The organism is Dactylosporangium salmoneum, assembly GCF_039532525.1.
Classification (GTDB): domain Bacteria; phylum Actinomycetota; class Actinomycetes; order Mycobacteriales; family Micromonosporaceae; genus Dactylosporangium; species Dactylosporangium salmoneum.
On the sequence record NZ_BAAARV010000058.1, the window covers coordinates 68,135 to 114,576 of the forward strand.

The following is a 46,442-nucleotide window of genomic DNA, read 5'->3' on the forward strand; positions in this document are numbered from 1 at the left end:
GCGGCGCGGCGCGGCGGCCGCCTCCTCGCCGACGCCCGCGGCCGACTCGGGCAGCGTGGCCTCGGCCTGCGTGGCGGTCGACTCGGCGTGCTCGGCCGCGTCGACCTCGCCCCGCCGCCGGCGCCGCCGCTGACGCCGCGGCTCGCTCGACTCGGCGGTGTCCGGCGCGGACGACGAAGGCGCCGACGATCGTCCCCGGGAGCGCGAACGCCCCCGCCCACGCGGCTTGCCCTCGATGTCCTCGAGCTTCTCGGCGGACAGCCCGGCCCGCTTGCGGTCGGCCGTCGGCAGGGAGCCCGTGGTGCCCTCGGGGATGTCGATGTCGGTCAGCAGGTGCGCCGACGTGTGGTACGTCTCCGGAGGCTCCGGCAGGTCCATGCCCAGGCTCTTGTCGATGATCCGCCAGCGGGGCATGTCCTCCCAGTCCACGAACGTCACCGCGACGCCGGTGGCGCCGGCCCGGCCGGTGCGGCCGATGCGGTGGGTGTACGTGTCCGGGTCCTCCGGGCAGTCGTAGTTGATGACGTGCGTGACGCCGGAGACGTCGAGGCCACGGGCGGCGACGTCGGTGGCGACGAGCACGTCGATCTTGCCCGCCCGGAAGGCGCGCAGGGCCCGCTCGCGGGCGCCCTGGCCAAGGTCGCCGTGGACGGCGGCGGCCGCGAACCCGCGGAAGTCGAGGTCCTCGGCGACGCGGTCGGCGGCCCGCTTGGTACGGCAGAAGATCATGGTCAGGCCGCGGTCGGTCGCCTGCAGCACCCGGGCCACGATCTCGATCTTGTTGAGCGGGTGGGTGCGGTACACGAACTGCTTCGTCAGCGGCGACGGGCCCGTGTTGGCGTCGTGGTGCGCGTGGATCGTCATCGGCTGGCGCAGGAACCGCCGGGCCAGCGTCACGATCGGGTCGGGCATCGTCGCCGAGAAGAGCATCGTCTGGCGCTCCTCGGGCAGCAGCGTGAGGATGCGCTCGACGTCGTCGAGGAACCCGAGGTCGAGCATCCGGTCGGCCTCGTCGAGGACCAGCGCGCGCACCGCGTGCAGCCGCAGGTGCTTGCCCTTGGCCAGGTCCAGCAGGCGGCCGGGCGTGCCGACCACGAGCTCGACGCCGTTGCGCAGCGCCTCGATCTGCGGCTCGTACGCGACCCCGCCGTACAGCGGCAGGACCCGCACGCCGCGGGTCTTGCCGGCGGCGGCGATGTCGCGGGCCACCTGCAGGCCCAGCTCGCGGGTCGGCACCACGACGAGCGCCTGGGGCAGCCCGTCGGCGCCCTCGCCGGGCGCGGTGACCCGGTCGAGCAGCGGCACGCCGAAGCCGAGGGTCTTGCCGGTGCCGGTCGGCGCCTGGCCGATCAGGTCGGTGCCGCGCAGCGCGATCGGCACGGCGTATTCCTGGATGGCGAAGGCGCGGGTGATGCCGACCGCCGCGAGCGCGGCCACGGTCTCGGGCCGGGCGCCGAGGTCGGCGAAGGAGGGGCTGTCGTCGCGTACGGGAGCGCGGGAGGCCACCGTCTCGGCGGCCTCAGTGTTGTCGATTGTCATGTTTTGCCGGGGTGTCTCTCTCGCGGGAGCGCCCCTGAAGTGCCGGGTGCGCTCAATCGGTATACGGCGCGGGCCACACGCAACCGGTTGACGGTTCAGGGTCCGACTCGATCGGCGTCCGCCTTGATCGGCTTCCGTCCGGTCGGCTCCGGCCGCAACGGTCGCGGGCTACAAGCGCCGGTTTGCCAGGGCTAGGGTCCGCCCAGGGCTATTTGGGCCATTGTACCGACACGCCGGCGGATCCGCGCACGACACTGCGCGACACTGCGCACCACCCGCCGGGTGATCCGGCGAGGTACTGTGCCGACGTGTCCGATGTCACCCCGGCCGACCAGATCGGCGCCGAACCGCCCCAGGAGGCGGTCGTCGACCTGCTGGGCATGCTCGCCTACGGCGAGCTGGTCGCCTTCGACCGCATGGCCGCCGACGCCCGTCTGGCCCCTGACCTGCGCCGCCGTGCAGTGCTCAGCGAGATGGCGGCCCGTGAGATCACCAACTACCGCCGCCTGGCCGACCGCCTGCACGAGCTCGGCGCCGACCCCGAGGCCGCCATGCGGCCCTACGTGCGGGCCGTGTCGGACTACCACGAGCAGACCGAGCCCAACGACTGGCTGGAGGGTCTGACCAAGGCCTACGTCGGCGACGGCATCGCCGACGACTTCACCCGCGAGGTCGCCGCCGTCCTCGTCGCCCCCGACCGGGACCTTATCCTCGACGTACTGCACGACTCGGTGCACGCCGACTTCGCCGCCGACGAGCTGCGGGCCGCGATCGCCCTCGATCCGAAGGTGGCCAACCGCCTGTCGATGTGGGCCCGCCGCCTGGTCGGCGAGGGCATCTCCCAGGCCCTGCGGGTGGCCGGGGAGCGCCCGTCCCTGGCCGCCCTGCTCGCCATCCACGGCGCCGACTTCCAGGCCCTGCTCAGGCGCCTGACCTCGGCCCATACGGCCCGCATGAGCGCCGTGGGCCTGAACAACTAGCGGGCTTTTGTACCGAAATGTCGGGCGCTGGCGCGCCGCGACATTTCGGACTTATAACCTGACGGGGCATAAATCCGATAAGTCGTGGCGCGCCAGCGCCCGACTTATCGGGACAAAGTGGGGCTGAAGGCATGAAAAAGGGCCCCCAACCCGGGGGCCCCTTCGGTTGCCGCGAAACCTCAGCGAGCCGCGGAGAACCCGACCGGCCGCGGCGAGGACTCGGCGATCTCCACGTAGGCCAGCTTGCCGACGGGCACGATCACCCGGCGACCCTTGTCGTCGACCAGGGACAGAACACCTTTATCGCCACCGTTGATCGCGTCGGTGACCGCAGACTCGACCTCGGCCGGCGACTGGTTGCTCTCCAGCACCAGCTCCCGAGGCGCGTACTGCACGCCGATCTTGACCTCCACGTCATCCTCCTAAATCGGGCGCACACACCCAGTGTGTCTGAAGATTAACGCGATCAGGCGTGTTCGCCGTGCAGGGGGAAGCTCGCGATCCCTCGCCACGACAGCGCGGTCAGCAGACTCTCCGCTTCGGCCTTCTCGACCTGCCGGCCGCCGGCCAGCCAGAACCGGGCCGCGATCTCGGCCGCCCCGACCAGGCCGGAGGCGAGCAGTTCGGCGCGGGCGCGGCTGACGCCGGTGTCCGCCATGATCGTGTCGGTGATGGCGGCGATGCAGCCGGTCTCGACGCGGTCCACGCGCTCGCGCACGGCCGGGTCGTTGCGCAGGTCGGACTCGAAGACCAGCCGGAACGCTTCGCTCTCGTGGTCGATGAAGTCGAAGTAGGCCTGGATGGCGCCGCGCACCCGATCCTTGTTGTCGGTCGTCGCCTCCATCGCCGAGCGCACCCGGGACACCATGGCCTCACAGTGCGTGTCGAGCAGGGCGAGGTACAGCTCGAGCTTGCCCGGGAAGTGCTGGTACAACACCGGCTTGGACACACCGGCACGCTCGGCGATGTCGTCCATCGCCGCCGCGTGGTAGCCCTGTGCCACGAAGACCTGCTGCGCCGCGGCGAGCAGTTGCTTGCGCCGTGCCGACCGGGGCAGCCGCACGGGCCTGCCGGCCGACTGCGTGCCGCTCATCGCCGAGGTCATGTTCACCATCCGGATTTGGGTCGAGATTGCAACTTACCCCCTTTCCAGCCACACGGTAGCCTCACCTAGGGGCGACGGAGGAGCGTGCGGTGGACGAAACGGGGCAAGCGGGTAGCCCGGACGCGGCTGGCGCGTACCCTGGCACGGGCCCGGGCCTGAACCGAGGTCGGGCGCCGCGCCCGGAATCGCAGGTCAACGGGGCTACCGGACCCAGCGACGACGCCCTCGAGGCGATCGTCTCCGCCTGGCGCGAGCCGCCCACCGGCGCGATCGCCGGCCGGGCCGTCGTCAATGGAAACGGCAACGGCGTCAATGGAAATGGCATCAACGGCAACGGGATCAACGGCAACGGCGGATCACGCGGGCGTGCCGAAGTGCGCAGTCCGTATTCCGACATGCTGGCCCCGATGAGCCCGCCGGTCTCGGCGCCGCCACCGCCCCAGCCGCCGACCTCGACGCTGCACTACGGCCACTACGGACCGGACGGGCAGGGCTGGCCCACGTCCAGCCAGACCGGCGAGTCCAAGAGCGTCCCGGCCGCGCCGCCGCCGGGCACCGTCTACGGTGCGCTGTCGGTCGAGAACTCGGGCGAGACGCGCCGTCCGGTGTCCGGGCAGCCCGCCTTCGAGGCCGCGCCGCCGCAGCGGCCTTATGACCAGCAGCCGTACGAGTACGAGCAGCCCCAGTACGAGCAGGCGCCCTCCGCCCTCGACCGGGTCGCCGAGCAGCAGCAGGCCGGGCAGTCCGAGTGGGGCTACAGGTACCGCCAGTACCAGCAGGGCCAGCAGCAGTTCCACCAGGAGCAGCAGTACCAGCAGGAACAGCAGTTCCACCAGGAACAGCAGTACCAGCAGCAGGAGCAGCAGTACCAGCCCTACCCGCAGGAGCAGCCGGTCTACCAGCAGGAACAGCCGGCCTACCAGCAGGAACAGCCGGCCTACCAGCAGGAACAGCCGGCTTACTCGCAGGAGCAGCCCGCCTACTCGCAGGAGCAGCCGGTCTACCAGCCGCAGGGCCCCGCCTACCAGCAGGAGCAGCGGCCCTACCAGCCCGAGCAGCGGCACTGGGCCCCCGAGCCGGCGCAGCCCGAGTTCGACTGGGCCTCCCCGACGCACTCGCCCGTCCAGCACGAGCCCGAGGTGCCGCGGCCGGCCACCGTACCGCTGCCGGAGCCCACCCCGCCCCAGCCGCAGCCCGTCCCGGCCCAGCGCATGCCGGAGAACGATCCGCTGGTCGGCCCCCTGCCACCGGTCCTGCTCGGCTCGGCCGCCGCGATGGCGCCCGCCGAGCCCGTCATGCCGACCTTCGCCGACGACATGCCGCAGCCGGAGTACGACCCGCTCGAACTGCCCCAGCGCGTGCCGTCCGAGCCGGACGTGCCGCCGGTGCCCGCGGTCGAGCCGCAGCCCGTGGCGGTCGGCGCCCCCGAGCTCACCCGGATCACCAACAAGCTGCGCGAGGACGAGGACGGCGGGCCGGAGAGCCCCGACGACCGCCCCGACGGCTTCGACGTGCAGAGCGTGCTGCGGGCGGTGCAGACCGTCTCCGGCGTGCACCGGGCGACCCTGCGCCAGAACGCCGACGGCCTGCACACGCTGCGCCTGGAGCTGGCCGACGAGGCCGACGCCGGGCAGGTCAGCCGGATCGTCGCGCGGATGCTCAACGACACCATGGGGCTGTCGGCCGAGCAGAACCCGCTGCTGCCCGACGAGGTGGCGCCCGCGCCGGCGCCGGCCGACGAGTCGGTCTCGACCGTGACGCCACCCCGCCCGCCGGCGCGGCCGCACAGCGCCCTGCCCGGGTACGGCCGCGAGGCCCGCCGCCGGCGCCCGGTCAGCACCGGTGCGCGCCGGCCCACCGAGCCCAAGGCGCCCGCGCTGACCCCCAACCCGGGCGCGATCGTCTCGCCGCGGGTCGTCATCGAGTCGGTCGACGTCAACACGCAGGGCATCGACGCCACCGTCGAGGTGCGCCTGACCGCCGACAACCAGCCGGCCATCGGCGTGGCCAGCGGGCCCAACTTCGACGGCTACATGCTGAAGCTGGCCGCCCTGGCCGCCGCCTCCGCCATCGACCAGCTGCTCGTCGACTCCGACGCCAGCATCCGGGCGCGCTGCTACATCGAGCACGCCGCCGTGGTCGCCCTCGGCGGGTGCGAGGTGGCGGTCGTCGTGCTGCTCCTGATGTACGACGGCTTCGTGGAACAGCTGACCGGCTCCGCGGTGGTGTCGGGCGATGGCGACTCCCGCCAGGCCGTGGTGCGCGCGACGATGGCGGCGGTGAACCGGCGATTGGAAGCATTGCTGCCGTAACCGTGACAAGATCGCGTGGAGTTCGCCCAGCCGGGGCACACTTGGGTCATGAAGCGCGCGTCTCTTGTCCCAGAGTTCACCGTCCCGACACCTGAGCAACTGCCGGAGCGGTGGCCGGGGCGAGAGGTCGAGCTCGACGGATCGGTCGCGTTCGTCCGCGACACCCCGTCCGGCCGCCCCGGTGCCGAGCCCGCGCTCTACATCCACGGCCTCGGCGGCTCGTCGACCAACTGGACCGACCTGGCCGGCATCCTCGCCGCCCGCACCGACGGGGTGGCGCTGGACGGGCAGGCCATCGACCTGCCCGGCTTCGGCTACAGCGGCCGCGCCCGCAGCTACAGCCTCGACGCGATGGCCAACCACATCATCCGCTGGATCGAGCACAGCGACCGCGGCCCGGTCCACCTGCTCGGCAACTCGATGGGCGGCGCCGCGAGCGTCAAGGCGGCCGCGAAGCGCCCCGACCTGGTCCGCACGCTGACGCTGATCTCGCCGGCGATGCCGTTCCTCGACCCGCGCCGCTCCCTGCAGGGGCGGGTCGTGCCGTTCCTGCTGCTGCCCAACGTGACGCGACTGGTGGGGCGCCGAATGGCGGCGATGGACCCCGAGGAGCTCGCCGCCATGGTGATCGACTCCTGCTACGCCGACCCGACCCGCTACCCCGAACAGCGGCGGCTGGAGGCGATCGAGGAGGCGCGCCTGCGCCATCAGGTGCCGTGGTACGCCGAGGCCTACGTCGGCAGCCTCCGAGGCCTGGTCAGCAGCTTCCTGCGGGCGTACCTGCCGGGTGAGGGCTCCATCTGGCGGTCCGCCGCCCGGATCACCGCGCCGACCCTGGTCATCGCCGGGCGGCAGGACAAGCTCGTGGACATCCGCACCGCGCCGCAGGTCGCCCGGCTGATCCCGGACAGCCGGCTGATGATGCTCGAGGGCGTCGGCCACGTCGCCCAGATGGAGGTGCCCCGCTCGGTCGCCCGCGCGGTCTTCGGCCTGCTGGACGAGGTCGGCGCGGCGGGCGAGCCGTCGGTTGCGGTACAGGTGCAGGGGACGGTCCGGTCGCGCGTCGCGAGGGTGCGCATGGCAAGCTGAGCGTCGATGGTGAGTCGGCTGATCAGCGACCGCCGGCGGGAGCCGGAGCCACTGCCGAGCGACCTCACGGCCGCTCGCGACATGGTGCGGGCCGCCCGCCACCGCCGTCGCGAGGAGGCCCGCCGCCGCCGGTACACGGTGGCCGGCGTGATGGCGTCCGCCGGGCTCGTCGCGATCCTCGGCATGGGCCGCCAGATGCTCTTCGCCGACGACGCGGCGCCGGCCGCCGCGCCCACGCACAGCGAGACGCCGATGCTGGCCCCGCCGTCGCAGCCGGCCAGCCCGCCGCCGGAGGCCGGGCCGGCCAAGGGCGACGGGACGTTCGCCTACGCCACCACCGCCGGGCCGATCGCCGGGGCGGCGGGGGCGCTGAAGAAGTACCGCGTGGCCGTCGAGAACGGCGCCGGGCAGCAGGCCGACGCGTTCGCCGCCGCGGTCGAGAAGACCTACGCCGACCCGCGCGGGTGGACCGCCGGCGGCGACCTGCGGCTGCAGCGGGTGGCGGGGGACGGCGCCGCGGACTTCACGGTGTTCCTGGCCACGCCCACCACCTCCGAGGCGATGTGCGCGACGGCCGGGCTGCACACCGACGGGTACACCTCCTGCCGCGTCACCGGCAAGGTCATCATCAACCTCGCCCGCTGGCTGACCGCGATTCCCGAGTACGGCGCGCCGGTGGCCGACTACCAGACGTACGTCATCAATCACGAAACCGGCCACGAGCTCGGCGGGGGCCACGAGGCCTGCCCCGGGGAGGGGCAGCCGGCGCCGGTCATGATGCAGCAGACCTACGGGCTCAAGGGCTGCGTGGCGAACTCCTGGCCCTACGTGGACGGCAAGCGGTACACCGGACCCAAAGTGCCGTAGCTCACTCGGGTTTGGCACCCCGGCGCGGCAGAATGAGAACCATGTCGTTGCCTCCTCTGGTCGAGCCTGCCGCCGACCTGTCGGTGGACGAGGTCCGCCGCTATTCGCGCCATCTGATCATTCCCGACGTCGGGGTGGCCGGGCAGAAACGACTCAAGAACGCCAAGGTGCTGTGTGTGGGCGCGGGCGGCCTCGGGTCCCCGGCCCTGCTCTACCTGGCGGCCGCGGGCGTCGGCACGCTCGGCATCGTCGAGTTCGACACCGTGGACGAGTCCAACCTGCAGCGCCAGGTCATCCACGGCCAGTCGGACATCGGCCGGCCGAAGGCGGAGTCGGCCCGCGACTCGGTGCTCGAGATCAACCCGTTGATCAACGTCGTGCTGCACAACGAGGCGCTCAGCAACGACAACGTCATGGAGATCTTCGCGCAGTACGACCTCATCATCGACGGCACCGACAACTTCGCGACGCGCTACATGGTCAACGACGCCGCGGTGCTGCTCGGCAAGCCCTACGTGTGGGGTTCGATCTACCGCTTCGACGGCCAGGCGTCAGTCTTCTGGGCCGAGCACGGCCCCTGCTACCGCTGCCTCTACCCCGAGCCGCCCCCGCCCGGCATGGTCCCCTCCTGCGCCGAGGGCGGCGTGCTCGGCGTCCTGTGCGCGTCGATCGGCGCGATCCAGGTCACCGAGGCGATCAAGCTCCTCACCGGCGTCGGCGAGACGCTGCTGGGCCGCCTGATGGTGTACGACGCCCTGGAGATGTCGTACCGCAAGATCAAGCTGCGCAAGGACCCGAACTGCGCGATCTGCGGCGAGAACCCCACCGTCACGGGGCTCATCGACTACGACGACTTCTGCGGCGCGGTCTCCGACGAGGCCCAGGCCGCCGCGATCGGTTCCACGATCACGGCGACCGAGCTCAAGGAGTGGCAGGACTCCGGCAAGCCGATCGAGCTCATCGACGTGCGCGAGCCGGCCGAGTGGGAGATCGTCCGGGTCCCCGGCGCGCGGCTCGTGCCGAAGGGCGAGATCCTCAACGGAAACGCCCTCTCGGGCCTTCCTCAGGACAAGCAGATCGTTCTGTACTGCAAGAGCGGCGTCCGCTCGGCCGAGGCGCTCGCCGCCGTCAAGGCCGCCGGCTTCAAGGACGCCGTGCACGTGCAGGGCGGGGTGGTTTCCTGGGTGAAGACCATCGACCCCTCACTGCCGGTCTACTAGCGGATCACCCGGGCGAGGCGGGCAGGCGGTACGGTACGCCCCATGGTGGACCTTGACGCCGCGATCGGCTACGTCGTCGCCCATGGCGATGCCGTGGACCGCGCCCGCCTCGCCTGGCTGCGCACCGGCCAGACGCCGCCGCCCGACCTCCTCGAAAAGGCCGAGGTCGGGCAGGCGTCGACGGGTGGCTGGCCGGCGTACTGGGGCGCCCACGTGGCCTCGGTCGACGCCACCTGCTTCCGCCTCGCGGAGCTGGACGACCTCGGCGCCATCGACCGCCCGGCCGCCCGCAAGGCCCTGCGCTGGCTCGGCGAGAGCCAGCGCCCCGACGGCATGTGGGAAGAGGACGAGTCCCTGGCCGGCGTCGCCCCGCCGTGGGCCCAGCCGGGCGACGACGAGGCCCGCCTGTTCCTCACCACCAACGCCGCCTTCTGGCTGGTCGTCGGCGGCCCGGCCCCCGGCGACGAGGACGAGCACGCGGCCCGCATCGCGAGGGCGGCGGAGGCCTTCAGGGCGTCGCTGCGGCCCGATGGGTCGTGGCCCTCGTTCCTGGTGACCGGGTGGCTGGGCTGTGCCGTCCTGTACCACCTGGGGTGGTTCTACGAGTCAGCCCAGATCCAGGTGGCCCTGGCCGACCGTGTCCCCGGCATGACCGCCGCCGACACCGCCGGGCTCTTCGCCTCCCTGCGCCGCGTGGGCCTGTCGGCGGACGACTGGCTCCTGAACACCGCCCGCCGCCGCCTGTCGGAAACCCAGCGCAGCGACGGCGGCTGGAACAGCGACGACGGCGACCAGTTCAACGTCCACACCACCCTGACCGCCATCCGCGCCCTGCGCTGAACGTGGCCCCAGCCTTTCGGTTGGGGCCCGTGTGGCGGTCGTCTCAGCGGTAGTTGGTGAACTGCAGGGCGATGCCGAAGTCCTCCTGCTTGAGCAGGTTGATGACGGCCTGCAGGTCGTCCTTCTTCTTGCCGGTCACCCGCAGCTGGTCGCCCTGGATCTGGGCCTGGACGCCCTTCGGGCCCTCGTCGCGGATCTTCTTCGAGATCGCCTTGGCCTTGTCCGACTCGATCCCCTGCACGATCCGTGCGTCGATCTTGTAGGTCTTGCCCGACGCCCGGGGCTCGCCCGCGTCGAGCGACTTGAGCGAGATGTTCCGCTTGACCAGCTTCTCCTTGAAGACCTCGAGCGCGGCCACCACCCGCTCCTCGGTCTCAGCCTGGAGCGCGACCGTCTCCTCCCCGGCCCACTTGATCTCAGCCCCGGTCCCGCGGAAGTCGAACCGCTGCGCGAGCTCCTTCTCGGCCTGGTTGAGCGCGTTGTCGACCTCCTGCCGGTCGACCTTGCTGACGATGTCGAACGAGGGTGCCGAAGCCATGGCGGACGCCTCCTGCTTGCTACCTGGATACACGGTTGTGGGCGTGCAGAGGGTACCCGTTTGCATTGCCCCCGGGTCCTACCGCTATTCTGGCTTCCGCCAGGCGGGTTGCCCGAGCGGCCAATGGGAGCGGACTGTAAATCCGTCGCGAAAGCTACAGAGGTTCGAATCCTCTACCCGCCACCGGCAAGGCTAAAGGGCCTGTCACCAGGGAAAACTCCGGTGACAGGCCCTTCGCGTTGGTCCCACTGGGTGAGGTATGGCGCGAGGCCCTGCTCCCCGTACCGGGCGGCGCCGCCGGCCATGTGCGTATAGGACACCCACGCGGCGATGCCAGCGATGCATGCCGTGGCGGTCAGGCGCACGGCGGCGAGCGAACGGCGGTGGACCGGTACCCGCGAGATCAGCTCGACGGTGAGCAGCAACGCCAGGGGCGGCCACGCGGAGATGGCCTGCGAGACCGGGTTCGGTTCGGCGTGCAGGATGTTCGCGGCGACGGAGGTGGCGACGCCCAGGACCAGGGCGCCGCGCACGCCCCATCGCACGCGGACCAGGTGTTCGGTCACTTGCCACCGCCGAGGGAGTCGCCGATGGCGGTCATGCCCGAGCGCACGCCATCCACAAGTGCGTGTGACGGCTTGGCGAGGACGCCGTTGGACGCGGCGACGACCATGCCGAGCAGGAACGCGGACACCGCGGCGACGGCGATCCGGCCGCGGGTGCGCCGGTCGACGAAGAGCGTGGCGAGCAGGCGGAGCAGGATCAGGGAGAAGATGCCGAGGCTCATGTCGGGCCTCCTTTCAGGCAACGGGGTCGAGGGCCTCGGTGATGCGGCGGCACACGAGCGCGGCGGCCTCGCGCAGGACGCGCCGCTCAGCGCCGTGCAGTTGGTGCCAGTCGCGCAAGGTCGGCTGCGGGTCGGCGGTGAGGACTCGGATCTCGGCGGCGACGAGCGACATCTCTGCCTCGATGAGCGGCCATTCGCATTGGATCGCGCGGAGTTCCGCGGGCGTGGGGCCGTCTGAGGGGGTGGGGTTCATGGCCTTCCTTTACAACTCGACGTTGTATTCGGTACGAGCAAAATACAACTTGACGTTGTATTCGAGCAAGCATGCAAGCCCGCTTGGCCAACAGAGCGCTGTAGTGTTGGCCAACGATGAGCGAGGAGTTGCCCGCGGACTGGTGGACGACCGATGACGTCCTGGCCTACCTGCGTTCAGTCGGCGCGCCAATCAGCCGCGTGACGTGGGCGGCCTACGTGTCGCGCGGCCAGGCCCCGGCCCCTGATCGGATGTTCGGCCGTTCGCCGGCGTGGCGGCCGGCCGTCGTGCGGGAGTGGCAAGCCTCCCGACCCCGACGCGGTTCCATCGATGCCTCACCTCCCCCCGATGGCTCGTCTTCCTGAAGACAAGTCAACCGGGAATCCGGCGCGCCGCCGATGAGCCAAGCCACCATTGTCGATGCAGTTGCGATGCAGCATTAGTGCACCTGGCCCAAGCGAAGCGGCGCCACCTACGCCTGGACGTCAAAGTCCACGGCCGGCAGCCGGTCTCCGTCAGCCACCACCGATGAGCGAACGCTTTATGACCATTCGGTTGCTGTCGATCCGGCTCTCCACACCTCACCCTGGGAACGATGGGCAACATGGGCCGTTTTACGTGGAGACGACGTGGCGGAAAGGACTGAGGCTCAACGTGCCTCGTCAATTTATCTAACCTTTGAAACGCAGGATCCGACAGGGGAGTTCAATCTCGCGCAAGGAACATACGTTCTGCAATCCCTACAAATCATTTACGATACGGGCCTTTGGGTGTTCGACACTCCTTCCCAGTTTTCGACACTCATCGACGTTAAAACTCCGAAGATACGACTGCACAGCGGCTCGCTTGTCGTCGAGCTCTTCTCGTCAGTCCTTCACAACGGTTGGGTGTATGCATCCCTTGCCTTCGTTGGCTTTGTGATCAAGCGCGGCCCCCAGATTGCTCGATGGCCCGGAGAGGTGCGGCGCGCCTGGTTCGAATCCAACGCCGCCGCAGATGTAGCGAAGATCGAACGAAGGAGACGCGTGCTTCAGGCGGAGTACGGCCTGCTGAACACTATCGATGGATATCGCGCGCGAGGAGTGTCGGTCACCGACGTCAGCGGAGCGTTGGTCGACGCATCGCACGGCACGGATCGGTCAGATTCCAGGCCAGGTGCCGGCATCCAGGCGGGACGACACCGGTTTGAAGTCCTACGTGGGCTTGAATCTGGAAAAGAGCTATGGAGCCCAATCGATAGCCGACTTATTGACGGGCAACCACAAGAGCAGGAATTCGCGCATGACGAGGACGGGGATCCACGCGACCGGGGCAACTATTAGTGCCATCTACTTCCCAAGAGCGACCGCAGGAGAAAGAGTGCGGATGTCATTTGACTTGAATAACCGATAATCAGGTTCCCCGGACGCGGCACGGGCGACGGATCGTCGCTTAGGATTTTGTGCGACGCCCGTCGCCACGTACGCCAAAGAACCTCCGCTCCCGGCATGGAGGTTGTTTGCGTTAAAGCGACCGCCAGTTGTTTAGAGCACCGCTGGAGGCATGGGCGCCGGGATTCGCGTCGATGCGCCTACGCAGCAGCAAGAGCGCGTAGCGCCTCGTCGAGGCTGTCGCGCAGCCTACGCATGACCGCCTTGTCGAGAAACGCGATTGCTGGCGCCTCGCCGGCCGCGTGGTACGCCATCTCCACCCCGGCCGCCTCGCCGCGCTGCGTCACCACCAGCACGAGGCCACCCTCCTTCCAGTGCAACTCCCCCACGCAGCGAGCACGCTGCAGCCACGAGCGGCGCTGTGCTCGCCTCGGACCGGCCGTTCCCGTTCCAGCTCGACACCGGGTCGCTGCTGGGCCGGTAGTGCCGGGTACGGCGGTCGTCTTGTCCTCTGCCCTTCACCGGATGGGTGGCAGTTCGGACAACGTACTGCGGAGCGTCTGAGGCCTCGTGGTTCGCCGCGCCGGCCGATGCCGGCGCTTGCGCCGCCAGCAGGCCGAGCGCGGGCGGCGTTCCTGAAGTTGGCACCCCTCCCCCCGGCTCCGTAGCGCAGTGCCGGCTCGTCGTGCGCAGAAGCCGGAGATCGCGCAGGCGATCGACCGGCGGGTGGTGGCGAACCCAGACCAAGTCGCCTTACTGCTCGACGGCATCCGAAGTTTCGGCAAACGGGCCGAGCGGGTGGCCGCCTTCTTGGCGGTGCTCGCTGAGACAGCACCACACGTCGGGTCGCACTGGACGAACGACGGCGCGGCACACGAGCGGCGAGGGCTGAAGCACCGGGCGCGGTCGGAGACTCGGCCTGTTCCGCTACCGCCGCAGCTCGTCGCGATGTTGCGCCACCACGTAGAGACGTTCGGAGTGACCGAGGATGGCCGGCTCTTCCGGGAGCATCCATGGCGGGCCACTGTCGTCCTCGATCTGCAGCCGGTGGTGGCAGATGGCGCGGATCAAGGCGCTGAGTCCCGAACAGGTCGCCTCGCCGCTGGCTCGTCGGCCGTATGGCCTACGCAATGCGGCGGCGTCGCTCTGGCTGAATGCCGGTGTGCCGCCAACGGAGATCGCCCGCCGCCTGGGCCACGGCGTCGCGGTCCTGCTGAACGTGTACGCCAACTGCGTCGACGTCATCAATGCCAAGATCACAGGAGCGTTGGGGTAATTCATCTTGCTGTTGAGGTTGCATGCTTCGGCCAGACTCAATGCGTGCGCTCGTCCCGTCAGGATCGGTCAGTGAGCCTCGTTCGGTCCGCGAGGCCGATCATGATGGCTATCGGCGCCGCGGCAGCGGCAGCGGCCGGTTTCGGCGATAGGCCGACGAGCTTCCAGCTGTGGATGCTGGCCATTGCGGCGCTGATCACTGGAGCAACGGTGCTGTTTCCCTCGGAGACCCTTTCAAAAAAAACCTCGCGCATTCCGCCAGCGGAACGCCGGGCCGTGGGTACTTGCTAATGAACCCAGGTTCTAGAGGCTGAAGGAGCCCTGGGCAGACCGTGGGCGGCGATCCCGCGAGCGACAACGGGACCTTGCAAACACCTGGTCGGGCGTGAATAGAAGCCAGATTTGTCGGCACTCTGTAAATCCGTCGCGAGAGCTACAGAGGTTCGAATCCTCTACCCGCCACCGGCAAGGTTACAGGGCCTGTCACCAGGGGAAACTCCGGTGACAGGCCCCTAGTGTCGGTCCCGCCGGTCCGGCCGACCTTCGGTTGCTCGAGCTACTCGGCGATGCTCATCGTCCAGACGATCCGCCCGTCGTCCGGTGTGATGGTGACCTTGATAGGCCCGGTCTGGGTGATCTCGATTTCGTTGCCGTAGGGCACGACTTCGGTGTCGGAGCACGTAAACGGCAGCGCCGCGATGCCCTCGATGTCGACGACCAGCTTGCCGCCCAGGCAGTAGAACAGCACGTAGAGCTTTCCGGGCTCGGCGGCGACCTGCGTGCCGTACGCGCCGGAGCGCGGCTGCACGGTCGCCAGGGTCTTCAGATTGGCCGGCACGGGCGGGGGTGCGGTCAGTACCGGCGGCGAAGCGGAGGGGCGCGGGGCCGACGATGCAGAGCCCGACGCTCGTGTGCCAGGAGCCTTCTGCATGGAGGTGCATCCGCCGAGCATCACGGCGACCGTCACGCAGCCGGCGGAGATTTGTACAAACCTGGATCGCACGAAGGCCGTCATTGCGCAAATATTAGGCTTCGACCATGGTGGATTGGGTACGCCTTCAACTGGACGTGGACGGGTTCAACGAAGAGGACTTCGAGCCGTATCTGCGGAGGGCGTGCGAGTCAGGCATCGGGTTCACGACGTTCGTCGAGCTCGGCGACACGGCTGAGCACCGCCGGGCGTTGTACGAACTCAACAAGACGTGCTCGGCCGATATCCCGCAACGGGGAGCGTTCTTTGCTACGACGAGTACGTGGCGAAGCGCATCGAGGTGCCGAGCTTCCACCCGGGCGGAGTCGTCCTCGCGGTTCGCGATGGCGAGTGGATCGGGATGTCCGCGACGTCGTTGCACCCGGCGGAGGGATATGCGTTCAACGAGATGACCGGCGTGCTCGCGCCGTATCGCGGCCAAGGTCTGTCGCTGGCGCTGAAACTCCTCGGCATCCGCCTCGTCCGCTCGTCGGGCTACCGGCGGGTCATGACGATGCACCACCCGCTCAACGCGTCCGCGATCGCGATGAACCGCCGCCTCGGCTTCGTTGACCAAGAACGGTAAGAGCTATTAAGTACGCCGGACGGCGCCCGCGTGACGGCGTGGAGACGGGTCAGCAGGTGGTGACCGGTTGCGTCAGATATGCAAGGCGGCGCTCGCAAATGGCCGGGATGGGCGAAGTGCGCAGCGGGACACCACGCAAACACGTTCGTCGATAGCCTCTGGATCAATAGTTCGCCCTCTGTCGATCCAGAAGGACGTGACTCATGCGCAACCAGTCCCGCTTGGCCCGGCACGTTCTCGTCGCCGTGGCCGTCGGAATCGGGCTCGCCGCGGCCCCCGCCACCCAGGCCCTCGCCAACCCCGCGTGTGGCTCCGTGATCACCAGTAGCGTCACGCTCACCAGCGATCTCAACTGCACCGGCAATGCGCTCATCGTGGGGGCGGCCGGGATCACCGTGGACCTCGGCGGGTACAACGTCATCGGCACCGGGACGGGCACCGGCGTGCAGGTCGGCTCGTACGCCAACGACGTGACCGTCACCAACGGTGGCATCAGCGGGTTCGCCACCGGGGTGTTCGTCACCGCCTCCAAGCGCGCGATCCTCAGCAACCTCGCCGTGCAGAACGGCGTCGGGATCAAGGTGCAGAACGGCAACGACACCCACGTGAACGGCGGCAGCGTCACCTCCGGCTCGGTGCAGGTGGCGCTCAGCACCGGCGTGCAGTTCAACGGTGTCGCGCTCGACCATGCGCCGCTCACCGCCACCTCGTCCAACTCGTTCCTGTTCGACCTCGGGTCGGCGACCGACGGGAGCGTCTCGATCAGCCAGTCCAACACGGTGAAGCTGACCAACAGCACGTTCACCCGGGCGCCGATCGCGTACTCGTCGACGTCGCAGGGCGGGCTGTTCCAGAACGACACCATCCAGGGCGCCGGCGTGGGGCTCGTGATCGACCCGACCGGGTTCGGGGCGCAGATCCTCGGCAACACGTTCAGCGGCAACGGGATCGGGGTGAAGACCAGGGTCAGCGACCTGGCCACGATCACCGGGACGAACATCTCCGGGAACAACTTCACCGGCAACACCGCGGCCGGCGTGCTGTTCGAGGTGTCGGCGACGACGAGCACCTCGGTGGCGACCGTGTCGGGCAACACGTTCGACGGCAACGGGTTCACGGGCGGGGTCAGCGACCGGCTCGGGCGGCCGGTGGCCGACGGGCTGCACTTCGCCACGGTCAGCGGGGCGAAGGTCACGGTGAAGAACAACACCGCCCTGAACAACGCCAGCTACGGGGTCTTCGCCGACGCCGGGTCGGTCATCGACGGCGGCGGCAACACCTCTACCGGCGACCCCAGCGGATGCGCCGGCGTGACCTGCTGAGAGCAACGGTCGAGGGCGGGCGAACGGGTCGTCGCCCGCCCTCGGTTCCACGAGTAGGCTGTGGCCATGTCGGGAGTGCTGGGCGAGCCGATCAAGTTCGTGCTCAACTGGGGGCGCCGATACTCCCTGTGGGTGTTCAACTTCGGGCTGGCCTGCTGCGCGATCGAGTTCATCGCCACGTCCATGGGTCGCCACGACTTCATGCGCCTGGGCGTCATCCCCTTTGCGCACGGTCCCCGCCAGGCCGACCTCATGGTCGTCTCCGGCACCGTGACCGACAAGATGGCCCCGGCCATCAAGCGCCTCTACGACCAGATGCCCGAGCCGAAGTACGTCATCAGCTTCGGCGCCTGCAGCAACTGCGGCGGGCCGTACTGGGACTCCTACTCGGTGACCAAGGGCGTGGACCAGCTCATCCCCGTCGACGTCTACGTCCCCGGCTGCCCGCCGCGCCCCGAGGCGCTGCTGCACGGCATCATGCGGCTGCAGGAGAAGATCGCGGGGGAGCAGGCCGGGCTGGGCGGCACCCCGCGGCCCGACGTGAAGGCCCTGACCGCGCCGCCGGTGCGGCCGTGACCCCGGCCGAGATCGGCGCCCGGCTCGTCGAGCTTCTGGGCGCGGGGGAGGCCTCCGAGAGCGGCGGCGGCAAGTTCGCCCGGGCCACGGTCGACGTGCCGGCCGAGCGCTGGGTCGACGCGATGGAGCAGGCGAAGACCGGGCTGGGCTGCGACTTCTTCGACTGGCTCTCCGCCGTCGACGAGCTGCCCGGCGGGTTCCTGATCGTGGCCCACCTCTGGTCGACCGAGCGCAAGCACGGCGTGCTGGTGCGGGCCGAGCTGCCGCGCTCCGCGCCCGCGATCGCGTCCATCACGAGGACGTTCCCCGGTGCGGCCTGGCACGAGCGCGAGACCCACGAGATGTTCGGCATCGGCTTCACCGGCCACCCCGGGCTCGACCCGCTGCTGCTCCCGCCGGAGTTCGAGGGCCACCCACTGCGCAAGGAGTTCGTGCTGGCCTCGCGCGTGGCCAAGCCGTGGCCCGGGGCCAAGGAGCCGGGGGAGAGCGAGCACGCGGTCGCCAAGCGCGCGCCGATGCGCCCGCCGGGCGTGCCCGACCCCGACGAGTGGCCGGGGAGGCGCGGCTGATGCCGATCTGGCTGGATGTGGCGATCCGCGTCCTGGCGGTCGTCGTGGCCTTCCTCACCCTGCCGCTGATCGTCGGCCAGGCCGAGCACAAGGTCATGGCGCACATGCAGGGGCGGCTCGGGCCGATGTACGCCGGCGCCTTCCACGGCTGGGCCCAGCTCGTCGCCGACGGCGTCAAGTTCGTGCAGAAGGAGGACATCACCCCGCGCTCGGCCGACCGGGCGGTCTTCCGGCTGGCCCCGGTGATCGCGCTGCTGCCATACCTGGTGGTACTGCTGGTGATCCCGCTCGGCCCACACGGGCTGGTCGCCCAGAAGCTCGACATCGGGCTGTTCTTCGTGCTCGCGGTGGTCGGCGTCGGGGTGGTCGCGGTGCTGATGGCCGCCTGGAGCAGCGCCAACAAGTACGCGCTGCTCGGCGGCCTGCGCGCGGCGGCCCAGCTGCTCGGCTACGAGCTGCCGTTCATCCTCTCGGCGCTGTCGGTCGCGATGGCCGCCGGCACGCTGTCGCTGTCCGGGATCGTCGAGGCCTGGCGGCCCTGGTGGCTGCTCTGGCAGCTGCCGGCGATGCTGATCTTCTTCACCGCCGGCCTGGCCGAGATCCGCCGCCCGCCGTTCGACATGCCGATCGCCGACTCCGAGCTGGTCTTCGGCTACATGACCGAGTACACCGGCCTGCGCTTCGCGTTCTTCCTGCTCGCCGAGTACGTCGGCATCGTGGTCATCGCCGCGCTCACCACGGTGCTGTTCCTCGGCGGCTGGAAGGGCCCCTTCGGCCTGGACGCCCAGCTCGGGTGGGCCTGGACGCTGATCAAGGTGTTCGCGGTGTCGTTCGTGGTGATCTGGGTGCGGGTCAGCTACCCCCGGCTGCGCGAGGACCAGTTGCAGCGGCTGTGCTGGCTGGTCCTGGTCCCCGGCGCGCTGGGTCAGCTCGTGCTCACGGCCGCCGTGAAGGTCGCTGCAGGAGACTGAGAAAAGCCACGAGAAGCTGCTCTCGTACGGCGGGAGGCGCCGCGTTCAGCAGCGCATTGACGGGGGCCATGCGCTCCGGCAGCGCCCCGCCGGCGCCGAGCCCGAGCGCACCGGCGAGCTGCTCGACGGGTGCGGCGCCCAGCAGGTCCAGGATCCCCGGCGGCAGCTCGACCGGGCCGTGCTCGCGCGCGGCGGCGACGGCGGCGGCGAGGTCAGCCTCGAACTCCTCCACCCGCGGGGCCACGGCCGCGGTCACGGTCAGGTGCACCGAGGGCGGGATGTCGCCGTGGCGGAACTGCGGCTGCGTGTGCCAGCCCCGCGCGGCCAGCTCGTCGGCCAGCACGAAGAGGTCGATCGTCGAGGACATGAAGGCGACGACGGTCGACTCCCGCGGTACGACCGCGAAGTCCTGGACCTTGGCAACGGCCTCGGCGATCGCCGTGGCGGCGTCCCGCGTGCGGGCGGCCAGCGCGAGGTAGCCGTCGTCGCCGATGTGGCGCAGCGTCGCCCAGGCCGCGGCGATCGGACCGCCGCTGCGGGTGGACGAGATGACCGGGTTGACCATGGTGTACCCCGGCCAGTCCGCGTACCCGAAGTACTGCGCGGCGCGGAGGGACTCGTCGCGGTGCAGCAGGATGGAGACGCCCTTCGGCGCGTACGCATATTTGTGCAGATCCACCGAGATGCTGGTGACCCCGGGCACGGACAGGTCGAACGGCGGGATCGGCTCGCCCAGCCGGCGCAGGTACGGCAGCGTCCACCCGCCGAAGCACGCGTCCACGTGGCAGCGCACGCCCGCGGCCGCGGCCGCCGCGGCGATCGGCTCCACCGGGTCGATCAGCCCGTGGGCGTACGACGGCGCGGAACAGGCGACGAGCACCGTCTCCGGGGTGATCGCCGCGGCCACCGCCGCCGGGTCGACCCGCAGCGTCGCCGGGTCGACGGGCACGGTGTCGAGCTTCACCCGCAGGTAGGACGCCGCCTTGGCCAGGGCCGCGTGCGCGGTGACCGGCATGACCAGGCGCGGCGCGGCGATGTCGGGGCGGGCATCGCGGGCCGCCTTCACCGCGAGGATGAGCGACTCGGTGCCGCCGCTGGTCACGCTGCCGACCGTGCCCTGGTCGCCGCCGAGGACCTGCGCGGCCGCGCCGACGAGGTCGTTCTCCATCGCCAGCAGCGACGGGAAGGCGGTCGGGTCGAGCCCGTTGACGTGCGCGGACATCGCGTGCGCGGCCGCCGCGAGCTCGTCGAGCCCGGCCAGGCCCGGGTCGTACACGTAGGCGAATAGCCGCCCGCCGTGCGTCGGCAGGTCGCCGCCGCGCATGGCCCGCAGCTCCGCCAGGACCTCCTCGGCCGGGACCCCGTGCTCCGGCAGTGCACCCATGCGGCTCATCCCTCCTGGTTCGTCGCCATCTGCGCTTCGTCCAACCGGTGTCGCGCCAGTCGCGCTTCGTCCAGGTCGTAGCCTCGCAGAGTGACGAGCGCCAATGCGACCACCACCGCCGGTACGACGGTGAAGCCGAGCAGCACGCCGAGGCGCGCGGTATCGGTCTGCGCGGCGGCCGAGCCGGAGTCGCTGGAGACGTACCCGAAGGCCGCCAGCAGCAGCGCGAACACGCCGGGGCCCAGGGCCAGGCCGAGCGTCTCGCCGGCGGTCCACAGCCCGGTGAACACGCCCGCCTGCCGCCGGCCGGTGCGCTGCGCGTCGTAGGCGATGCAGTCCGGCAGCATGGCCAGGCCGAAGACCTGCTGGCCGGCGTAGCCGACGCCGACCAGCCCGGTGAGCACGTACACCACGGCGGCGGGCAGGACCGGGGCCAGCGCGATGAGCAGCGCGGCGGCGGCGAAGACCAGCGAGGCCAGCACGTACGCGCGCAGCTTGCCCAGCCGGGCGCCGATCCGCGACCACAGCGGCATGACCAGCAGGGCCGGGCCGACGAAGCAGGCGAAGAGCACGGTGGCGCCCGTGTCGGGGTCCTTCAGGATCTGGGTGGCGAAGTAGCTGACCCCGGCGAGCATGGTGCCGATCCCGGCGGCCTGGACGACGAAGCAGATCAGCAGCCGGGTGAAGGCGCCGTTCTCCCGCGCGGTGCGCAGCTGGCGGGCCAGGCTCGGCTCGCTCTCCATGACCCGGCCGGTGGGGGCGCCCGCGGTGCCGAGGAAGGATCCCGCGGTACCGAGGAGAATCAGGACGGCGACGAAGACCCCCATGGCCCGATGGCCCGGGATCCCGCCGCCAAACTGCTTGGTCACCAGCGGCGCGACGGCGCCGGAGACCAGGATGGCCACCGCCAGGAGCGCCACCCGCCAGGTCATCAGCCTGGTCCGCTCGGCGTAGTCGTCGGTCATCTCGGCCGGCATGGCCACGTACGGCACCTGGTAGAAGGCGTACGCGGTGGCGGTGGCGAGGAAGACCAGCGCGACGTACAGCCCGCTGCGCACCGGGGCGGCGAAGATCGCGGCGAAGAGCAGGGCGACCGCGAGGCCCCCGCCGAGCAGGTACGGGCGGCGGGCTCCCCAGCGGGTCCGCGTGCGGTCGGAGATCCGCCCCGCGACCGGGTTGATCAGCACGTCCCAGGCCTTCGGCGCGAGCACCAGGACCCCGGCCAGGCCGGCCGCCACGCCGAGGGTGTCGGTCAGGTAGGGCAGCAGCAGGAGCCCCGGCACGGTGCCGAAGGCGCCCGTGACGAGCGAGCCCAGGGCGTAGCCGATGCGCACGCGACGATGCATGGCTTTTTGTACAGCAGGATCTACAGCAGGACCAGATCGTCGCGGTGCACGACCTCGCGGCCGTACCCGGGGCCCAGCTCGTTGGTGGACCGGCCCAGCAGCGCCGGCAGCTCCTCGGCGTCGTAGTTGACCAGGCCGCGGGCCACCGGGACGCCGCCGACGTCGACCAGGTCGACCGGGTCGCCGGCGGCGAAGCGCCCGTCGACCGCGGTGATGCCGGCCGCCAGCAGCGAGGCGTGGCCGCCGACCACGGCCCGCACCGCGCCCGGGTCGAGGTGCAGTCGGCCGCGCGGGCTGGTGGCGTGGGCGAGCCAGAAGAGCCGCGCCTGGGGCCGCTTGCGCTGGCGGTGGAAGAGCGTGCCGACCTCGAGGCCGCCGAGCACGGCCCCGGCGCTCGGGGCGTTGGACAGCACGACCGGGATGCCGCTGGTGGTGGCGATCCGCGCGGCCTCGACCTTGGTGACCATGCCCCCGGTGCCGACCCCGGCCTTGCCCGGCCTGCGGATGTCGATGCCCTCCAGGTCCTCGAAGCGCCGCACGTCGTGGATCGGCTCCGAGGTCGGCAGGGACGGGTCGCCGGTGTACAGCCCGTCCACGTCGGACAGCAGCACGAGCAGGTCGGCGTGGACGAGCGCGGCGACCAGGGCGGCCAGCCGGTCGTTGTCGCCGAACCGGATCTCCTGCGTGGCCACGGTGTCGTTCTCGTTGACGATCGGGATGGCCTTCAGGTCCAGCAGGCGGCGCAGCGTGCGGTACGCGTTGCGGTAGTGCACCCGCCGGGTCACGTCGTCCACGGTCAGCAGCACCTGGCCGACCACCCGGCCGTGGCGCGCGAAGGCGTCGTTGTACGCGCGCATGAGCAGCCCCTGCCCCACGCTCGCCGCCGCCTGCTGGGTGGCCAGGTCCCGCGGCCGCCTCGGCAGCCCGAGCGGGGCCAGCCCGGCCGCGATCGCACCCGACGAGACCAGCACGACCTCGGCCGGCGTGGCGGCGAGCGCCTCGACCAGCGCGTCGACGCGGCTCTCGTCGAGCCCTCCGTCTGCGGTGGTCAGCGACGACGACCCGACCTTGACAACGATGCGTCGAGCCTCGGTGACCTGTTCGCGCACGCCGACTATCTTGCCGCGTGCCCCGCGCCGCAGCGCGGTAGGTTCCCATATCGTGGCCGACGAGGACTATGCAGAGATGGTGCTCACACTTGTGGAGCGCATTCCGCCAGGTCGCGTGATGTCGTACGGCGCGATCGCCGAATTCCTGCAGCGCGGCGGCCCTCGTCAGGTGGGGGCGGTGATGGCCCACTACGGGGGTGGGGTGCCGTGGCACCGGGTGGTTGCGGCCAATGGGCGGCTGGTCCCGGGGCACGAGGCGGAGGCGCTGCGGCGGCATCGGTCGGAGGGGACCCCGTTGCGCGGCGAGAAGGTGGACATGCGCTCGGCGGCGTGGTGGCCGCCGGAGTAGGCGTCGTTGGATCACGAAAAGTCGGGCACTCCGTGCCGCGACTTTTCTGATTTTTCGCCTGACAGCGGTTATGTCGTGATTTTGGGGCGCAAAACGGGCGTAAGGGCGGCGTCCAGGGCGACTCGCAGCGCCGTCGAGTCGCCCGTGGCGAGCAGGATGCCGACCCCGCCCTGCACGGCGGCGAGTAGCACGAGTCCGGACTTCTCGGGATCCGCGGCCTTTGCCCGGCGAGCGCCCTCCGTCAGCCGCTCCCGCCAGGTGTCCAGCAGCGCGGTCACGATCGGCCGCACCTCGGGGTTGGTCGGCGCCAGCTGCCGGGTCAGTGCCCCGAGCGGGCACCGCGTCCCCTGCGCCTCGTACCGCGCGATCACCGCGTCCCGCCACGCCGCCCAGGACTCCGGCGGGCCGAGGGTGCTGAGATGGGGCTCCTGATCCTGCAGTACCGCCGCGGCCTCATGCTCGGCGACGGCCAGCAGTAGCTGGGAACGCCCCTCGGGGAAGTAGTGGAAGAGCTGGCTCTTGCTCGTCGCGGTCGCCGCGCGGATGTCATCGAGCGACACCTCGTCCACCCCGCGCTCGCGCAGCAGCACCGCCGCCCCCGCAATGATCCGCTCCCGGGTGGCGGCCCCCTTGCGCGTCAATGGCGTGCCCACGGTCTCATCATAGGCGGATGGACCGCCCAGTCCATTCGGTGCTACGTTGGCTGGACCGATCAGTCCAATCAGGAGTCGTACGCCATGAGCCGTCTCGTACACCGAATCGCCCTCGTCACCGGGTCTACCAGCGGCATCGGCCGCGCCATCGCCGAACGGTTCGCCGCCGAGGGGGCCGCCGTGATCGTCACCGGCCGCCGCACCGACCTCGGCGCCGAGGTCGTCCGCGCCATCACCGACGCCGGCGGGAGGGCCTCCTTCGTCGCGGGCGACCTGGCCGCCGGCAAGGCCGCGATCGAGGACTTCGCCGCCGCCGTGGGGGAGGTCGACATCCTCGTGAACAACGCCGCGTACCTGGTCGGCGGCCGCCCCACCGCCGACACGCCGGAGGACGTCGTCGACGCCGCGCTGGCCACCAACATCAAGGCCCCGTACCTGCTGACCGCCGCCCTGGCCCCGAAGATGCAGGCCCGCGGCTCCGGCGCGATCGTCAACATCGGCTCGATCAACGCCCTGACCGGTCTGGCCGGCAGTGCGCTCTACAGCGCCACGAAGGCCGCCCTGCACGCGATGACGGCGGCGTGGGCGGCGGAGTTCGGCCCGAGCGGCATCCGGGTCAACACGATCGCCCCCGGCCCGACCGAGGTGGAGTGGTCCACCCACCTGCGCCCGATGCTGGAGCGCATGGTCTCGACCACCCCGAGCGGCCGCCTCTCGAGCGCCGCGGAGATCGCCGCCGCCGCGGTGTTCCTCGCCTCGGACGAGTCCGCCCACATCCACGGCGCCACGCTGCCGGTGGACGGCGGCCTGACCTCGACGCTGGCCCAGTCCATCGTTCGGAACTGAGCCCCTTTGCCAGACAGGTCCGGCCAATTCGTGGCCGGACCTGTCTGATTCGTCATGCTATTTGGATCGCTGGTTTCGGCGCACCAGCACGATCGTTACGACGATGGCGGTCACCACGGCAACCATGCACACGCAGCACGCCAACACTTCCCACGGTCTGATCGCACCCATGGCCGAAGAGCCTAACCTTCGTTCGATCCCTCTCGATCCTCCCGCTCCCGCGGGCGGGTGGACGCCTCCTCGGCCCGCACCCGGAGGAAGCTGTCGGTGTGGCGGATCTCGATGTCGGGCTCCCATGCCTCATCGGGCTCGGTCAGCACGGCGTAGATCGTTTGTGCCATGGCCGCTGACCCTACACGCCAGCCCCGCCACGATCGCTCGTGTGAGTGACGTGTCCCGCTCGGCGGCTTTTGTCGGATGCTGTGGTGCTTCACGCGGACGGCGTGGGCGCTTCGCTGAGTAGCGCTACGGGCGCGGTCGGTTCGATGCCTTTCGCCGCCGGCGTGATCACTTCGATGCCCGCCGCTGGTGCCTCGATGCCCACCGCCGCTGGTGCTTCGATGCCCGCCGCTGGTGCTTCGATGCCCGCCGCCGCCGGAGCGCCGGTGCCCGCTGCCGGAGCGCCGGTGCCCGCCGCCGGTGCTTCGGTGCTCTCCGCCACCGCTGCTCCGGGGCTCTCCGCTGCCGGGACTTCGGTGCTTCGCGGCGCCGTCGCGGGGGCTGCGGGCGCGATCACCGCTCCGGCCGCCACCGCCGCCCCGGCCAGCAGGAACGCCCACGCGGCGCCGCCCGGCCGATCCACCACCAGCCCGGTCACCGCCACCCCGGCAGCACTGGCGCCGATGGAGACGGTCACCAGCCAGGTGTACGCCTCATTGAGCATCGACCGCGGCACGAGCGCCCCGACCATCGAGTTCTGCACGGTCAACGCCGGCGCGATGGTCGCCCCGCCGATGATCAGCGCGGCCCCGAGCGCGGTGGTGTTGGGCATCGCCGCGAGGATCGCCAGGCTGCCGGCCACCGCGACGAGCATCCACCGCAGCCGGACCCGCCGATGCGACCGGGTCCCGAACCAGATCCCGCTCACCGCGCTGCCGATTCCCCAGACGCCCAGCAGGATCCCGCCGGCGCTCTGCGGGTCGTGCGCGACGTGCTCGGTCGCGAACGCCGGCACCGTCACCCCCGTCGCGCCGAACGCGAACCCCAGCCCGACCGCCGTCACCAGCAGCGCCGTAAACCCAGGCACCCGCAGCGGCCCGAGCCCCCGCGCCTGGGCGTGCCCCTCTGCCCGCCGCCACGACCGGATCGCCCGCCCGCGCGCCACCACGAGCGTGCCGACGAGCGTGGTCACCGCCGCCGCCCCGAGCGCCACCGCCGGCTGCCAGACCGCCACGCAGAGCGCGACGAGCATCGGCCCCACCACGAACACGACCTCGAACAGCGAGGTCTCCGCCGCCAGCGCCGTGACCCGCACCTCGGGCAGATCCGCGGTGAGCGCGTTCCACGTCCCGCGCACCGCCGCCGTCAGCGGGGGAAAGGTCACCCCGGCCAGCACCGCGGCCCCGAGCACGACCGGCAGCGGCAGATCCCGCAGCCCCGCGAAGATCAAGAAGCCCAAGCAGCACGGGTACGCCACCCCAGTGACCATCAGCACCGGCGCCGGTCCCACTCGATCCGCGAGCCGCCCCATCAGCGGACTGACGGCGGCCCCCGCCACGGCGTACACCGAGCAGGCCAACGCCGCCAGCGCATACCGCCCGTGCGCCTGCTCGAGGAGCAACAGCAGCGCCAGCGAGACCATCCCGATCCCGAGGCGCGCGAACACCCCGACGATCAGCAACACCGGCGCCCCGGGCAGCCGCCACACGGACAGGTACTGCCGCACGGCCTGCCCCTTCCTGTTCCGATCCCACCCAGCCGCAACCACGCGAAAGGGCCCGCCGATCGTACGGCGGGCCCTTCGAGAGTATCGACCTAATTTCCCTGGGGTCGTTACCAACCTCACGCGTGGCCAGGTGGCTCACCCGCGCCACCTGCCCTGCTCCCCGAGCCAGGCGGCTCGCGGCTCGCGGCTCGCGGCTTCCGGCTCGCGGTGCGCGGCTCGCGGTGCGCGGCTCGCGGCTCGCGGGGCCGGTCGGCTACCGGGAGCTGGTGACCCCGGCCATCTGCTCCAGCCGGGCGACGCGCTGCTCCATCGGCGGGTGCGTCGAGAACAGCGACGCGATCCCCCCACCCTTGAGCGGGTTGTCGATCATCAGGTGCGCCTGGCTGGCCAGCTGCCCGTCGGCCGGCAGCGGCAGCGCCTGCGTACCCCGGTGAATCTTGCGCAGCGCGCTCGCCAGCGCCAGCGGGTCCCCGGTCAGCTTCGCCCCGGACTCGTCCGCCTCGTACTCCCGGCTCCGGCTGATCGCCATCTGGATGACGGTCGCCGCCAGCGGCCCGAGGATGAGCATCAGGAGCAGCCCCGCCATCCCGGGCCCGTCCTCGTCGTCGTTCGACCCGCCGAGCGGCAGGAAGATCGCCAGGTTGGCCAGCATCGTGATCATCCCGCCCAGCGCCCCGGCGACGCTGGAGATCAGGATGTCCCGGTTGTACACGTGCGACAGCTCGTGCCCGATCACCCCGCGCAGCTCGCGCGGCGTGAGCATCTCGAGAATCCCCGCCGTGACGGCCACCGCCGCGTTCTGCGGGTTCCGCCCGGTCGCAAACGCGTTCGGCTGCCGCGTGGGGCTGATGTACAACCGCGGCATGGGCTGCCCCGCCGAGGTCGCCAGGTCGCGCACGATCGAGTACAACTCCGGCGCCTGCGCCTCGCTGACCGGCTGCGCGTTCATCGCCCGAAGCGCGATCTTGTCCGAGTAGAAGTACGAGAACCCGTTCATCGCCAGCGACAGGAACACGGCGATAACCAGACCGGTGCTACCGCCGAGCCAGTAGCCGACAAGCAGAATCAGAGAGGTGAGCAACCCGAGGAGGGCCGCTGTCTTCAAGCCGTTGAAATGCCTGTGCTGCATGCCTTCAATAACAGCGCGACTCCCCGCACCCCTTCCCGTTGCTAGCTGTGAGCTAGCTGAAAGCTGCTACCCGAACGTCCCCGCCGCCCGCATGACCAGCTCCGGCCCAAACCCGATCAGCACGGCCACAACCACCGCAACCGCCACAGAAACGACAACCGGCCAGGCGGCCCGCTCCTCCGGAATCTCCGCCGCGCCAGCGCCCACGGCCAGCTCGCCCGGCGCCGCGCCGACCCCCACAACCCCCTTGTCCCGCGCCGCGCCCGCTCCCACGCCTGCCTCGCCCGCCGCCGCGCTGGTTCCAACGCCTGCCTCGCCCGCCGCCGCGCTGGTTCCAACGCCTGCCTCGCCCGCCGCCCCGCTGGCTCCAACACCTACCTCGTCCGGCGCCCCGCCGGCTCCCACGCGTGCCTCGTCCGGCGCCGCGCGGGTCCCCGTAGCCGGCTCGGCCGGCGCGAAGAGCACGGCGCCGACCCGCACGTAGTAGGCCAGCCCGATCACCGCGTTCACCGCCACCACGACGGCCAGCCAGGTGGCGTCCCCGCCCAGCAGCGCCTGCACCACCGCCACCTTCGCGAAGAGCCCCGCGAGCCCCGGCGGCAACCCGGCCAGCCCGGCGAGCGCCAGCACGAGCACGCCCGCGAACCACGGCGACCGCCGCGCCAGCCCGCGGTACTCCTCGATCGCCCCGCCGTCCCGGGCTCCCCGCACCGCGACCACCGCCCCGAACGCGGCGAACTCCAGCACCACGTAGAAGAAGGCGTACCCGACCACCCCCGCCACCAGCAGCGAGGTCATGTCGTCGGTGGCGATCAGCGCCCCGAGCGGCGCCAGCAGGTACCCGGCCTGCGCCACCGAGGACCACGCCAGCAGCCGGACCATCCGCCGCTGCCGCAGCGCCACGAGGTTCCCGACGGTCATGCTCAGCACCGCGAGCACCGCGAGCGTCAGCCCCGACGTCGACAGGACCGGCCGCGCCGCCGACACCCCCACCAGGAGCAGCGCGACCACGCCCCCGAGCTTCGACGCCGTCGACAGGTACGCGGCCACCGGCAGCGGCGCCCCGTCGTACGTCGCCGGCGCCCACGCGTGCGCCGGCACCGCCGCCACCTTGAACGCGAACCCGGTCAGCAGCAGCACCACGCCGACCTTCAGCAGCGGCTCCGCCGACGGCGCCAGCGCCCCGGCGGCGATGTCCGCGAAGTGCACACCCCCGGTGGCCGTGAACACCAGCGCCGCCCCGAGCAGCGCCACGGCGGTCGACACGACGCTCACCACGAAGAACGTGACGGCCGCCGACGCGCCTTCCCGCGCCCCGCGCCGCAGCCCCACCAGCAGGTACAGCGGCAGCGTCAGCGTCTCCAGCGCCACGATCAGCGTGATCAGGTCCCGCGCGCCGCCCAGCACCACGGCTCCGGCCAGCGAGCTCGCCAGCAGGAAGCAGTACTCTCCGGAGGGCACCTCGCCCGTCCGCAACAACGGCACCGACAGCGCCAGCGCCCCGAGCGCCAGCGCCGCGAACACCCCGGCCACGATCGCCGCCGCCGGGTCGAGCACCAGCGAGCACTGATCCGGCCCGAGGCAGAACGAGGCCCGGTGCGCGCCCCCGCTCCCGACCGCGATGGCCGCCCCGGCCGTCCCCGCCATGCCGAGCGCCGTAGCCCCGATCACGGCCCCGCGCCGCCCCGGCACGAACAGATCCACGAGCAGCGCCAGCAACGCGGTCCCCGCCGCCACGTACGCCGGGATCAACGCCACCTGATCGATCCTCATCGCCCGAACACCTCCGCGAGCGCCTCGACGGCGGCGTTGGACCAGTGCAGGGTCAGGGCCGGGGCGACGCCGATGACCAGCGTCAGCGCGATCAGCGGGGACCAGGCCACCAGCTCTCCCGGGCCCAGCCGCGCGCCTACCCCGAGGCCCGCCACCGCGGGCGCCGCCGGGCCGTGCGTCACCCGTCGCAGCAGCCGCAGGAAGTACGCGGCGGCGAGCGCCGCGCCGACCGCGGCCAGCGAGCCGAGCGTGATCCACAGCGCCCCGCCGCGCTCGAACGAGGCCATCACCGCGAACGCCTCGCCCCAGAAGCCCGCCAGCCCCGGCAGGCCGAGCGACGCGATCGCCGCGTAGGCCAGCACCCCGCTGAGCGCCGGCGCGGTCTCCCGCAGCCCGCCCAGCCGGGCCAGGTCGCCGGTGTGGGCGCGGTCCTTGATCCCGCCCGCCACGAAGAACAGCAGCCCGGTCACCAGGCCGTGCGCGATGTTGCCGATGAGCGCGGCCTGCATGCCGGTGGCCGTGAGCGTCGCGACGCCGAGGAGCACGAACCCCATGTGCCCCACCGACGAGTACGCGATCAGCCGCTTGAGCTCGCTCTGCGCCAGGCAGATCAGCCCGCCGGCCAGGATCGCGGCAGTCGCCAGCACCCCCAGCACGGGCGCGCTGCGCGCCGCCCCGTCGGGCGCCACACCGACCGCGACCCGCAGCAGCCCGTACGTGCCCATCTTCAGCAGCACCCCGGCCAGGATCACCGACCCGACCGTCGGCGCCTCGGTGTGCGCGGCCGGCAGCCAGGTGTGCAGCGGCCAGAGCGGGCTCTTGACCGCGAATGCGAGCGCCAGCAGTACGAAGGCCAGCAGCTGCATGCCGGCGGACATCGGCCGCACGGCGGGGTCGCTCAGCGCCACGAGGTCGCCGGTCCCCGACCTCGACACCACCACGAACACCCCGACGAGCAGCAGCACCGACCCGAAGAGCGTGTACAGCACGAACTTCCGCGCCGCCCGCCGTCGGTCCGCACCGCCCCAGACGGCGATCACGGCGTACATCGGCAGCAGCACGACCTCGAAGAACACGAAGAACAGGACCAGATCCAGGGCGAGGAACACCCCGGTGATGCCGGCCTGCAGCACGAGCAGCAGCGCCACCAGCAGCCGTCCCCGCCCCGGCTCCGGCACCCGCCACAGGCAGTACACGCAGCACAGCACGGTCAGCAGCGCGGTCAGCACGACCAGGGGATACGAGATCCCGTCGACGCCGATGTGGAACCGCAGGCTCAGCGTCGGCGCCCACGGCGCGTCGATCTCCGCGAACGGCCGGATCCGCCCGGTGCCAGAGCCCTCCGTGCGCGACAGCCCGAGCGCGACCACGACGCCGAGCGTCGCCGCGGCGAATGCCGTCCCGCCGATCCGCCCGGCCCGATCGAGCCGAGCCGGCAGCCCGGCGGCCAGCAACGCCCCGATCGCCGGCAGCAACAGCGCGGCCAGCAGCAGCGTCTGCCCGGAGGTCATCGCCCCACCCCCAGCACCACGACGATCACCGCGGCGAGCACCACGGCCCCGCCGATCACCGCCGTCGCGGCCCGCGGCAGCGCGCCCGCATGCGTTCGCGCCAGCAGCCCACCGAGCCCGCCCGCGCCCGCGCCGACCCCTTCGACCGCGCCGTCGACCAGCGCTTCATCGGTACGCCGGGCCAGCCGCGCCAGCGCCAGCACCGGCCGCGTGACCAGGGCATCCTGCGCCGCGTCCAGATAGAAGGAGTTCGCCAGCACCCGGCCCAGGCGGGTGTCCGCCGGCCCGGCCGCCGGATCGCGCCGCCAGCCCAGCCAGCCCCCGGCGAGCAGCAGCACCAGCGCGACCGGCGTCGTCCAGCCGAAGTGGGCCAGCCGCTCGGCCGCCCCGAGCCGCGCGCCGAAGCCCGGCGCCAACCCGGCCAGCCCGAGCAGCGCCGACGGCACCGCCAGGACCAGCAGCGGCCCGCGCATCGCCCACGCCGGCTCGTGCCCGGCCCGCGCCGCCGCCGTCCGCGGCTCGCCGAAGAACGTCCGCCGCCACAGCCGCACCACGTACGCCGCGGTCAGCGCCACCGTCACCATCGCCGAACCCAGCACGATGAACGCGACCCCGCGCGGCACCGGCCCATCACCGGCCGCCGCCTCCAGAATCGCGTCCTTGCTCCAGAACCCGGCCAGCGGCGGCACCCCGGCCAGCGCCCCCAGCCCGATCGTCATGGTCCAGAAGGTCACCGGCATGCGCTCCCGCAGCCCGCCCATTGCCGACATCAGATTCGTCCCGACCGCGTGGATCACCGACCCCGCCGCCAGGAACAGCAGCGCCTTGAACGCGGCGTGCGTGAGCAGGTGGAACAGCGCCGCCGAGGGCGCACCCAGCGCCAGCGCCCCCGTCATGTACCCCAGCTGGCTCACCGTCGACCAGGCGAGCACCCGCTTGATGTCGTCCTGCCCGAGCGCGCTGAGGGCGCCGAGCAGCATGGTCACTGAGGCCATCACGGCGAGCACGACCAGCGCCGCGGTCGACCGCTCGAACAACGGAAACAGCCGCGCCACCACATACACCCCGGCCGCCACCATCGTCGCCGCGTGGATCAGCGCCGAGATCGGCGTCGGGCCGGCCATCGCGTCGGGCAGCCAGGTGTGCAGCGGGAACTGCGCGCTCTTGCCCGCCACTCCGGCCAGCAACAGCACGCACGCAGCCGTCAGCACCCCGGCGCTCAGCCTCCCACCCGCGGCCGCCGCGAGCACGTCGGCGATGCGGAAGCTGTGCGCGTGCAGCCCGAGCAGCACGATCCCCAGCAGGAACCCGACGTCACCGACCCGGGTCACCAGGAACGCCTTCACCGCCGCGCGCGGGGCCTCCGGCAGCCGCCGGTCGTGCCCGATCAGCAGGTACGAGCAGATGCCCATGACCTCCCACCCGACCAGCAGCGCGATCAGGTCCCCGGACACGACCACCAGCAGCATCGCCCCCGTGAACAGGCTCACCTGCGCGGCGTACGGCGCGTACCGCTCGTCATCGTGCAGATACGCCACCGAATACACCTGGACGCAGAGCGCGACCACGCCGACCGCCACGGCGACCAGCCCGGCCGGTCCGTCGAGCCACGTGCCGAACGTCACCGACACGCGCCCGAACTCCGCCACGGTCAGCCCGGCGTCCGCCCCACGCACCCCGCGGAGCGCGACGGCCACCGCACAGGCCAGCGCGATCGCCGCCCCGCCGACTCCGAGCAGCGCCGAAAGACCCCGCATCCTGTACCGCACCAGCAGCCCCGCCAGCCCGAGCCCCAGAGGCACGGCCGGCAGCGCCGCACCCAGCGGATCGACGCTCACTCCGCCACCCCCGCCCCATCCGGAGCCGCCTCGCCGGCGGCAGTGGCCGTATTGCCCGCCCCATTACCTGCCGCGGCCCGCCCGCCGGACCCCGCCTGCTCGCCCGGTTCTGTCGGCCCGGGCGGGCCCGGCGGGGAGATGGGCCTGCCAGGACCGGACGGGTCGTCGGGCTTGGCCCCGGCGTCCGGCGATGCGGCGTCGGCCAGCGGGAGGTCGTCGACGGCGACGGTGCGCCGCAGGCGGTACAGCTGCAGGATCAAGGCCAGGCCGACGCCGATCTCCGCCGCGGCCAGCACGATGACGAACAGCGCGAACGACTGCCCGGCGCGCGGCACGGCGGCGCGGATCGACGCGTCGGCCGTCACGAAGATCAGGTTGACCGCGTTGAGCATCAGCTCGACGGCCATCAGCAGGAGCACGGCGTTGCGGCGGACCAGTACGCCGTACACCCCGATGCCGAACAACAGGGCCGCGATCGTGAATGGGAGCGTCGGGTGCATCAGCCACGCCTCCGCTGGGCCGGTCCCGCGCCGATGTCGGGCCGGGACACCACGATCGCGCCGACCAGCGCGGCCAGGAGGAGCACCGAGACCAGCTCGAACGGCAGCACCCAGGTGCGGAAGAGTGCGGCGCCGAGCCGCTCCGCGGTGCCGGGCTCGGGCAGGTCGACCCGCGTCCACCGGAACGCGTCGATGAACAGCGCGGCCAGGCCGGCCCCGGCGCCCGCCCCGACCAGCGCGCCGGGCCAGCGGGTCCGGTCCAGGTCGTCGCTGGCCCCGATCGGGGCGCGGGTCAGCATGACCGCGAAGAGAAGGAGCACGACCACGGCGCCGACATAGACGAGCACCTGGACCCAGGCGACGAGTTCGGCGGTGAGCACCAGATAGAGGCCGGCGATCGCGCCGAGGGCGACGACGAGCCAGAGCCCGGCCCGCACGACGTGCCGGGTGGTCACGACCAGCAGGCCGGCGCCCACCGCCACGGCGCCGAGCGCCAGTGTCAGCACGTCAGCTACGGTCATCGCTCCCCCAACCTCATGGCCGACATCCTGCCACTCGGGTACGACAGGAATCGACCGTCGGGCCAATGGACCTCGGGCGAAATTGCTGAGGGTTACGCGGGGCTACGCAGCGTGCTGGACGCTCAGCCGGCCTCGCGGGCGGCGCGCTTGGTCACGGCCGTCTGCTCCTTGGCGGGCTCGCCGTTGGGGTCGTGCGCGGGCGGCGCAGGCACCGTCGGCACCCACTCCTCGAGCCGCTCCTTCTCGTGCAGCAGGTCGCGGATGTCGTGCTCGGCGTACTCGAACTCGGGCGACCAGTGCAGGGCGTCGAACGGACAGACTTCGACGCAGATCCCGCAGTACATGCAGAGGGAAAAGTCGATCGCGAACCGGTCGAGGACGTTGCGCTGGCGCGGGCGAGCCGCCCCCGGGACCACGACCTCTTCCTTGTGGGAGTCGATGTAGATACACCAGTCCGGGCACTCCCGCGCGCAGAGCATGCAGACCGTGCAGTTCTCTTCGAGCAGCGCGATGACGCCGCGCGAGCGGGGTGGCAGGTCCGGCTCGACGTCCGGGTACTGCTGGGTGTGCGCACGCTTGGTCATCGTGCCCAGCGTGACGGCCAGCCCCTTGACGAGGCCCTTGCCCGGAAGCTCCACGTTCGAAAACTAGCACCGCACCCGACCGGGTGGCTGGGCTCGGCTGGACCAAAAATTGTCGTACACCCGTTCTAAGATGTACCCATGAACGAGCGACGGTGGTGGAACGGCTCCTGGTCGCGGCTGACGCGCCGCGACGTCTTCGCACGCAATGCGGCCGACGGCCGCTGGCAGGTCGAACTCCGCCGCGGCGGCCCGGAGGGCAGGGTGCGGACCCGGACGTTCGGCTCCGAGCTGGAGGCGGTCGGCTGGATCGAGTCCGCCGTCGTCGACCCCGATGGGGGCTGGCGCGAGATCCGCAAGGCCGCCGGCCGCCGGCGGGCGCCGCGGTCGAGCTCGCGGCACGGGGGCAAGGTCGCACAGAACGAACTCCAGGCGAGCTGACGACGCCGGGCCGGTCTGTAGCGCGATGGCCGGCCACTCCGAGTCAGCTCGGGCTGATCGAGGTGATGGCCCGGTTCGGCGCGGCCAGCCGAACCGGGCCTCAGTTGAACCGAGTCGGCTGGATTGCCGATCTGGAGGGCTGGCGCAGGCGGGTTCAGCGGCTGCAGGCGGGTTCAGCGGCTAATGCGAACCTCGAACCTCGAACCTCGGGGCTACGACCAGGGAGCTCGGGGCTACGACCAGGGAGCTCGGGGCTACGACCAGGGAGGCGGAGCCGAGGCAGGGAAGCGGAACCGGAGTGGCCGGGCCGGGACCGTGGGCGGTCCGCCAACGCGGCGCGACGTTCAAAGAGAGTGTGCGGCGAGCCTCGTCGGGCGCCGTCCGGGTCCTCGCGGCGGACACGGATGTCGGGCACGCGACCTTACGGGGTGTGACCGGGCCGACTGTGCGCATGCTGTGGGGAGACGTCGATGGGTGCGTCCACGCGACATGGGGACCTTTTCGCACATGCTGAGAACCAGGCGTGACGACAACCCGGGAGGAATCGGGAAAAGCTCGGGCGACACGCGCTGTTTGTACGGAACGGAATTAACGGGTCGGAATGCATCACTCGTTAGGCCCGAGCGAGCACCGGCGAACGTGAGAGCAGTTCTTGCCGGCGTGGGTGGACGATCACTCCGTCCACGCGCGGGTGGCGAGTCGGTCTTGGGCATCACGCACGGGGTCGCAGCAGTAACGTGACAGCCAGTGCGCGTCGTGCTGCCGAACGGGGCGGCCCATGCGCGGGATGGGGGACCGCTGGCATGGCGGAAAAGTTGCACGCGACACGGGGTGGATCTCCGATATAGCCGGTCCGGCGGCGTTGAAATCGGCCGAATGGTCGATTCTTCTCTGAGGCCGCGTCATCGTCGGCGCCGTACTGTTGGACCCGGCGTGGTTTGTGGCACGATCGTGGGTAACCCGACCTCCGGTGTCACCACGATCGCATGGGAGCAACAGATGGGCGACAAGATGTTTGGTCGGTGGATAGCCCGGCTGGTGGTGACTGTCGGTGCGAGTGCGGTGGCCCTCGGGTTAAGCTCCGCGGTCGCGCACGCCAGCGATCAGCGGCAGCTCGCCGTTCACATGCAGCTCGTCTCGGAGAGCTGCGCAGCCGTCGCGCCGGCCGCGCCTCCGATGTACGTGACCGAGGACTTCGCCTGGGACTGACGGCAGGCAGATCGCGCTCGCCGGTCGGGAAGTCGCTCGGGCATGAGATTCTGCGCTGGGCCGTGCCGGGTCGATTGGGGAAGACGTGCCCGCTCCTAAGGCTCCGGTAAGCCGCCCGGAGAAGCACGCCTGGCTGATCACCAGCCCCCTGCTCCTAGTGGGCCTGCTGTTATCGCTGCCGGTAATCCTTTCCAAGGATGCCTGGCACGTCGGCTATCACTTGCAGTACGCGCCGATCCTGCTCGGCGTTGCGATTCTGACCGTCTACACACCGTTGCGCTTCGAGATCCGCCGGCAGGCGGTGACCGTCCACATGAACGACGCAGCGGTCGTGCTCATGCTGTTCTACCTCCCGCCGCTCGTGGCGCTCGGAGTCCGGCTCACCGCGGCCGCGATCTGGCTCATCACGACCCGCATGGGATGGCACAAGGCCGCGTTCAACCTTGCCAGCTTCTTCGCCGGCATGGCGGCGGCGGTGCTGGTCGTCGTGACCCTGCATCCCGGCCACGGCGACGAGCCGTGGACCTGGTTCGTCCTCACGCTTGCGATCTACGCCAACAACCTGATCACTCTGATCGGCGTCGGCTCCGTGGTCTCGGTGGTGCAGGGGGTCCTGCTGCTGCCGGTGCTGTCGCGGATGGCTATCACGGCGCTGACGGTGGCCGGCGTCAACAGCGTGGTCGGGCTGATCATGGTGCTCACGCTGCAGGCCAGCCGGTGGGGCATCGTGCTGATCGTGGCGCTCGTGATGGTGCTGGTGTTCGTGTACCGCGCCTACTCCCAGTTCCTGCGCCAGCACAAGAGCCTTGCCGAGATGTACGAGCTGACCAGGCAGGTCGGCGCCACCCATCATGACGGCACGCTGCCCGACGTCCTGCTCGGGCGGATCCGCGCTCTTATGGCCGCGGATTCGGCGACCTTGTGGCTGCCCTCGCAGGGGCGCCACCAAGAGGTGCTGCTGTCCGCGCGGTTCGACTACCCCGGGCTGCTCGACAGCGTGCCCACCCCGGACATCTTCCGCAAGCTGGCGCTGCGCACCGGCGCGACCGTGGCCGCCGGTCCCAAGATGGGGCCGCTGGACCTGCGCGCGACGCTGCACGAGGCCGGCGTCAAGGACATCATCGTCGTGCCGCTGCGTTCCAGCGGCGTCTCGATCGGCGCGCTGGAAGTGGCCGGGAAGCTCGGCGGCGGGCCCACCTTCGGCTCCGACGACGTGCGGCTGGTGGAGACGCTCGCCGCACACGTGGGCGTGGCCGTGGAGAACAGCCGGTTGGTGGACCGGCTGCAGTACGACGCGGATCATGACTCTCTGACCGGCCTGGCGAACCGCCGGCGCATGCTCGAGGGCCTCGGCGAGGCGATGAGCGGGCGCAGCGCGCGCGAGGTCGTCGCCGTGCTGCTGTTCGACGTGGTGGCCCTGCGGGAGGTCAACGACTCGCTCGGGCACGCCGCCGGGGACAAGGTGCTCGTCGAGGTCGCGCACCGGCTCAAGGCGTTGGCCCCGCAGGGGGCGCTGGTCGCCCGGGTCGGCGACGACGAGTTCGCGATCGAGCTGCGCACCGCGAGCGCCGAGGCGGCCGTGACGGTGGCGGGGACGCTGCGGGCCGGGCTGCGCGACCCGATGGTGATCGACTCGCTCACGATCGACATGGACACGAACGTCGGCGTGGCGGTGTACCCCGAACACGGCGCCCAGCCCGAGGAACTGCTGCAGCGGGCCCACGTCGCCACGCACGTGGCCAAGTCGCGGGGGATCGTCCAGGTCTTCAACGCCGGGCTGCAGTCCCGCGCGGTGCGGCGGGTCGGGCTCGCCGCCGACCTGCGCACGGCGCTGGCCAACGGGGAGCTGGAGGTGTACTTCCAGCCGAAGGTCGCCCTCACCGACCGCCGGCTGGTCGGGGTCGAGTGCCTGGCCCGCTGGGAGCATCCGGTGCACGGCCAGGTCGCCCCGCCCGACTTCGTGGCCGTCGCCGAGCACACCGGGCAGCTGGCCAGGCTCAACGGGGTCGTCCTGCAGGAGGGCATCCGCCGGGCACGCCAGTGGGCCGACGCCGGGCGGCCGCTCGCCGTCGCGGTCAACCTGTCGGCCCGCACATTGGGCGACGCGGACCTGCCGCTGCAGATCGCCGAGCTTCTGGAGGAGCACGGGGTGCCGGCGGACCGGCTCATCCTGGAGATCTCCGAGGACGAGGGGCTGCTCACCGGCGGGCGGGCGCTGCCCACCCTGGACCGGCTGCGCGACCTCGGGGTGCGGCTGTCGGTCGACGACTTCGGCGCCGGGCGCTCGTCCTTCGCCGACCTCAGCCGGCTGCCGGTGCAGGAGGTCAAGATCGACCGCACCTTCGTGCAGGGCATGGCGACGTCGCCGGGCGACCTGGCGATCGTGCGCACGATCGTGGACATGGCCCGCAACTTCAACCTCGACGTCGTGGCCGAGGGCGTGGAGAGCGAGCTGACCCTCGGGCTGCTCGAGGAGATGCACTGCGACATGGGGCAGGGCTTCCTGTTCAGCCGCCCGCTGCCGTACGAGCGCTTCGAGTCCTGGCTGCAGGTCCAGACCGCGGCGGACCCGGCCCAGGCCCCGGCGGGCGAGGTCCGCTGGCTGCGGGCCGTCCCGTAGCGCGAGCTAGCCGAGCTGAGCTGCGGGTCCAGACCGCGGCCGATCCGGCCCAGGCGCCGGCGGGCGAGGTCCGCTGGCTGCGGGCCGTCCCGTAGCGCGATCCAGCTGAGCTGAGCTGGGCTGCAGGCCCAGACCGCGGCGGGCGGTGCCGTCAGCGCGAGCTGCCCGGGCTCGGTAACCCACCGGAGTGGGTAGCCTGGCAGTAGGTGTCCAAGCCAGCTGAGCTGGGAAAACCCCAAAATGGCTAAGTCGATTTCGTGCCTGGCCAAGGGCCGTGTACGCTTAGCGGGCGCGTGTTCGGGAACGAAGACGATGCGCCCCCTTAGCTCAGTCGGCAGAGCGTCTCCATGGTAAGGAGAAGGTCTACGGTTCGATTCCGTAAGGGGGCTCGAGACCGGGCTTGAGACATCGAGTCCGCCGCGGCGGTGTAGCTCAGATGGCAGAGCAAGCGGCTCATAATCGCTGTGTCGCCGGTTCAAGTCCGGCCACCGCTACAGAAGCACCAAGGGGACGCCCGGTTGGGCGTCCATCTGTGTGAGCCGCTATGATGGTTCGCTGGATCTGATTTCCGCCCCAAACTTGAACGCTCTGAAGGAAGGCACTTCGCCATGGCCAAGGCGACCGACGTTCGTCCGAAGATCACGCTGGCGTGCACGGAGTGCAAAGAGCGCAACTACATCACGAAGAAGAACCGGCGCAACGACCCGGACCGCATCGAGCTGAAGAAGTTCTGCCCGCGCGACGGCAAGCACACCGTCCACCGCGAGACCCGGTAGTCGTCACCCGATTTTCCAGCACGAAGAATGCCCCGGCCTGAGGCCGGGGCATTCTTGCGCTCCGGGTAAATTCCATGCCATGCCGCTGGATCAGTCGTTCATGGGCCGGGTGTACCCGCCGACCCCTCCCTACGAGGTGGGGCGGGAGAAGATCCGCGAGTTCGCGGACGCGGTCCGCGCCGCCGACCCCGTGCACCGCGACCTCGCCGAGGCCCGGGCCAAGGGGTACCGCGACGTGATCGCCCCGCCGACGTTCGCGATCATCCTGAGTCAGAACGCCGGTCAGCAGCTCGTCGACGACCCCACCTTCGGCCTGGACTACAGCCGGGTCGTCCACGGCGGGCAGACGTTCCGCTACGAGCGGCCGATCGTCGCCGGCGACCACCTGGTCGTGGTGATGGCCGTCGAGGAGATCAGCAGCCGGGCGGGGCACGCGTTCCTGACCACCCGGCACGAGGTGTCGACCGTCGAGGGTGAGCTCGTGGTGACCATCTGGACCCGGCTCGTGATCCGTGGGGAGGGCTGAGATGCAGCCAGGCACCGAATTCCCGGCCCAGACGTTCCGGGTCACCCGCGCCGATCTGGTGCGCTACGCGGGCGCCTCAGGGGACTTCAACCCGATCCACTGGAGCGACCGTCAGGCGACCGGCGTGGGCCTGCCCGGGGTCATCGCCCACGGCATGCTCACCATGGGCCTGGCGGCCCAGGCCGTGGCATGCTGGGTCGGCGGCACCGCCTCGATCGTGGAATTTTCCACCCGCTTCGCCAACCCGGTGATCGTGCCCGACGACGACAAGGGCACCGAGATCGTGGTCAGCGGAGTGGTGAAGAAGCTCCTGGACGACGGGGTCGCACAGATCGACGTGACGGCTACCTGCCAGGGAGAGAAGATCCTGGGGGCGGCCAAGGCACTGGTTCGGGGCGAGTCCCGGAACGAATGACAGAACCAGTGGAGGGGGGTGGTTGGGATATCCCGCCTCCAACCCGTACACTGGTCCGCCGTGGGGTGAGCAACTCAACGTTGCCCTCTTCACAAAGGGGTGTGGCGCAATTGGTAGCGCAGCGGTCTCCAAAACCGCAGGTTGCAGGTTCGAGTCCTGTCGCCCCTGCGCCGAAGGCCTGACCTGGGTCTGGTGCCCGACCGAGAGGTCGGGACGTCGACCGAGCGGTCACGGTTGGCTCGACCGCGTGCCGCCGGCTCTCGCCGGTGGCCCGACGATCGGGCCCGAACCGGTGGTCGACGGGTCGTCGCAGGCCCGGGGTCTTGCTGCCGGCCGACACGGACCGAGCACTCGCGAGATCACGGAAGAGGGCGAAAGTGGCCGAACGCAGGCGACGCGGGACCAACCCCGCCGACGATCGCCGTGAAGAGGAGCTCACCGCCGAGGACGCCGCCATCGAGGAAGAGTTCGCCGAGGAGCTGGACAGCCTCGACACGGCGGATGACCTCGAGGACGAAGACGACCTCGAGGACGCGGCCGCGAGCAAGAACGGCAAGGTCAAGGCGAAGTCCAAGGACCTCAAGGTCAAGGACGCCAAGCAGACCAAGGTCAAAGAGGGCGGCTCCAACAACATCTTTGTGCGGCTCATCAACTTCATCCGCGAGGTTGTCGCCGAGCTGCGTAAAGTAATCTGGCCGACCCGCAAGGAGCTGAGCACCTACACGCTCGTCGTGGTGGTGTTCGTCATCATCATGCTGGCCATCGTCGGTGGCCTCGACTTCGGCTTCGCCAAGCTCGTCCTCTGGTCCTTCGGTAACGGCAACGCTGACTCGTAAGGCCGCCAGGCCTTGCGATAACGCCGACGCCGACCGAGGGAAGGCCGACGCCGACCGAGGGAAGGCCGACGCCGCCCGAGGGAAGGCCGACGCCGCCCCAGAAAGGCCGGGAAAGGCCGACGCCGCCTCAGGAAGGCCGGGAAAGGCCGACGAAGCCCGGGGGCCCGGAAGGGCCAGCACCGGCTGAGAAGGCCAACGGCCAGCAGGCGGCACAGCGCTCCGGGCTACGCTGAACAGGACAGCGTCGGCGAAGACAGACAGACGGAAGTGAGCAGCGTGCAGGAATTCGACGAGACGCCCGGAACCGACGACGAGCAGCACGAGGAAGCGGCGTCGACGGTGATGACGGCCGCCACCCCGCCGGTGACGTCCGACGCCGAGGACCCCGTCGCCGAGTTGCGTGCCGCACTGCGTTTCGCGCCCGGTGACTGGTTCGTCGTGCACTCCTACGCCGGCTACGAGAACAAGGTCAAGACCAACCTCGAGACCCGGATCACGAGCCTCGACATGGAAGAGTTCATCTACCAGGTCGAGGTGCCGACCCGCGAAGAGGTCGAGATCAAGAACGGCAAGCGCACTCAGGTGCAGAACAAGGTCTTCCCCGGCTACATCCTCGTCCGGATGGAGCTGACCCCGGAGTCCTACTCCTGCGTGCGCAACACGCCGGGCGTGACGGGCTTCGTCGGGGCGACCGACCGCGCCGACCGCCCGGCGCCGCTCTCCCTGGATGAGGTGCTCAAGTGGCTGGCCCCCGTCGTGCAGGCGGAGGGCAAGAAGGCCGGCAAGCCCGAGGTCAAGGTCCTCGACTTCGAGGTCGGCGACTCGGTCACCGTCACCGACGGCGCCTTCGCGTCGCTGCAGGCGACCATCAGCGAGATCAACGCGGACCAGCAGAAGCTCAAGGTGCTGGTCTCGATCTTCGGTCGTGAGACCCCGGTGGAGCTCAACTTCAACCAGGTCACGAAGATCTAAAACCACTGCGGTACGCTAGAGCGTCCGGCCAAAGTGCCGGACGCTCTTTCGTGCGCAAAGACATAAGCGCACAACCAAGATTCCAGCCCAGGAAGACGAAAGCAGCCATGCCTCCGAAGAAGAAGCTCGTCAAGACCTTCACGCTTCAGTTGCCCGGCGGCCAGGCCACCCCGGCTCCGCCGGTCGGTCCCGCCCTCGGTCAGCACGGTGTGAACATCATGGAGTTCGTCAAGGCGTACAACGCCCAGACGGAGTCCCAGCGCGGTGACATCATCCCGGCGCAGATCAGCGTCTACGAGGACCGGACGTTCACGTTCATCCTCAAGACCCCGCCGGCCGCCCGCCTCCTGCTGAAGGCCGCCGGCGTGCCCAAGGGCTCGGGCGTGCCGCAGAAGGACAAGGTCGGCTCGATCACCAAGGCCCAGCTCCGCGAGGTCGCCGAGAAGAAGATGGCCGACCTGAACGCGAACGACATCGAGCAGGCCGAGAAGATCATCGCCGGCACCGCCCGCTCCATGGGCATCGTCGTCAAGGACTGAAGCACCGCAACAACACAGTGGGAGGACGCCAAAGGCGTCCGACTCTAGACCACAGGAGAACGAGCACCATGCCGCAGCACGGCAAGAACTACCGCAAGTCGGTCGACCTCGTCGACCGCAACGCGCTGTACGCCCCGCTGGCCGCCATCAAGCTGGCCCGGCAGACCACGACCGTGAAGTTCGACCCCACCGTCGAGGTGGCCATGCGCCTGGGCGTCGACCCGCGTAAGGCCGACCAGATGGTCCGGGGCACGGTCAACCTGCCGCACGGCACCGGCAAGACCGCCCGCGTCATCGTCTTCGCGCAGGGCGCGAAGGCCGCCGAGGCCGAGGCCGCCGGCGCCGACGCCGTGGGCACCGACGAGCTGGTCGCCCGGATCCAGGAAGGCTGGCTGGACTTCGACGCGGCGATCGCCACGCCCGACCAGATGGCCAAGATCGGCCGGATCGCGCGGATCCTGGGCCCGCGCGGCCTGATGCCGAACCCGAAGACGGGCACGGTGACCATGGACGTCACCAAGGCGGTCAACGAGATCAAGGGTGGCAAGATCACCTACCGCGTCGACAAGCACTCCAACCTGCACCTGATCATCGGCAAGGCCAGCTTCACCGATGAGCAGCTGGTGGAGAACTACGCCGCGGTGCTGGACGAGGTCAACCGGGCCAAGCCCTCGGCCGCCAAGGGCAAGTACCTCAAGAAGGTCTTCATCACCACCACCATGGGCCCGGGCATCCCGGTCGACCCGAACAAGACGCGCAACCTCCTCGAGGACGACAGCGTCACCACCGCCGCCGAGTAGCGAAAGCACTCAGCAAAAGCACAGCAAAGCGGTACCACCCGGGACAGCGTGTCTATGGCACGCTGTCCCGGTGCGTTTCCAGGACGTGTGGTTCCGCTACGACCGTCGCGCGCCCTGGACGCTGCGCGGCGTTGACCTGACCCTGGAGCCGGGCGAGACGGCGGTCGTGGCCGGGCCCAACGGCTCCGGCAAGTCCACCCTGCTGCAGCTGGCCGCTGGTGTACTGCGACCAGCCAAGGGCCTCATCGCCGAACGGCCCGAGGTGGTCGGCTGGGTGCCCGAGCGCTTTCCGGCGGATCAGCCCTTCACCGCCCGTACCCACCTGCGGCACACGGCGGCCATTCGCGGCCTGGACGGCACCGCGGAGATCGAGCACTGGGCGCGCCGGCTGCACTTCGAGCACTTCCTCGACGTCCGGCTCGGCCGGCTGTCGAAGGGCTCGGCCCAGAAGGTCGGCCTCGTCCAGGCGTTGCTCGCCCCGCCCGGCCTGCTGGTCCTCGACGAGCCCTGGGAGGGCCTGGACGCGCAGACCCGCGAGCAGGTGCCGGCGATCGTCGCCGAGGTCGTCGCGCGCGGCGGTTCGGTCCTGGTCAGCGACCATCTGGGCGAGGTCGCCCGGCTGCCCGGCGCCCGCCGCTGGCACGTCCGCGACGGCCAGGTGCACGCGGGGGAGCGGCCCGCGGCGAAGAAGGTGATCGAGCTCGCCGTCGACGCGGCCGAGGCGCACGAGACGGTCGCGCGCCTGCGCTCGGCGGGCTTCGACGTGTTGACGGTACGGGATGAGGTCCCCCTGTCGTGATCGCGCTCATCCGCATGCGGCTGGCCGGCTTCGTGCAGACCGGCCGGGCGATCGCCCCGCTGCTGGCCGCCCTGGTCGTGCTCTCGGTGCTCTACGGCGGCGGCCAGGCGCAGGCCGGCGAGGCCTACGGGGTCTCCGCCGCCATCCTGTTCGTGGTGCTCGCCTGGCAGAGCAAGCTCCTGCTCGACGTCGAGCCGGACGTGCAGCGCCGCCTCGGCCGGGTCGCGGTCGGCGGGGCCGCCAAGGAGATCGCGGCCGGCCTGCTCGCGGCGGCCGTAGCGGGCCTGCCGCTGGTCCTGATCGCGCTGGTACTGCCGTGGCTCGTCGGCGGCGTCACCACCCCGAGGGCCGGGGATCCGCCGCTGTACGTCGGCATGGCCCTCGGCATCTGGGCCCACCTGCTGCTCCTGCTGCCCGCCGTGGCCCTCGGCGCCCTGGCCAGCCGCGCGGTGACCATGCAGACCGGGCGCGGGGTGGCCGTGCTGGTCTCCGGCATCGTCTTCGCCGTCATCTTCGGCCTCAAGAGCTTCCCGGTGCCGTGGCTGGCCCCGCCGGTGATGCGCGCGGCCCGCGACACGGTCGGCGGCGCCCACCTGCCGGCCATCGCCGTCACGACCTTGTGGGGCGTGGCGTGGACCGCGATCGCGGTGGCCGGATACGGGCGAATCCGAAAAGATCGGGCCTGATTTGGCGGCGGCGAGACCGTCACGTACTCTTTTCCACTGAAACCCGAAGACCGCTGGTCATGTCCGCGTGAGCGGACATCGAAGGTCCCGCCGCAATGCGGGCGACCCGCGCAGGGCCGTGCTACAGCTGTGATCGCCGGCGCCACCGCGTGCCGTCCTCTCCGCTCCGTGCGCCCCTGCGCCCGGGGCGTTTTTCATTGCCGGGGCCGTCCAGCACCCCGAAGCAACGAGAGAGGAGGGACATGGCGGACAAGCCGGTTCGAGACGACAAGGCCACCGCGGTTGCGGAGCTGACCGACAAGTTCCGGGGCTCCACGGCCACCGTGCTGACCGAGTACCGCGGCCTTACCGTGGCGCAGCTCAAGACCCTGCGCCGCAGCCTGGGCCGCGAGACCACGTACGCCGTCGCGAAGAACACGCTCGCGAAGCGTGCCGCGACGGATGCTGGCATCAGCGGGCTCGACGATTTGTTCTCCGGTCCTACCGCGCTCGCCTTCGTCGGCGGCGACCCGGTCGAGGCGGCCAAGGGGCTTCGCGAGTTCGCGAAGGCCCACCCGCTGCTGATCATCAAGGGCGGCGTTTTCGAGGGCAAGGCCATCAGCGCGGACGAGGTCCGTCGCCTGGCCGACCTGGAGTCCCGCGAGGTACTGCTGGCCAAGCTGGCCGGCGCCATGAAGGCGAACCTGAGCAAGGCCGCGGCGCTGTTCCAGGCCCCGCTGTCGAAGGCGGCCCGGACCGTCCAGGCGCTCGCGGACAAGCGCGCAGAGGAATCCGGCGGCGCGGCCGAGTAGTCGCCGCCCGTCGAATCAACCAATCTTTTCGAAAGGAACGCCAGCATGGCGAAGCTGAGCAACACCGAGCTCCTCGAGGCCTTCAAGGAGATGACCCTGATCGAGCTCTCCGAGTTCGTGAAGGAGTTCGAGGACGTCTTCCAGGTCACCGCGGCCGCGCCCGTCGCGATCGCCGCCGCGGGCGGCCCGGCCGCTGCGGTCGAGGAGAAGGAAGAGCAGAGCGAGTTCGACGTCATCCTCGAGGGTGACGGCGGCAAGAAGATCCAGGTCATCAAGGTCGTGCGCGAGCTGACCGGCCTGGGCCTCAAGGAGGCCAAGGACCTCGTCGAGGCCGCCCCGAAGGCCGTCCTCGAGAAGGCCAACAAGGAGGCCGCCGACAAGGCCAAGGCCAAGCTCGAGGCCGAGGGCGCGAAGGTCACCCTCAAGTAAGGTCGCACT

General features: G+C 70.8%; 49 protein-coding genes, 4 tRNA genes and 3 pseudogenes. 34 read left to right on the top strand and 22 right to left on the bottom strand.

What is annotated here, in order from left to right; all coding sequences use genetic code 11:
- The coding region (locus ABD352_RS30315) for a DEAD/DEAH box helicase (protein WP_344615933.1) at positions 1-1,539 on the bottom strand (1,539 nt) is incomplete at its 3' end.
- Positions 1,540-1,847: 308 nt separating this feature from the next.
- On the opposite strand from ABD352_RS30315, the gene ABD352_RS30320 reads away from it, so the two are divergent.
- The gene (locus tag ABD352_RS30320; RefSeq protein WP_344615934.1) at positions 1,848-2,519 is read left to right on the top strand and encodes a ferritin-like fold-containing protein; all 672 of its coding nucleotides are present in this window, start codon (positions 1,848-1,850) and stop codon (positions 2,517-2,519) included.
- Positions 2,520-2,698: 179 nt separating this feature from the next.
- On the opposite strand, the gene ABD352_RS30325 is transcribed toward ABD352_RS30320, so the two are convergent.
- Positions 2,699-2,932, bottom strand: coding sequence for a DUF3107 domain-containing protein (locus ABD352_RS30325; RefSeq protein WP_344615935.1), 234 nt, complete (start codon positions 2,930-2,932; stop codon positions 2,699-2,701).
- A 53-nt stretch (positions 2,933-2,985) separates the two neighbouring features.
- Positions 2,986-3,624 carry a TetR/AcrR family transcriptional regulator gene (locus ABD352_RS30330; protein ID WP_344616049.1) on the bottom strand — a complete coding sequence of 213 codons (639 nt, stop codon included), beginning with the start codon at positions 3,622-3,624 and terminating at the stop codon, positions 2,986-2,988.
- Positions 3,625-3,713: 89 nt separating this feature from the next.
- Here ABD352_RS30330 and ABD352_RS30335 point away from each other — a divergent pair, with 89 nt between their 5' ends.
- The 5 genes from ABD352_RS30335 to ABD352_RS30355 are packed head-to-tail and all read left to right on the top strand — an operon-like array spanning position 3,714 to position 9,952.
- On the top strand, positions 3,714-5,936 hold the full coding sequence (locus ABD352_RS30335; RefSeq protein WP_344615936.1) for a hypothetical protein: 2,223 nt from the start codon (positions 3,714-3,716) through the stop codon (positions 5,934-5,936).
- Positions 5,937-5,984: 48 nt separating this feature from the next.
- Positions 5,985-7,025: an alpha/beta fold hydrolase gene (locus ABD352_RS30340; protein ID WP_344615937.1), complete on the top strand. Its 1,041-nt coding sequence runs from the start codon at positions 5,985-5,987 to the stop codon at positions 7,023-7,025.
- Between the two features lie 6 nt (positions 7,026-7,031).
- Positions 7,032-7,892 (top strand): DUF3152 domain-containing protein, encoded by an 861-nt coding sequence (locus tag ABD352_RS30345; protein ID WP_344615938.1) that lies wholly within the window; start codon positions 7,032-7,034, stop codon positions 7,890-7,892.
- Between the two features lie 41 nt (positions 7,893-7,933).
- The gene (moeZ, locus tag ABD352_RS30350) at positions 7,934-9,112 is read left to right on the top strand and encodes an adenylyltransferase/sulfurtransferase MoeZ (protein ID WP_344615939.1); all 1,179 of its coding nucleotides are present in this window, start codon (positions 7,934-7,936) and stop codon (positions 9,110-9,112) included.
- Between the two features lie 42 nt (positions 9,113-9,154).
- Entirely contained in the window at positions 9,155-9,952 is a 798-nt protein-coding gene (locus tag ABD352_RS30355) for a prenyltransferase/squalene oxidase repeat-containing protein (protein WP_344615940.1), read from the top strand.
- Between the two features lie 43 nt (positions 9,953-9,995).
- Here the strand turns inward: ABD352_RS30355 and ABD352_RS30360 are convergent, their stop codons facing one another.
- On the bottom strand, positions 9,996-10,490 hold the full coding sequence (locus ABD352_RS30360) for a YajQ family cyclic di-GMP-binding protein (RefSeq protein WP_344615941.1): 495 nt from the start codon (positions 10,488-10,490) through the stop codon (positions 9,996-9,998).
- A 102-nt stretch (positions 10,491-10,592) separates the two neighbouring features.
- Here ABD352_RS30360 and ABD352_RS30365 point away from each other — a divergent pair.
- A tRNA-Tyr gene (locus tag ABD352_RS30365) sits at positions 10,593-10,673 on the top strand.
- Positions 10,674-10,744: 71 nt separating this feature from the next.
- Here the strand turns inward: ABD352_RS30365 and ABD352_RS30370 are convergent.
- The 3 genes and pseudogenes from ABD352_RS30370 to ABD352_RS30380 all read right to left on the bottom strand — a co-directional run.
- Positions 10,745-11,056: pseudogene (locus tag ABD352_RS30370) on the bottom strand (DUF2637 domain-containing protein); the annotation flags it as partial.
- Positions 11,053-11,277: a hypothetical protein gene (locus tag ABD352_RS30375; RefSeq protein WP_344615943.1), complete on the bottom strand. Its 225-nt coding sequence runs from the start codon at positions 11,275-11,277 to the stop codon at positions 11,053-11,055. The gene ABD352_RS30375 and the pseudogene ABD352_RS30370, both read right to left, overlap by 4 nt.
- Before the next feature lie 13 nt (positions 11,278-11,290).
- Positions 11,291-11,530, bottom strand: a complete 240-nt coding sequence (locus ABD352_RS30380) for a DUF6284 family protein (RefSeq protein ID WP_344615944.1) — start codon at positions 11,528-11,530, stop codon at positions 11,291-11,293.
- 629 nt (positions 11,531-12,159) lie between these two features.
- Here ABD352_RS30380 and ABD352_RS30385 point away from each other — a divergent pair.
- The gene (locus ABD352_RS30385) at positions 12,160-12,852 is read left to right on the top strand and encodes a hypothetical protein (RefSeq protein ID WP_344615945.1); all 693 of its coding nucleotides are present in this window, start codon (positions 12,160-12,162) and stop codon (positions 12,850-12,852) included.
- A gap of 248 nt (positions 12,853-13,100) precedes the next feature.
- On the opposite strand, the gene ABD352_RS30390 is transcribed toward ABD352_RS30385, so the two are convergent.
- Complete coding sequence (locus tag ABD352_RS30390) at positions 13,101-13,289, bottom strand: hypothetical protein (protein WP_344615946.1); 189 nt, start codon at positions 13,287-13,289, stop codon at positions 13,101-13,103.
- 668 nt (positions 13,290-13,957) lie between these two features.
- Here ABD352_RS30390 and ABD352_RS30395 point away from each other — a divergent pair.
- A complete protein-coding gene (locus ABD352_RS30395; protein ID WP_344615947.1) occupies positions 13,958-14,176 on the top strand; it encodes a site-specific integrase in 219 nt (72 codons plus the stop codon).
- Between the two features lie 71 nt (positions 14,177-14,247).
- A complete protein-coding gene (locus tag ABD352_RS30400) occupies positions 14,248-14,466 on the top strand; it encodes a hypothetical protein (RefSeq protein ID WP_344615948.1) in 219 nt (72 codons plus the stop codon).
- A gap of 265 nt (positions 14,467-14,731) precedes the next feature.
- On the opposite strand, the gene ABD352_RS30405 is transcribed toward ABD352_RS30400, so the two are convergent.
- Positions 14,732-15,190, bottom strand: coding sequence for a hypothetical protein (locus tag ABD352_RS30405; RefSeq protein WP_344615949.1), 459 nt, complete (start codon positions 15,188-15,190; stop codon positions 14,732-14,734).
- 238 nt (positions 15,191-15,428) lie between these two features.
- Between ABD352_RS30405 and ABD352_RS30410 the strand changes: the two genes are divergently transcribed.
- The 5 genes from ABD352_RS30410 (at position 15,429) to ABD352_RS30430 (ending at position 19,169) form a co-directional block, all read left to right on the top strand.
- Positions 15,429-15,731, top strand: a complete 303-nt coding sequence (locus ABD352_RS30410) for a GNAT family N-acetyltransferase (protein WP_344615950.1) — start codon at positions 15,429-15,431, stop codon at positions 15,729-15,731.
- A gap of 203 nt (positions 15,732-15,934) precedes the next feature.
- Positions 15,935-17,053: a right-handed parallel beta-helix repeat-containing protein gene (locus ABD352_RS30415; RefSeq protein ID WP_344615951.1), complete on the top strand. Its 1,119-nt coding sequence runs from the start codon at positions 15,935-15,937 to the stop codon at positions 17,051-17,053.
- 66 nt (positions 17,054-17,119) lie between these two features.
- Entirely contained in the window at positions 17,120-17,629 is a 510-nt protein-coding gene (locus ABD352_RS30420; RefSeq protein ID WP_425553692.1) for an NADH-quinone oxidoreductase subunit B, read from the top strand.
- Positions 17,626-18,198: an NADH-quinone oxidoreductase subunit C gene (locus ABD352_RS30425; protein ID WP_344615953.1), complete on the top strand. Its 573-nt coding sequence runs from the start codon at positions 17,626-17,628 to the stop codon at positions 18,196-18,198. The genes ABD352_RS30420 and ABD352_RS30425 overlap by 4 nt, the downstream gene beginning before the upstream one ends.
- Positions 18,198-19,169, top strand: a complete 972-nt coding sequence (locus tag ABD352_RS30430) for a complex I subunit 1/NuoH family protein (protein ID WP_344615954.1) — start codon at positions 18,198-18,200, stop codon at positions 19,167-19,169. Before ABD352_RS30425 ends, ABD352_RS30430 begins: the two co-directional genes overlap by 1 nt.
- Here ABD352_RS30430 and ABD352_RS30435 read toward each other — a convergent pair.
- Genes ABD352_RS30435 through proB form a run of 3 tightly spaced genes read right to left on the bottom strand, consistent with a single transcriptional unit; the run spans position 19,135 to position 23,008 of the window.
- Positions 19,135-20,562: a pyridoxal phosphate-dependent decarboxylase family protein gene (locus tag ABD352_RS30435; protein WP_344615955.1), complete on the bottom strand. Its 1,428-nt coding sequence runs from the start codon at positions 20,560-20,562 to the stop codon at positions 19,135-19,137. The two genes, ABD352_RS30430 and ABD352_RS30435, sit on opposite strands and share 35 nt — an antisense overlap.
- Positions 20,559-21,899 (bottom strand): MFS transporter, encoded by a 1,341-nt coding sequence (locus ABD352_RS30440; protein WP_344615956.1) that lies wholly within the window; start codon positions 21,897-21,899, stop codon positions 20,559-20,561. Before ABD352_RS30440 ends, ABD352_RS30435 begins: the two co-directional genes overlap by 4 nt.
- Positions 21,900-21,919: 20 nt before the next feature.
- A complete protein-coding gene (gene proB / locus ABD352_RS30445) occupies positions 21,920-23,008 on the bottom strand; it encodes a glutamate 5-kinase (RefSeq protein ID WP_344615957.1) in 1,089 nt (362 codons plus the stop codon).
- 52 nt (positions 23,009-23,060) lie between these two features.
- Here proB and ABD352_RS30450 point away from each other — a divergent pair, with 52 nt between their 5' ends.
- On the top strand, positions 23,061-23,357 hold the full coding sequence (locus ABD352_RS30450) for an MGMT family protein (protein ID WP_344615958.1): 297 nt from the start codon (positions 23,061-23,063) through the stop codon (positions 23,355-23,357).
- A 68-nt stretch (positions 23,358-23,425) separates the two neighbouring features.
- Here the strand turns inward: ABD352_RS30450 and ABD352_RS30455 are convergent, their stop codons facing one another.
- Positions 23,426-24,010 carry a TetR/AcrR family transcriptional regulator gene (locus ABD352_RS30455; RefSeq protein ID WP_344615959.1) on the bottom strand — a complete coding sequence of 195 codons (585 nt, stop codon included), beginning with the start codon at positions 24,008-24,010 and terminating at the stop codon, positions 23,426-23,428.
- 84 nt (positions 24,011-24,094) lie between these two features.
- On the opposite strand from ABD352_RS30455, the gene ABD352_RS30460 reads away from it, so the two are divergent.
- On the top strand, positions 24,095-24,856 hold the full coding sequence (locus ABD352_RS30460; RefSeq protein ID WP_344615960.1) for an SDR family NAD(P)-dependent oxidoreductase: 762 nt from the start codon (positions 24,095-24,097) through the stop codon (positions 24,854-24,856).
- A 182-nt stretch (positions 24,857-25,038) separates the two neighbouring features.
- Here the strand turns inward: ABD352_RS30460 and ABD352_RS30465 are convergent, their stop codons facing one another.
- The 9 genes and pseudogenes from ABD352_RS30465 to ABD352_RS30505 all read right to left on the bottom strand — a co-directional run bounded on the left by ABD352_RS30465 (position 25,039) and on the right by ABD352_RS30505 (position 34,651).
- Entirely contained in the window at positions 25,039-25,197 is a 159-nt protein-coding gene (locus ABD352_RS30465) for a hypothetical protein (RefSeq protein ID WP_344615961.1), read from the bottom strand.
- Between the two features lie 89 nt (positions 25,198-25,286).
- Positions 25,287-26,741, bottom strand: a complete 1,455-nt coding sequence (locus ABD352_RS30470) for an MFS transporter (RefSeq protein ID WP_344615962.1) — start codon at positions 26,739-26,741, stop codon at positions 25,287-25,289.
- A gap of 253 nt (positions 26,742-26,994) precedes the next feature.
- Positions 26,995-27,870, bottom strand: a complete 876-nt coding sequence (htpX, locus tag ABD352_RS30475; protein WP_344615963.1) for a zinc metalloprotease HtpX — start codon at positions 27,868-27,870, stop codon at positions 26,995-26,997.
- A gap of 66 nt (positions 27,871-27,936) precedes the next feature.
- Positions 27,937-29,643 (bottom strand): NADH-quinone oxidoreductase subunit N, encoded by a 1,707-nt coding sequence (locus tag ABD352_RS30480; protein WP_344615964.1) that lies wholly within the window; start codon positions 29,641-29,643, stop codon positions 27,937-27,939.
- Positions 29,640-31,154, bottom strand: coding sequence for a complex I subunit 4 family protein (locus ABD352_RS30485; protein WP_344615965.1), 1,515 nt, complete (start codon positions 31,152-31,154; stop codon positions 29,640-29,642). The genes ABD352_RS30480 and ABD352_RS30485 overlap by 4 nt, the downstream gene beginning before the upstream one ends.
- Positions 31,151-32,992, bottom strand: a complete 1,842-nt coding sequence (locus ABD352_RS30490; protein WP_344615966.1) for an NADH-quinone oxidoreductase subunit 5 family protein — start codon at positions 32,990-32,992, stop codon at positions 31,151-31,153. Before ABD352_RS30490 ends, ABD352_RS30485 begins: the two co-directional genes overlap by 4 nt.
- Before the next feature lie 125 nt (positions 32,993-33,117).
- A pseudogene (nuoK, locus tag ABD352_RS30495) lies at positions 33,118-33,492 on the bottom strand (NADH-quinone oxidoreductase subunit NuoK); the annotation flags it as partial.
- Complete coding sequence (locus tag ABD352_RS30500) at positions 33,492-34,013, bottom strand: NADH-quinone oxidoreductase subunit J family protein (RefSeq protein ID WP_344615967.1); 522 nt, start codon at positions 34,011-34,013, stop codon at positions 33,492-33,494. The gene ABD352_RS30500 and the pseudogene nuoK, both read right to left, overlap by 1 nt.
- A gap of 13 nt (positions 34,014-34,026) precedes the next feature.
- Positions 34,027-34,651, bottom strand: a pseudogene (locus ABD352_RS30505) (NuoI/complex I 23 kDa subunit family protein).
- Between the two features lie 84 nt (positions 34,652-34,735).
- Here ABD352_RS30505 and ABD352_RS30510 point away from each other — a divergent pair.
- The 17 genes from ABD352_RS30510 to rplL all read left to right on the top strand — a co-directional run bounded on the left by ABD352_RS30510 (position 34,736) and on the right by rplL (position 46,433).
- Complete coding sequence (locus ABD352_RS30510) at positions 34,736-35,035, top strand: hypothetical protein (RefSeq protein WP_344615968.1); 300 nt, start codon at positions 34,736-34,738, stop codon at positions 35,033-35,035.
- 999 nt (positions 35,036-36,034) lie between these two features.
- Positions 36,035-36,244, top strand: a complete 210-nt coding sequence (locus ABD352_RS30515) for a hypothetical protein (RefSeq protein ID WP_344615969.1) — start codon at positions 36,035-36,037, stop codon at positions 36,242-36,244.
- Between the two features lie 85 nt (positions 36,245-36,329).
- Complete coding sequence (locus ABD352_RS30520) at positions 36,330-38,864, top strand: putative bifunctional diguanylate cyclase/phosphodiesterase (protein ID WP_425553694.1); 2,535 nt, start codon at positions 36,330-36,332, stop codon at positions 38,862-38,864.
- 316 nt (positions 38,865-39,180) lie between these two features.
- A tRNA-Thr gene (locus tag ABD352_RS30525) sits at positions 39,181-39,253 on the top strand.
- Positions 39,254-39,285: 32 nt separating this feature from the next.
- Positions 39,286-39,358 (top strand) — tRNA-Met (locus tag ABD352_RS30530).
- 114 nt (positions 39,359-39,472) lie between these two features.
- Positions 39,473-39,640: a 50S ribosomal protein L33 gene (gene rpmG, locus ABD352_RS30535; protein WP_033357682.1), complete on the top strand. Its 168-nt coding sequence runs from the start codon at positions 39,473-39,475 to the stop codon at positions 39,638-39,640.
- Between the two features lie 79 nt (positions 39,641-39,719).
- A complete protein-coding gene (locus tag ABD352_RS30540; protein WP_344615971.1) occupies positions 39,720-40,166 on the top strand; it encodes an FAS1-like dehydratase domain-containing protein in 447 nt (148 codons plus the stop codon).
- Between the two features lies 1 nt (position 40,167).
- The gene (locus ABD352_RS30545) at positions 40,168-40,581 is read left to right on the top strand and encodes a MaoC family dehydratase (protein WP_344615972.1); all 414 of its coding nucleotides are present in this window, start codon (positions 40,168-40,170) and stop codon (positions 40,579-40,581) included.
- A 95-nt stretch (positions 40,582-40,676) separates the two neighbouring features.
- A tRNA-Trp gene (locus tag ABD352_RS30550) sits at positions 40,677-40,749 on the top strand.
- Between the two features lie 209 nt (positions 40,750-40,958).
- A complete protein-coding gene (gene secE / locus ABD352_RS30555; RefSeq protein ID WP_344615973.1) occupies positions 40,959-41,417 on the top strand; it encodes a preprotein translocase subunit SecE in 459 nt (152 codons plus the stop codon).
- 276 nt (positions 41,418-41,693) lie between these two features.
- Positions 41,694-42,389, top strand: a complete 696-nt coding sequence (nusG, locus tag ABD352_RS30560; RefSeq protein ID WP_425553696.1) for a transcription termination/antitermination protein NusG — start codon at positions 41,694-41,696, stop codon at positions 42,387-42,389.
- 107 nt (positions 42,390-42,496) lie between these two features.
- Positions 42,497-42,928 (top strand): 50S ribosomal protein L11, encoded by a 432-nt coding sequence (gene rplK, locus ABD352_RS30565; RefSeq protein WP_033357679.1) that lies wholly within the window; start codon positions 42,497-42,499, stop codon positions 42,926-42,928.
- A gap of 68 nt (positions 42,929-42,996) precedes the next feature.
- On the top strand, positions 42,997-43,728 hold the full coding sequence (gene rplA, locus ABD352_RS30570; RefSeq protein WP_344615974.1) for a 50S ribosomal protein L1: 732 nt from the start codon (positions 42,997-42,999) through the stop codon (positions 43,726-43,728).
- A 70-nt stretch (positions 43,729-43,798) separates the two neighbouring features.
- Positions 43,799-44,527: an ATP-binding cassette domain-containing protein gene (locus ABD352_RS30575; protein ID WP_344615975.1), complete on the top strand. Its 729-nt coding sequence runs from the start codon at positions 43,799-43,801 to the stop codon at positions 44,525-44,527.
- Positions 44,524-45,213 (top strand): hypothetical protein, encoded by a 690-nt coding sequence (locus ABD352_RS30580; RefSeq protein WP_344615976.1) that lies wholly within the window; start codon positions 44,524-44,526, stop codon positions 45,211-45,213. Before ABD352_RS30575 ends, ABD352_RS30580 begins: the two co-directional genes overlap by 4 nt.
- 242 nt (positions 45,214-45,455) lie before the next feature.
- Positions 45,456-46,004, top strand: coding sequence for a 50S ribosomal protein L10 (rplJ, locus tag ABD352_RS30585; protein WP_344615977.1), 549 nt, complete (start codon positions 45,456-45,458; stop codon positions 46,002-46,004).
- Between the two features lie 45 nt (positions 46,005-46,049).
- Complete coding sequence (gene rplL / locus ABD352_RS30590; protein WP_344615978.1) at positions 46,050-46,433, top strand: 50S ribosomal protein L7/L12; 384 nt, start codon at positions 46,050-46,052, stop codon at positions 46,431-46,433.
- Positions 46,434-46,442: the final 9 nt, after the last annotated feature.

Bases quoted from the DNA above. Each gene is read 5' to 3' on its own strand.
- ABD352_RS30360 (WP_344615941.1), bottom strand. From the start codon at position 10,490: ATGGCTTCGGCACCCTCGTTCGACATCGTCAGCAAGGTCGACCGGCAG.
- ABD352_RS30330 (WP_344616049.1), bottom strand. From the start codon at position 3,624: ATGACCTCGGCGATGAGCGGCACGCAGTCGGCCGGCAGGCCCGTGCGG.
- ABD352_RS30345 (WP_344615938.1), top strand. From the start codon at position 7,032: ATGGTGAGTCGGCTGATCAGCGACCGCCGGCGGGAGCCGGAGCCACTG.
- ABD352_RS30355 (WP_344615940.1), top strand. From the start codon at position 9,155: ATGGTGGACCTTGACGCCGCGATCGGCTACGTCGTCGCCCATGGCGAT.
- rplJ (WP_344615977.1), top strand. From the start codon at position 45,456: ATGGCGGACAAGCCGGTTCGAGACGACAAGGCCACCGCGGTTGCGGAG.
- rpmG (WP_033357682.1), top strand. From the start codon at position 39,473: ATGGCCAAGGCGACCGACGTTCGTCCGAAGATCACGCTGGCGTGCACG.
- ABD352_RS30515 (WP_344615969.1), top strand. From the start codon at position 36,035: ATGGGCGACAAGATGTTTGGTCGGTGGATAGCCCGGCTGGTGGTGACT.
- ABD352_RS30480 (WP_344615964.1), bottom strand. From the start codon at position 29,643: ATGAGGATCGATCAGGTGGCGTTGATCCCGGCGTACGTGGCGGCGGGG.
- ABD352_RS30405 (WP_344615949.1), bottom strand. From the start codon at position 15,190: ATGACGGCCTTCGTGCGATCCAGGTTTGTACAAATCTCCGCCGGCTGC.
- htpX (WP_344615963.1), bottom strand. From the start codon at position 27,870: ATGCAGCACAGGCATTTCAACGGCTTGAAGACAGCGGCCCTCCTCGGG.
- ABD352_RS30430 (WP_344615954.1), top strand. From the start codon at position 18,198: ATGCCGATCTGGCTGGATGTGGCGATCCGCGTCCTGGCGGTCGTCGTG.
- moeZ (WP_344615939.1), top strand. From the start codon at position 7,934: ATGTCGTTGCCTCCTCTGGTCGAGCCTGCCGCCGACCTGTCGGTGGAC.
- ABD352_RS30440 (WP_344615956.1), bottom strand. From the start codon at position 21,899: ATGCATCGTCGCGTGCGCATCGGCTACGCCCTGGGCTCGCTCGTCACG.
- ABD352_RS30540 (WP_344615971.1), top strand. From the start codon at position 39,720: ATGCCGCTGGATCAGTCGTTCATGGGCCGGGTGTACCCGCCGACCCCT.
- ABD352_RS30340 (WP_344615937.1), top strand. From the start codon at position 5,985: ATGAAGCGCGCGTCTCTTGTCCCAGAGTTCACCGTCCCGACACCTGAG.
- rplA (WP_344615974.1), top strand. From the start codon at position 42,997: ATGCCGCAGCACGGCAAGAACTACCGCAAGTCGGTCGACCTCGTCGAC.
- ABD352_RS30500 (WP_344615967.1), bottom strand. From the start codon at position 34,013: ATGACCGTAGCTGACGTGCTGACACTGGCGCTCGGCGCCGTGGCGGTG.
- rplL (WP_344615978.1), top strand. From the start codon at position 46,050: ATGGCGAAGCTGAGCAACACCGAGCTCCTCGAGGCCTTCAAGGAGATG.
- ABD352_RS30380 (WP_344615944.1), bottom strand. From the start codon at position 11,530: ATGAACCCCACCCCCTCAGACGGCCCCACGCCCGCGGAACTCCGCGCG.
- ABD352_RS30545 (WP_344615972.1), top strand. From the start codon at position 40,168: ATGCAGCCAGGCACCGAATTCCCGGCCCAGACGTTCCGGGTCACCCGC.
- ABD352_RS30435 (WP_344615955.1), bottom strand. From the start codon at position 20,562: ATGAGCCGCATGGGTGCACTGCCGGAGCACGGGGTCCCGGCCGAGGAG.
- ABD352_RS30415 (WP_344615951.1), top strand. From the start codon at position 15,935: ATGCGCAACCAGTCCCGCTTGGCCCGGCACGTTCTCGTCGCCGTGGCC.
- ABD352_RS30465 (WP_344615961.1), bottom strand. From the start codon at position 25,197: ATGGCACAAACGATCTACGCCGTGCTGACCGAGCCCGATGAGGCATGG.
- ABD352_RS30420 (WP_425553692.1), top strand. From the start codon at position 17,120: ATGTCGGGAGTGCTGGGCGAGCCGATCAAGTTCGTGCTCAACTGGGGG.
- ABD352_RS30375 (WP_344615943.1), bottom strand. From the start codon at position 11,277: ATGAGCCTCGGCATCTTCTCCCTGATCCTGCTCCGCCTGCTCGCCACG.
- ABD352_RS30510 (WP_344615968.1), top strand. From the start codon at position 34,736: ATGAACGAGCGACGGTGGTGGAACGGCTCCTGGTCGCGGCTGACGCGC.
- ABD352_RS30460 (WP_344615960.1), top strand. From the start codon at position 24,095: ATGAGCCGTCTCGTACACCGAATCGCCCTCGTCACCGGGTCTACCAGC.
- rplK (WP_033357679.1), top strand. From the start codon at position 42,497: ATGCCTCCGAAGAAGAAGCTCGTCAAGACCTTCACGCTTCAGTTGCCC.
- ABD352_RS30485 (WP_344615965.1), bottom strand. From the start codon at position 31,154: ATGACCTCCGGGCAGACGCTGCTGCTGGCCGCGCTGTTGCTGCCGGCG.
- ABD352_RS30395 (WP_344615947.1), top strand. From the start codon at position 13,958: ATGGCGCGGATCAAGGCGCTGAGTCCCGAACAGGTCGCCTCGCCGCTG.